Origin of the sequence: Rhizobium anhuiense, assembly GCF_003985145.1 — a bacterium.
Taxonomy (GTDB): domain Bacteria; phylum Pseudomonadota; class Alphaproteobacteria; order Rhizobiales; family Rhizobiaceae; genus Rhizobium; species Rhizobium anhuiense.
In genome coordinates, this window is the sequence record NZ_ML133523.1 from 53,783 (window position 1) to 108,627 (window position 54,845).

Consider the following 54,845-nt stretch of genomic DNA (forward strand, 5'->3'; position numbering starts at 1 on the left):
CTCAATACCCCAATGGCGGCAGCGGCCGGTCGTCGGGCTCGGCGGCGCGCATGTCGTTGGTGTCGTCGGTGCCGAGGTCCTGATAGGCGCGATAGGTCAGCACCAGCAGGAAGGCGAGGAAGGAGAAGGAGATGACGATCGCCGTCAGGATGAGGGCCTGCGGCAGCGGGTTGGCCGCACCTACGGGCAAGGTTTCGAGACCCGCCGGAATGATCGGCGGCACCCCGCGCGTCAGCCGGCCACCGGTGAAGAGCAGCAGGTTGACGGCATTGCCGAGGATGGCGATGCCGAGCACGATGCGGATCGAGAATTTCGACAGCAAGAGATAGATGGCGGCGGCGAAGAACAGGCCGACGAGGATCGAAAGAAGCGGCTCCATCATCCCACCTCCTTTTCTTCCAATGCCAGCGCGATCGAGGTGATGGCGCCGAGCACGACGAGATAGACGCCGACATCGAAGAGCATGACGCTCGACAGCGGCACTTCGAGACCGAAGAGGTTCGGATAGATCCAGAGGCCGGTCATGAAGGGAACGGCAAAGAGGATGGAGAGAAGGCCGGCCAGGGTCGACAGCAGCAGGCCGAAGCCGGCAATCGACAGCGGATGGAAGAACAGCGCCCGGCGAACGGCGGCAACGCCGCTGGCAATGCCGTAGATCGCCAGTCCCGAGGCGGCGATCAGCCCGCCGATGAAGCCGCCGCCCGGCTCGTTGTGGCCGCGCAGCAGCACGAAGACGGAAAACAGCAGCATCAGCGCGGTGAGGAACGGGGCGACGGTGCGGAAGATCAGGGTGTTCATCGGATCAGCCCTCCAGCCCGGGATCATTGGCGGCAAGCTTGCGCTCGGCGCCGGCGCGCATGCGGATCAGCGCCAGGATGGCGAGGCCGGTGACGGTGACGACGGCGATTTCGCCGAGTGTGTCGGTGCCGCGGAAATCGACGATGATGACGTTGACGACATTGGCGCCGTGGGCAATCGATTTCGAATAGGTGTTGAAAAAGACCGTCAGCGCGTCGTTGAACGGCGCCTCGGTCGCCCGCATCAGCAGAAGCGCGAAGCCGAGGCCGCAGACCAGTGCAAGCGCTCCGTCGAAGAGCCTGCGGCCGAGCGGGCGCCGGTCGGCGGGCGAGAGGCGAAGCCTGGTCATGACGAGGGCGAGGATGACCACCGACAGCGTTTCGACCATGAACTGGGTGAAGGCGAGATCCGGCGCACCGAACAGCAGGAAGATGATGGCGACGGCGAAACCCTGGATGCCGAGCGAGACGATCGCCGTCAGCCGGTCGCGGGCGACGAGCACGGCGGCAAGGCCGAAGGCGGCGATCAGGAAGACCGCCCATTCATGCAGCCTGACATCGGCCGGCCAGGCGGGAAGACGCGGCAGTTCGCCATAGACGACAAGCGGGACGATGAGGATGGCGGCAACGCAGAGGAAAGTGCAGGTGACATAGATCTCGAGCCGCCCCGGATGGAGCACACGCATGGCGCGGGCGGCGAAGCGGACAAGGCCGGATATGGCGAGGTCGAAACCGTGATCCGGCCCGCGCCCGGCCGCACGCAGGAGGACGGCCATCGCAGAGCGGGCGGGCGCGAGCTGCCAGTAGACGCCGATGCCGACGAGCACGGTCAGAGCGGAGAGTGCCAAAGGCAGGCCGAGATGCGGCGTCAGCGAAATGTCGATTTCCACAGGGGTCTGGCGGATGGCGGCTGATATCGGCGAGGACAGAACGGCATGGGTGAAAGTCGAAAAGACCGCCGCGAGCAGGCCGAGGATGGCGAGAACGGCCGGGCCGAGCCAGAGCAGGACGGGCGCTTCGTGCGGATGTTTCGGCGTCTCCACCGGCTGGCCGAGGAAGGGCTTCAGCGCCACGGCGAAGGCGATCGCGAACATCAGCGCATTGCCGAAGACGGTTATGGCGGTGAAGGTCAGCGCGCGGATGTCGCCGCCGATAAGGGCGGTATAGATCTCCTCCTTGGCGAGGAAGCCGAAGAAGGGCGGCAGGCCGGCCATGGAGAAAGCCGCCGCGAGCGCAATGATCCAAGTCAGCGGCATCGCCCGCATCAGGCCGCGGAGCCTGGTGATATCGCGTGTGCCGGTCTCGTGATCGATGATGCCGGCGACCATGAAGAGCGCGCCCTTGAATAGCGAATGCGCCACCAGATAGAGGGCCGCCGCCTCCACCGCATGTTCCGAGCCGAAGCCGATCAGCATGACCAGCAGGCCGAGCGATGAGACGGTGGTATAGGCAAGCTTGAGCTTCAGGTCTGTCTGGCGGATGGCGAGCGTGGTGCCGACCACCAGCGTCAGCCCGCCGAAGAAGGGCAGAAGGATTTCCCAGGCAGCCGTCGCCCCCATGACGGGATTGAGCCGCATCAAGAGATAGACGCCGGCTTTCACCATGGTGGCCGAATGCAGGTAGGCCGAAACCGGCGTCGGCGCCTCCATGGCGTTCGGCAGCCAGAAATGAAAGGGAAACTGCGCCGACTTGGTGAAGGCACCGCCCAGGACCAGGATGAGGGCGGCGAGATAGAGCGGACTTTCGCGCACGACATCGCCGAAGCCTGTGAGCTCAGACATCTGCGTGACGCCTGTGATGTTCCAGAGCAGCAGCAGGCCGGCCAACAGGCAGAGCCCTCCCCCGCCGGTCACAACAAGCGCCTGCAGGGCGGCGCGGCGAGCCGCTTCCCGCTCGTGATCGAAACCGATCAGCAGGAAGGAGGTGATCGATGTCAGTTCCCAGAAGATGAAGAGCATCAGGAAACTGTCGGAAACGACGAGGCCGAGCATCGCGCCCATGAAGAGAAAGATGAAGGAGAAGAAGCGGCCCTGATCCTTGTGTCCCTTGAGATAGCCGCCGGCGTAAAGCACGATCAGGGTGCCGATGCCGGTGATCAGCAGCGCGAAAGCCAGCGACAGGCCGTCGAGGAACCAGGAGAAGGAGAGATGATAGCTCGGTACCCAGGCATACCCGCCGGTGACGACCTGGCCGCGCGCGATCTGCGGGACGAAACGCAGGAAATGCAGGAAGGCGAGCAAGGGCGCGATCGCCAGAAGCCAGGCCCCGTTGGCACCGAGCATGCGGATGACGAAGGGGGCGGCAAGAGCGCCGGCGAGCGGGAGACACAGGGCCAGAAATGTCAGAGCCGTGACATCGGCCATGTCTCCTCCCCAACCGCAAAAGAAACGAAATGCCAGCGAAAACCGGCCTGTCTTCATGACTTAGGCGAAACGGGAGGGCGCCTCAAGCGATTTCGGCCGCAGGCAAAGCTGCAGGTGTGTTCGAAGCGGTTCAGACCGCAGACCGGGCCGTCGATCAGGCCGTCGGCCGGGAAAGACGCGTCAGCAGCCGGGCGACGCAGCCGTGCAGGACGAAGACCAGAAGCGTCAGCGGCCAGAGCAGGCAGGCTAAGAGGCCGGCGAGACGATGGAGCGTCAAGCCGTCATGGTTGGCCCAGCCTTCCAAAAGCGTGACCGCCATGGCGGCCACGGCGACGAGGCCGTAGAGCAGGACGATTGCTGCTTCAAACACCAGTGATTCCCCAATGCACGTAACATTAACCCTAACAGAAAACCCCTAACGGATGTAAGAGCAAGCGTCCTCCCCCAAAAGCGGTACACGGCGAATTGGGCAGGATGGTGCCCAAGACTTGATGAATCGGTGACGGCGCACCACATTTTGCGCGAAACGGAACCGCCCCTCGGCGAAAGGAGCATGGCATGTCCGAAACTGCAACCACCGCCAAGATCCACAAGACCGATGCCGAATGGAAAGAGCAGCTCACGCCTGAGCAATACCGCATCACGCGCCAGCACGGCACCGAACGCGCCTTCACCGGCCCCTATTGGGATTCCTTCGAGACAGGGCTTTACCGCTGCGTCGGCTGCAATGCCCCGCTTTTCCGCTCCGACACCAAATTCGATGCCGGCTGCGGCTGGCCAAGCTATTTCGAGGCAGTCTCGCCCGATGCGGTGACCGAACATCGCGACACGACCTTTGGCATGGTGCGCACCGAAATCCGCTGCGGCGCCTGCGAGGCCCATCTCGGCCACGTCTTTCCCGACGGCCCGCCGCCGACCGGCCTGCGCTACTGCATCAACGGCCATTCCATGGTGTTCGAACCCGGAAAGTAAGTGCTGAGCCGCGCCATCGGCAAGCGGCTCGTCCGGATGCAATGAGCCGCTGATCTTCTGTGTCGTTCACGCTATCGACGGACCGGTAGTCCCAGGAGAAGCCAATGGCGGGAGATATCCTGAAGACCGATCGGCTGGTGCTGCGGGAGATCACGCCTGCCGACCTGCCGTTTCTCCACCGCATTTTCAGCGATGCCGAATCCATGCGTTATTACCCCGGCATCAAGAGTTTCGACGAAACCGCGCTCTGGTTTCAGAGGCTCGCCTTCGACAGTTATGCCAGTCACGGTTTCGGCCTCTGGGCGGTGACGGACCGGCAGAGCGGCGCGTTGCTCGGAGATTGCGGCATAACGATGCAGGAAACGTCTGCGGGGCTGGAACCTGAGATCGGCTATCATCTGTGGCGCGACCATTGGGGCAAGGGCTATGCGGTCGAGGCAGCCACCGCATGCCGGGACCACGCGCTTGATACCTTTAGTCTTGCGCGCATCGTCTCCATCGTCAGGCCCGACAACATTCCCTCGCGGCGCGTTGCGGAGCGGGTGCACCGGCGGCGGGAAACATTCGCCAAAACAGGCAGCCCCGATGGCGGCATGATGGAATTCTACCTCTACATCACGGACGCGGCGTAGAGCGGTACGGACCCATCACTCGTGGTCGGCGGGACAGGGCCAGCTTGTCGGGGCGGAGAGGCCGGCCGGCAGCTTGGTCGAGGCATCGCCGCAGGCAAGGTCGATCTGCGCCTGTTCGAGCCCGGTTGCGGCCGAGAGGTCGAGACCTTCGATGCGGGTCAAGAACATGAAGGCGCGTTCGAACATCGCCGGGCCTTCGAGGGCCGCGCCGGAGAGATCGGCGCGGGAGAGATTGGCGAAAGAGAATTTCGTCCCCGTCAGCACCGCCTTGTCGAAATCGGCGCGGCCGAGTTCGGCCTTTTCGAAGCTTGCGCCGGCAAGCCGGGCGCTGGCGAAATTGGCCCGCTGCAACTCGGCGCCGGCAAAGGAAGCGCCTTCGGCGATGATATTGGCGAAGCTGGCGCGATAGGCCTCGATCTTGGCGAAGTTGGCGCCTTCGGCATGTGCGCCCTCGAGCGAGGCGCGCACCAAGGTCGCCTTCTCGAGATTGGCGGATTTGACGTTGGCGCCGGCGAGATCGGTCAGCGAGAAATCGGTGCCGAAGAGATTGGCGCCTTCGAGATCACTGCCCTGCAGCATCAGGTTCTTCTTGGTGCATTCCTGCCAGTCGAGCTTTGGCGATGCCAGGCTGCCGCAATCGGCGGCGCGTGCTGCAACCGGCGGAAATGCCAGTAGAATGAGGGCAAGGAGACCGAGCGACGATCTGTGCATTGCCATTGAACTGTTCACCTCCGTGACATTCTGAAGCCGCCTGCGGCGAAGCAGGCTTCTTCCACTTTCTTACACAGCTCAGACTACAATAAAAAGATGGCAAGCGCCCTTCACAATGGGTTGCCGAACGACTCCAGAGGCAGGCGAAGCTCCATGCAGGTGAGGTCCAGCCAGCGGCCGAACTTGGTGCCGACCTCGGAAAATCTGCCGGCGATGCGGAAACCGAGCTTTTCGTGCAGCCTGATCGAGGCGGTGTTCTCAGCCTCGATGCCGGCGATCATCACATGGATATTGGCGGCCGCGGCACGTGCGATCAGTTCCCGCATCAGGCGCTCGCCGATGCCGGCACCGCGGCAATCCTTGTCGACATAGACGGAATGCTCCACCGTGTGGCGGTAACCGTCGAAGGCCCGCCAGTCACCATAGGAGGCGTAACCCGCGACCTTGCCCGCCATCTCGGCGACGATGACAGGAAAGCCCCGCGCCTTGCGCGCCTTGAACCATTCCAGCCGATTTTCAAGATCGACCAGCGTGTCGTTCCAGATCGCCGTCGTGTGCTCGACGGCGTGATTGTAGATATCGCGGATGGCGGAAAGATCGGCTTCGGTGGCGTCGCGGAGGAGGACAGCGTCTGTCATGATGCTCAGGTTCACATTGTCTGCGAAGGCGGCATACGCCCGACCCAGACAGATGTAAACGGCCGTCGTTCAGACACCCGGCGCCGGCAGGCTGAAACAGGTGAAGACGGCCGAATAATGCACCGCCGCGGCGGTGACGACGAAACCGTGCCAGATGGCGTTCTGGAAGCGCAGCTTCTCCCAGACATGGAAGATGACGCCGAGCGAATAGATGACGCCGCCGATGACGATCAGCAGCATCGAGGCCGAGGGAATGCGCGCGGCGACAGGCCCGGCCACCAGCACGCCGCTCCAGCCCATGGCGAGATAAAGCAGGATGGCGAGGCGATCGTAGCGCCCGGGAAAGACGCATTTCAGGATAATGCCGATAGCGGCGAACAGCCAGATCGCGACCAGCATGAACAGGAGCAGTGGATCGTCGGCGCCGCGTTCGAGGAAGGGCGTGTAGGTGGCGGCGATCAGCAGGAAGATCGCCGAATGGTCGAAGCGGCGCAGGTACCATTTCGTACGCGAGACCGGCCAGGCGTTGTAGGAAAAGGAAATGGCCAGCGTCAGCACCAGCCCGACGCCATAGATCCAGGCGGCGGCGAGCGCGCCGTAGGAGCTCCAGACCGTGGCGTAGAAAATCAGGACGGTGGCGCCGATCAGCGCCAGCACGAGACCGACGCCGTGGACGATACCGTCGGCGATCAGTTCATATCTGTCGTAAGCCCAGCGAATGCCGTTGAACTCGGCCATGCACGCCAATCCGTTTCATACCCCGGTTGCAATCGTCGCATCGAACGGGTGGAGGCGCAACTGCGGCAAAGCGCACCGGCGGTAAATCTTCGTGACAGCCAGGCAGGCAGTCTGCGCTGCCTTTGATGGTACGCGGACAAGGACTGCGGCCGACGCACGACACGCCGAACAGGCAGTGGCCCAGGATCAAATCTTCTGCCGGTCGACCAGCACCGAGCATTTGGCATGGCGCACGACCCGATCGGCAGTGGCGCCGATGAAGTAGTTGGAAAAGTCCGGAACGTGCGAGGCGACGATGATGAGATCGGCGCCGTGGCTTTCGGCGGTCGAGATGATGGCTTTGGCAGGTGGACCGTTGCGGATCTCGACGGTTGCCGTGACGCCGCTGGTCGCGAGCAGCGCTTGCAGCTTGTCGCGGCTGTCCTGCATGGCGTCCTCGACCATATTGGCCGGCAGTTCGATCGCGACATAGCTCGGCACATCTTCGATGACGTTGAGCGCGATGATCTCGCCGCCGTCATCGAGCAAGGACGCGGCCTTGCGGAGGATCTTTTCTCCCTTTTCGATACCGCCGAGCGCGATCGCTACGATGATCTTCCTGTACATGGCTTCCCTCCATGACTGAGATATATAAGCTTCCTCTAAAGAAGATATGAGCGCATTGATCGCAATCAAGTGGGCGCAAGCCATCGTCAACATCTGTTCAACGCTTCATCGTCAAAAACGGGTCTTCTGTGAACAATCGGAATGCGCCATATAGGGGTCAAGTACGGCAGCCAGGGAGATAAAGACGAATGAACCGGCGAAACTTCCTTGAGCTTGCCACGGGCGGCGTGTTTGCCGCCACAGCCGGTACGCCTTCCCTTTCACGGGCCAATTCTCCAGGAGAGCCATCCATGACGAGCGAAACTTCCTATGCGCTGACGCGGCCTGCCTATATCGATCAGTCGCATCTCGTCGTGACCGACCTCGGCCTGGTGTCCGGCTTCTATCAATCGATGCTCGGCCTGAAGGTGATCGAGAAGACGGCGAGCGGCGAAGTGCTGGGTGTCGGCGATCTGCCGTTGCTGACGCTGACCACGGCAAAAGATGCTGCGATCGCGCCCCGCAATGCCGCCGGCCTTTTCCACACCGCCTTCCTGGTGCCGAACCGGGTCGAACTCGCACGCTGGCTGCGCCATGCGGCACACAATAATGTCGTGCTCGACGGCGCCTCGGATCATCTCGTCAGCGAGGCGATCTATCTGTCCGATCCCGAAGGCAATGGCATCGAGATCTATGCCGACCGGCCGCACGAACAATGGAAGTTCCACCAGGATGGCATGGTGGAGATGGCGACGCTGCGCCTCGACCTCCAGGCGCTCTACAACAGTGCGCCTGATGAGCGCTGGGATGGCATGGCTGCGGGGACGGCGATCGGCCACCTGCATCTGCAGGTCGGCGACATCCCGCAGGCCGACGCCTTCTACCACGACGTTCTCGGCCTCAAGCTGATGGCGCGTTATCCCGGCGCGAGCTTCTTTGCGACCGGCGGCTACCATCACCATCTCGCCGCCAATATCTGGAACAGCCGCGGTGCCACTGCGCGCGCCGGCAACATGACCGGGCTTTCGGACTACAAGGTCCGCTTCAATGACAAGGCGACGCTGGATGCGGCAGTCTCCAAGCTCGATGCACTGGAGATCAAGAGCGAGAAGCGCGACGGCGGCGTATTCCTCAAGGATCCCTGGGGCATCGGCCTGACGCTTTCGGCATAATTTCCAGGTCGCGTCGGGTCAGCCATAACGGTTGAAGAGGCTTGCGCCATGGAGCAATGCCGTCGACTCAAAGACATGCGGCATGCAGCGTATCGGATGGTCAGTCCCGTCACGGAACCGGAACCCTGTCAGCGCGTTTCCGTGAGGAAGCAATGGGGCTTCGGGGACCTCACCGCATGGGCATCGCCAATGGCATCCGCAAACAAGCAAAGAAGATCGCAATCGGCGAACGCCACACCAGCGCCTGGGCACAGTCGCTGAAGGAAGCCGCGGAAGAACTGCCGCCGCCGCCGCCGCTGCACCGTCTGGAAAAGGACGGGCTCGATGTCACCATGGCCTGGGCGATCATCGGCATCTTCGGCATTCTCTTCCTTGCCGCCGTCTACCTGATGTCGCTCATCCTCATTCCGATCACGCTCGCCGTCGTCGTCGGCATGATCCTCGGCATGGCGGCGGAAAAGCTCAGCAAGATGGGCGTGCCGCGGCTTGCCAACGCCTTCATGCTGTCGAGCGGCGTGGCGCTGGTGATCTTCCTGCTTATCAACTCGCTCGCCGACCCGCTGATGACGTTTGCCAATGAAGGCCCGGCCTTCGCCGAGCGAACCATCAACCGCGTCATGCCTTATCTCGAGCGCATCAGATGGCTGCATATTACGCCAGCGACATTCGAAAGCGGGTCGATGTCGATCGGTGCACTGCTCGAAAACACTGGCAACGTGCTGCATGTGGTGACGAGCAGCCTGACGCCGGCGCTGGTGCAGGGGATGATATTCTTTGCGGCGCTGCTGTTCTTCCTCGCTGGTCGGGTCAACCTACGCAAAACGATCATCATGACCTTCCGCACCCGCACGCAACGGCTGGCAGCCATCCGCGTCATCAACGCTGTCGAGCAGGTGCTCGGCTTCTATTTCGCGACGGCCTCGCTGATCTATGTCGGGCTCGGCGTCGTCATGACCGTTATCGCCTATGCCGGCGGGCTGTCTGCCCCGGTGCTCTGGGGCTTCTTCGCCTTCCTCTCGAGCTTCATCCCTTACCTTGGCATCACGCTGATGACGCTTGCCGTCGCGGTCGCCGGCATCCTCACCCATGATGGCTTTCTCATCGGCCTGATGCCGGCCGCGGCCTTCTTCACGGTGCATCTCCTCATGGAGAACCTGATCTTTCCCGCAGTGATGGGGCGGCGGTTGGAAATCAATCCCTTCGTCGTTTTTCTCGCCATCCTGTTCTGGACATGGATGTGGGGTGCCGTCGGCGCCATGCTGGCGCTGCCGCTGTCGCTGATCGTCATGACTGTTATCGACGAACTGCTGATCGAGGAAAAACCGCAGCCGCAATTGCCGAAATGATCAACCGGGGGGACGTTCGTGGCAGCTGATCTCGATCTTGCCGAATCCGATCACGACCAGATGGTCAGCGGCCGTTCTCTCTGGGGGAAAAGCGGCATACGACCGGAATGGCGGCCGATCGCGCAGAGCTTTTCCACCGACGTCGCGGTGATCGGCGGCGGCATCACCGGCGCATTGGTTGCCGAACATCTGACGGCGCGCGGTTTTTCCGTTGTTGTCATCGACCGGGAGCAGCCCGGTTTCGGCAGCACCGCGGCGAGCACGGCGATGCTGCAATGGGAAATCGACAGCACGCTCACCGAGCTCGAGGATTATTATGGCTTCGAGCGCGCGGCCGGCATCTACCGCCGCAGCGGTGCCGCGGTGGCCGGCCTTTCCAAGCTGATCGCCACCAATGGGATTGCCTGCGGCTTCCGGCCGCGCAACACGCTCTATCTCGCCGCCAATCAGGAAGGCGCACGCAATCTCCTGGAGGAGCGCCAGCTTCGCCGCCGGGCCGGCCTGCCCGGCGTCTATCTCGAACATCCCGATCTCTTCACCCAATTCGAACTCGACCGGGATGGCGCGATCTATTCGCCGGGCTCGGCGGAATGCGATCCGTTGCTTCTCACCTGGGCGCTGCTGGAGATGGCGATACGGCGCGGCGCGCGGCTGGTCAACGCTTCCGTGACGGCACTTCACAGCGAAGGCGATCACGTCACGATGGAGACGGATGGAGGCCATCTGATCGAGACGCGGCATGTCGTGCTGGCGACCGGCTATTCGATGCCGGGCCTCGACATGCCGAAGCTGCATCGGTCGAGTTCGAGCTGGGCGCTCGCCACCGTGCCGCAGGACCCGGCACATTTCTGGCGCGACAGGGCGCTGATCTGGGAGGACAGCCACCCCTATCTCTACATGCGGACGACCGCGGACAATCGCATCGTCGCCGGCGGCGAGGATGACGAGACGATCGACGCGCAGACGCGCGACCGCAAGCTGCCGGCCAAGATCACGGCGATCCGGGAGAAGATGAAGCGGCTGTGGCCGAAGGCGGATACGCGGGTGGAACACGCCTGGAGCGGCACCTTCGGTGAGACGGTCGACGGCCTGCCGCTGATCGGCCCGGTGCCGGAGACGCCGCATGTGTTCGCCGCCTATGGCTACGGCGGCAACGGCATCACCTTTTCCTATCTCGCCGCGCAGATGATCGGCGCCATGCTGGCCGGCATGCAGCGCGACTGGTTCGAGGATTTCGCGCTCGACAGGGACGGACCGGGTTTGCGCCGTTTTGGAGAGGATGTGGTGCGGGTGGGCAAGGAGCTGAGGTAAGGTCTCATATTGACTGTCGTGGCGTGGGCGCCCCCCTGGCATACCTTCAGCCGCAAAATCACTCCGTCGTCTTGTCGTCGCCGGTGTCCTCGACGTCCTCGAGGCGGACGAACTCGGTCCCCTTGGCCTTCAGATCGACCAACGCCTTGGCCACCCCCTCGCCGGCCGCATGGGTCGGCTGGTTGACGTGGGAGATGACGACATCGCCATCCCTGGCCGAAGCGATGCGCTTTTCGGTGATCGCGGCTCCCAGCAGCGAGCCGCCGTCGCCGTTCACCGAATAACCGGCAATGCGATAACCCATGGCGCGGATCTCGCCGATGGCGGAAAGATCGTATTTGGCGGTCGAGCCGCGGAACCAGTGCGGCGCCGGAATGCCGGCCGCGACCATGGCGGCAGCGCCGCCTTCAACTTCCTGCCGCACCGCCTGCGGTGATCCGGCGGAAGCGATGCCATAGATCAGCGTCGGCGTGTCGACGGCCGGAATATGGTTCTCGCCATGGTTTTCGAGTTCGAAGAGATCGGGATTCTGCAGGAACACGGCGACGGCAGCGGGATTGCGCTTCAGCCAGCGGGCGGTGACGAAGATCGTCGCCGGGATGCGTTCCCGCACCAGCGTCGACAGGATGCGCTCGTCCGCCTGGCCCATGCAGGCATCAAAGGTCAGCGCAATGCGGGCGTGGCCGGCAAGATTGGAGCGGGCGATATGCAGATGCGGCTCGACGAGCTTTGGCGCCGGCGCCTTCGGGGCCGGGCTGATTACGGCCGAGGCCGGTCCAACGGCGGCAGGCAGCGTTGGCGGCACTTCATCCGCCAATGCCGCGGACATGTTGGCCAGTAGGAACGCCGAAGCGAGCAGGATGCGGTTCATATTGTGGATTTCTACGATTCGATCCGGCAGTTCTAACGGTTGGGTTTGCCCGGCGCCATGTGGCCGGATGTCACCGCACCCGTTTGGGCGGACGGAGCCGCATCAATCGTAAAGATAATACTTGTCCCACTTCTCGCGCGGCACCTTCTCGCCGATCTCGTAGTTGAGCTCGCGCACGTTGATATGCTGCGGACCGGTGATGCAATTGTAGGAGAGATGATACCAGTCGCCCTTGCTGCGGAAGACCGCGCCCGGCGCCTGCAGCGAATTGTCGCCGGGGATCGGGTCCTTGAACGTATAGGCGATGACCTTGTCGGGCTTGAAGCCGGTGCTGTCCTTGTTGATGCGGCTCATCGCCTCGGTGTCGCAGCTCTGTTCCAGCCGGGTCGAGGGATCGAGTTTTTCCAGCTGCTTCTTGATGGCGGGATCGACGGCGAAGGCGGGGGCAGCAAGGCTTGCGAGGGATACAAACAGGAGCAGACGTTTCGGCATTGTGGAGAAAATCCCTTACTGTTGTCCATTCTTCACCCTGCCACCGACGGCTTGCCGGAGGCTTGGCACGTGCAAATTTCGCGCAACGAGAGCGGACTTTCTTAAATATTGTGGTGACATCAAGGCAAGGCGGGCAGAGCGCCCTCCTTGCCTGTGGAAGGGCACCTCGACCCTTGGCGCATCCTTGCCGCTTGATCCGGGGCCGGTGCGCCTCTATCTCTTGCCAACCCGACATTCCCACCGGAGCCATTCCTTGTCCGTTTTCAAAAGTCTGCCGACACCGCCTGCCGCACCGAAGAAGCCGATCTCCGATATGCGCCACGGCATTACCCGCACGGACGATTATGCCTGGCTGCGCGCCGACAACTGGCAGGCGATGTTCAAGGATCCGTCGATCCTCGACCCTGATATCCGCCGGCATCTGGAAGCCGAAAACGCCTATATGAACGCAGCGATGGAAGACACCAAGCCGCTGCAGAAGGTGTTGTTTTCCGAAATGCGCGGCCGCATCAAGGAGGACGACAGCTCGGTGCCGATGAAGGACGGCGCCTATGCCTACGGCACCTTTTATGTCACCGGCGGCGAACAGCCGCGCTATTTCCGCATCGCCCGCGACGGCAATGTCGCCGACGAGACGATCCGCACCGTGCTGCTCGACGGCGACAAGGAGGCCGCCGGCAAGGCCTATTTCCGCCTCGCCGGTCTCGACCATACGAGCGACCACAGCCGCGGCATCTGGGGCTATGACGACAAGGGCTCGGAATTCTTCACGCTGCAGGTCCGCGATCTCTCAACCGGCGAGGACCTTGCCGACCGGATCGAGAATACCGGCGGCGGCGGCGTCTGGGCGCCCGACGGCAAGAGCTTCTTCTATTCGGCGCTGGACGAGAACCACCGGCCGTCGAAGGTATTCCACCACATTCTCGGCCAGCCGCAGTCGGAAGACCGGCTGGTCTATGAAGAGCCGGATGCCGGCTTCTTCATGGGCGTCGGCGGCTCGCTGCTCGACGATTTCATCTATGTCGATATTCACGACCACGAGACCAGCGAATACCGGCTGCTGTCGACCAAGGACCTGACCGCCGAGCCGAAGCTTGTGGCGGCGCGCGAGGAAGGCATCGAATATTCGCTGACCGAGGGCGGCGACGTCTTCTACATCCTGACCAATGACGGCGGCGCCAAGGATTTCAAGATCATGGAAGCGCCGGTTGATAAGCCGGGCAAGGAAAACTGGCGCGAAGTGGTGCCGCACAAGCCCGGCACGCTTGTTATCAGCCACATGGCCTATGCCCGCCATCTCCTCTGGCTGGAGCGCAAGGACGGGCTGCCGCAGATCATGATCCGCGACCGGGCGACCGGCGAGGAGCATGCGATCGCCTTTGCCGAGGAAGCCTATTCGCTGGGGCTGCAGGGTGCAGCCGAATACGACACGGATATCATCCGCTTCTCCTATTCCTCGATGACGACACCGTCGCAGCTCTACGACTACAACATGGTGACGCGCGAACGCACGCTGTTGAAGACGCAGGAGGTGCCGTCCGGCCACAATCCCGACGACTACATCACCCGCCGCGTCTTCGCCCCGGCCTGGGATGGCGAGAAGGTGCCGGTCACCCTGCTCTATCGCCGGGATACCCCCCTCGACGGCACGGCACCCTGCCTTCTCTACGGCTACGGCGCCTACGGCATCACCATTCCGGCCGGCTTCAACACCAATTGCTTGTCGCTCGCCGACCGCGGCTTCGTCTATGCCATCGCCCATATCCGCGGCGGCAAGGACAAGGGGTTTGCCTGGTACGAAGACGGCAAGATGGACAAGAAGACGAATACCTTCAAGGACTTCGTCGCCGCGGCCGATTATCTGAATCAACAGAAGTTCACCTCTTACGCGAAGATCATCGCCGAGGGCGGATCGGCCGGCGGCATGCTGATGGGCGCGGTTGCCAATATGGCGCCGGAGAAGTTCGCCGGCATCATTGCCGCCGTTCCCTTCGTCGACGTGCTCAACACCATGCTGGACGATACGCTGCCGCTCACCCCGCCCGAGTGGCCGGAATGGGGCAACCCGATCGACAGCAAGGAAGAATACGAGCAGATCGCCTCCTACTCGCCCTATGACAATGTCGGTGCGAAAGCCTACCCGCCGGTTCTGGCGCTCGGCGGCCTGACGGACCCGCGCGTCACCTATTGGGAGCCGGCCAAATGGGTGGCGAAGCTGCGCGATAAGACGACCGGCGACGCGCCGATCCTGCTCAAGACGAATATGGACGCCGGCCATGGCGGCGCTTCGGGCCGCTTCCAGCGGCTGGAAGAGATCGCCTTCGAGTATGCGTTTGCGATCAAGGTTGCGGGGAAGATGTAAGGGTTGGGTGGGGCGTCACAGAGGCCAGGGAGAGAGAAATGCCCGTCTATGTCGCCCTACTCCGCGCCGTCAATGTCGGCGGCACCAGCTCTCTGCCGATGGCCGAGCTGAAGGCAGTCTGCGAAGGCCTCGGCTTTACCGAGGTGAAGACCTACATCCAGAGCGGCAACGTGCTTTTCCGCTCGGACGAGGCGGAAAAGACGGTGGAGGAGCGGCTCGACGAAGCGCTCGGCAAAAAGATGGGCAAGCGGCCAGGGGTGATGGTGCGCAGCCGCAAAGAACTCGACAAGATCGCTGCCGACGCCCCCTTTCCCGAGGCCAAGCCGAACTTCCTGCTCGTCCACTTCCTGCCCGAAAAGGCGCCCGGTGATGCGCTGGAAAAGATGGTGGCGCCCGATGGCGAGGAGGCCAAGCTCGCCGGCCGGGAAATCTATGTGCATTATCCCAATGGATCCGGCCGCTCGAAGCTGAAACTGTCGGCGCTGAAGCCCGCAACCTCGCGCAATCTCAACACCGTGCGCAAGCTCGCCGAATTGGCAGCGGCGCTGGAAGGTAAGGACTGAGGGGCCTCAAAAAGTCAGTGCGGTTCTGCGCTTCCAAGAAAAGTTGAATCGCCCGACGCCCTCGGCATTTCCACCACCGGCAGAAAGAGCATCTTCACGAAGGTGCGCAGCATCAGCACCTGTTCGGCCAGCGTGTTCGGCTCCTTCAGCGTCTTCGACAGGACGATCCCGCCTTCCAGGACGGAGGACACCATGTCGGCGAGCTGGTCGACATTGACGGGTTCGCGCGGCGGATAGATGGCCATGATCTCCCGCAGCATGCGGCCGAAACGGCGCCGCCATGCAAGCACCGCATTCCGGTTGGTCTCCTGTATCTCGCGGTCGAACAACCGCTCGTAGTAGCAGACGGTCGCCACGAGGCAGCCGGGATGGCCGTTCGGCAGGTCGGAGAGCAGTTCGGACAGCAGTTTGAGACCGAGCAGGAAGGATTGCAGCGGATCGTCGACCAGATCGCGCGCGCGGCTGAAGATCTCATCGTAGATGCGCTCGTCATTTTCGATGTAGCGGTTGAGCAGCGCCTTGGCGAGCTCGTTCTTGTCCCGGAAATGATAGAAGAAGCCGCTCTTGGTGATGCCGGTCTCGGCGATCAGCTCCTCGATGGAGGTGCCGCCGAAACCCTTCTGCAAGACCGCCGCTTCGGCCACATCGAGGAGGCGGGTCCGCGTTTCCTCGCCCTTTCGCATGTCCCCTCCTGCCCTGGCTCCTGTACCGGCGGTACGGTTTTCAGCGCCGCATATTCAGATCTGCCATCGCCCCGGCAGCATCGAGTGAAGCAAGCAATTGATATCCATCGGCAAAAACCAAAACCGCCTGGAGTATACCTCAAGTCGCCTAGTTTGACAGCCGAATAAGCGTCAGAACATCATTGATCGACAGCAGCCGTTTCTGGCGCTGTGAGGGAGAGACTTCACAATGGTAAAGTACAGAAACGGTTTGCCGCAACTCAAAGGCGGCACCTTCATTACCGATGGCGGCATGGAAACGACGTTGATCTTTCACGAAGGGATCGAACTTCCGCATTTTGCCGCCTTCATATTGCTGGCTTCCGAAGAGGGGCGGCAGCGCATGCGGAATTACTATCGCCGCTACCTCGATATCGCACGGCGCCACGGCACAGGCTTCGTGCTCGACACTGCCACATGGCGGGCCAATCCGGACTGGGGGCAGAAGCTCGGCTATACCAGCGAAGCCTTGAAGGCGGTCAACGAGGAGGCCGTCGACCTGCTCGTCGGCTTGCGCAGCGCCTATGAGCGGCCGGAGCAGCAGATCGTCATCAGCGGCGCGATCGGCCCGCGCGGTGACGGTTATAAGGCGGGCATCATGGATGCGGCCGAGGCGGAGGACTACCACGCCTTCCAGATCGCGGCTTTCGCCGGCACGGAGGCCGATATGGTCAGCGCTTTTACGCTGACCAATATCGACGAGGCGATCGGCGTGGCGCGGGCGGCACAGGCGCTCGGCATGCCTTCGGCCATCTCCTTCACGCTGGAGACGGATGGCCGGCTGGTGACGGGCCGCAGCATTCAGGACGCCATCGAGACGACGGATGCGGCCACCGGCGGGGCGCCGGCCTATTACATGATCAACTGCGCGCATCCGACGCATTTCGAAGCCGCGCTCGATCCCGAAAGCGCCTGGGTGAAGCGCATTTCCGGCATCCGCGCCAATGCCTCGACCATGAGCCACGAGCAGCTGGACAATAGCGAGACGCTGGATGCCGGCGATCCCGCAGATCTCGGCCGCCGCTACCGCAAACTGCTCGGCCGCATGCCCGCGGTGCGCGTGCTCGGCGGCTGCTGCGGCACCGACCACCGCCATGTTGCAGCGATCTGCGAGGCATGCCTGCCGCAGGCGGCGTGACGACCTGAGAGGGAGGAGAGAATGACGATTGGATGGACGATGATGGGAGTGGTGACACGGGAGCACGGCTGGCACGATCTGTGGCTTGCGATCACGGGACGGCACAGGCGCCCCGAGCCTGAGGCGGCCGTGGAGGTGGCGCTGCGCGATAGCGATCTCGCCTTCGGCGGCTTCGACGGCCAGGTGACCTATGGGCTTGAGGCGGACTGGCGCGAGGGCCGGTCCTCGCGACGCAGGCGGCTGCGGGCGCCGGTCGGCTTCTGACGAAGGGAAAGCCGGCGTCAGCCTTTGGCGGCGCCTTTCGACGGTTTGGCCTTGTAGCCGCTGATCTCCTCGCCGGCGGTCGGGGAGAAGCGCAGGTTCCAGAAGGTCGCGGTGATCGAGATGATCGTGACGACGACGAATGCGGCCGAAAAATCGCCGAGAGCAGGCGTTTCGGCGCCTGACAGGGCCATGGAGCCGTGCAGCGCCAAGGCGCCGATGCAGATGCCGAGCGACAGCATCAGCTGCTGGAAGGTGGTGTAGAAGCTGGTGGCCGAGCTCATCCGCTCCTTGTCGATCTCGTCATAGGCAATGGTGTTATAGGCGGTGAACTGGAACGACAGGAAGAAGGCGCTGAGCACCAGGACGACGAAGATCAGCGGCATCGGCCAGTCCGGCCGGAAGGCGGCGCAGAGGCCATAGCCAATCGTGCCGAAGATGCCGTTGAGGACGAGGCTGCGGCGGAAGCCCAGCCGGCTGAAGACGAACTTCGCCATCGGCTTCATGGCGAGCGCGCCGATCGCGGTGGCGATGACGATCTGGCCGGCCGCGGCGGCAGACAGGCCGAAGCCGATCTGGAAAAGCAGCGGCAGCAGGAAGGGCTGCGCCCCTTGCGTGATGCGCGTCAACGAACCGGCGATGACTGACGTGCCGAAACTCGGGACCTTCATCAGCGAGAAATCCATGATCGGCGACGGGTGCTTGCGGGCATGCTTGAGATAGGCGATGCCGAAGATGAGGCCAAGGGCGATCAGGAAGATCGAGAAGGCGCCCTCGCCTTCATGGCTCGACATTTCGAAGCCGAAGAGCAGCGAGCCGAGCGAGATTCCGGAGAGGATGAAGCCGATTGTATCGAAGGGACCGCTGGCCTTGCCCTTCACCTCGTCAATGTAGATCGAGACGAAGATCATGCCGATGATGCCGACCGGCACGTTGATATAGAAGATCCAGCGCCAGTCGAGATAGGTGACGATGAAGCCGCCGAGCGGCGGACCGATGATCGGGCCGATCAGCGCCGGCACGAGCAGCCATGACATGGCGCTGACCATATCCTTGCGGTCGACGCTGCGCATCAGCACCAGGCGCCCGACCGGCATCATCATCGCGCCACCCATGCCCTGCAGCAGCCGCGCCAGCACCAGGAAGGACAGCGTCGGCGCGAGCGCACAAAGGATGGAGCCGGCGACGAAGACGGCGATGGCGGCGCGGAAGACGGTGCGCGAGCCGAAACTGTCGGCCATCCGGCCGCTTGCCGGAATGAAGATCGCAAGGCTCAGGAGATAGGAGGTGAGTGCGATCGACATGGCCGGCGCGCTGACGGCGAAATCGCGCGCCATTGTGGGCAGCGCCGTCGCCAGTACGGTCGCATCGATATTTTCCATCAGCATCGCACTCGCGACAATCATCGCGATCACCCGGAAATTGGGCGCGGCGCGCCGAACCATCGGCGCCTGGTAAATCTGATCCGACATCGTCCGGAATCACTCACGGTGGCGCGGCGGAGCACACGAAGCAGCTGGGCCGCGGAGATGACTGGCGCAAGGCCAAGGGGAGACGATTTGCTATACGCCGGCGATCATGGCGGCGCTATGTCCTTTATGGCAAAGCTGCTTTGACGAGAGGTAAAGGCAGATCACGATTCCTTGCACTCGTCCGCTCTTCGTGAAGGTCTTCATCTCCCGGCTTGCGCGGCATGCCTCCCAGCCCTACCTATGAGTGATGACCTCCGCCCTGCAGACAAACCGGCCCAGTGCGGCCTTTCCGTTCGACAACAGCTATGTCGGCTTGCCTCAGCACTTCTTTGCGCCGCAGGCGCCGACGCCGGTGGCGGAGCCCTGGCTGATCAAGCTGAACGAGCCGCTCGCCGCCGAGCTCGGGCTTGACGTCGAGGCCCTGCGCCGCGACGGTGCGGCGATCTTTTCCGGCAATCTCCTGCCCGAAGGGGCCGAACCGCTGGCCATGGCCTATGCCGGGCATCAGTTCGGCGGCTTCTCGCCGCAGCTCGGCGACGGGCGGGCGATCCTTCTCGGCGAGGTGATCGACCGCAACGGCAAGCGCTATGACATCCAGCTGAAGGGTGCGGGCCCGACGCCTTTTTCAAGACGCGGCGACGGCCGGGCGGCAATCGGGCCGGTGCTCAGGGAATATATCATCAGCGAGGCGATGTTTGCGCTCGGCATTCCCGCCACGCGGGCGCTGGCGGCGGTGACGACAGGCGAGCCGGTCTATCGCGAAGAGGTGCTGCCGGGCGCGGTCTTCACCCGCGTCGCAGCCAGCCATATCCGTGTCGGCACCTTCCAGTATTTCGCGGCCAGGGGCGACACCGACGGCGTGCGGGCGCTGGCCGACTATGTGATCGACCGGCATTATCCGGCGCTGAAAGAGGCCGAGAACCCCTATCTCGCGCTTTTCGATGCGGTCTCGGAGCGCCAGGCGGCGTTGATCGCCCGCTGGCTGCATGTCGGATTTATCCATGGCGTGATGAACACCGACAATATGACCGTCTCCGGCGAGACCATCGATTTCGGCCCCTGCGCCTTCATGGATACCTATGATCCGGCGACCGTCTTCTCGTCGATCGACCAGCACGGGCGTTATGCCTATGCCAACCAGCCCGGCATCGGCCAATGGAACCTTGCAAGGCTCGGCGAGACACTGCTGTCGCTGATCGACGCCAATCCCGACAGCGCCGTCGACAAGGCGAATGTGGTGATCAAGAATTATGGCGAACGGTTCCAGGCGCATTGGCTGGCCGGCATGCGAGAGAAGATCGGCCTTGCCGGGCAAGAGGACGGCGATCTCGAACTGGTGCAGGCACTGCTGTCGCTGATGCAGACGCAGGCCGCCGATTTCACCCTGACCTTCCGGCGGCTGTCGGATCTTGCCGGCGATGACGCGGCAGAGCCGGGTTTTGCGGCGAGTTTCCGCGAACCGGAGGCCTGCGGCGCCTGGCTTGCGCAGTGGCGCGAGCGGCTGTCGCGCGATCCGCAGTCGGCCACCGAGCGCGCCATTGCCATGCGTAGCGTCAATCCGGCCTTCATTCCACGCAATCACCGGGTCGAGCAGGCGATCGAGGCCGCGGTCGAGAACGGCGATTTCTCGCTGTTCGAGGCGCTGCTGACCGTGCTTTCAAAACCCTATGAGGATCAGCCGGGCTTTGCCGCCTATCGGGCACCGCCGAAGCCGGACGAACGGGTGCTTGCGACCTTCTGCGGGACGTAACAGGCGTCGTCATCTCCTCACAATCAGCATCAAGCCCAGTTCAGGGTATCCAAAACGTGACGACAGCCTGCGGCAATTGTGGCCGTTGAAAGGCATCTCCTTCGCGCTATCTGGCTGATCGGCGGGACTTTTCCGCCGATCCCTCACCCCGGCGAACCTCAGCGGGAGATACAGCCTTATGGCGATCGTCATCACCTCCATCTTCTTCATCATCATCGGGCTGGCCCTCGGCGGCGGCGGGCTGTGGCTCGTCACGCTCGGCGGCAGCGTGTTCTATCTGTTCGCCGGGCTGATGTTCCTGATCACCGCCGGGCTGCTGCTGATGCGCAAGGCGGTGGCGCTCTGGGTCTATGCGGTGCTTGTTGTCACCGCGCTCGGCTGGGCGGTGTGGGAGGTCGGCTTCGACTGGTGGCAGTTGGGGCCGCGCGGCGGCATGATCATCCTGCTCGGGCTCTGGCTGCTGACGCCCTGGATCCGCCGGCCGCTCGGCCTGCGCAGCCCGACCGGCTTCACTTACGGCGCCAATCCCTGGCCGCTCGCCATACCCGTCATCCTCGCCATTCTCGTCGCCCTCTATTCGATGACCACAGATCCGCACGATCTTGCCGGCGATCTGCCGACCGACAAGGTCGCCGCCAGCCCCGCCTTCGGCGGCAGCGTGCCGGACGGCGAATGGCATCAATACGGCCGCACGCCCTTCGGCCAGCGCTATTCGCCGCTCGACCAGATCACCGCCGAAAACGTCTCCACCCTTAAGGAGGTGTGGCGATACCAGACCGGCGACGTCAAGCGGCCGGAGGATGTCGGCGAGACGACCTATCAGGTAACGCCGCTCAAGGTGAAGGACACGCTCTATCTCTGCACGCCGCATAATTGGGCGATCGCGCTCGACGCCAAGACCGGCAAGGAGAAATGGAAGTACGACGCCAACTCCGGCATGAACCCCGACCGGCAGCATCAGACTTGCCGCGGCGTCACCTATTATGCCGATCCCGCCGTTGCCGCCGGCCAGCCCTGCGCCGAGCGCGTCTACCTGCCGACATCCGACGCGCGGCTGATCGCGCTCGATGCGGCGGACGGGAAGATCTGCACCAGCTTTGCCGATCAGGGCGTGCTGCATCTGGAAGCCGGTATGCGCTACAACCCGGCCGGCTATTATTATTCCACCTCGCCGCCGGTCGCGGTGGCGGGCAAGATCATCATCGGCGGGGCGGTCAACGACAACTACTCCACCCAGGAGCAGTCCGGCGTCATCCGCGCCTTCGACATCAATACCGGCGCGCTCATCTGGAACTGGGATTCCGGCAATCCCGACGTGACGACGCCGCTCGCCAACGGGCAGACCTATACCACCAATTCGCCGAACAGCTGGTCGGTCTTCAGCGTCGACGAGGCGCTCGGCATGGTCTACCTCCCGCTCGGCAACCAGGTGCCTGATCAGCTCGGTATCAACCGCAGCGACAATGTCGAGAAATTCTCCTCATCGATCGTCGCGCTCGATATCGCCACCGGCCAGCTGCGCTGGGTGCGCCAGACCGTGCATCACGACCTCTGGGACATGGACGTGCCGGCACAGCCCGTTCTGATCGATCTGACGAAGCAGGACGGCACGACCGTTCCCGCCCTCGTCGGCCCGACCAAGCAGGGCGATATCTATGTGCTCGACCGGCGGACCGGCGAGCCGATCATTCCGGTCAAGGAAATCCCGGCGCCGGGCGGCGCCGTGGCCGGCGATCATACCTCGCCGACCCAGCCGATCTCCGATCTCACCTTCTCGCCCGAGCCGCTTCAGGAAAAGGACATGTGGGGCGTGTCGCTGTTCGACCAGCTCGCCTGCCGCATCGACTTCCACCGTTATCGCTACGAGGGCCGCTACACCCCGCCTTCGCTCAAAGGCACGATCGTCTATCCCGGCAATTTCGGCACCTTCAACTGGGGCTCGGTGGCGGTGGATCCGGAGCGGCAGATCATGTTCGGCATGCCGACCTATCTCGCCTTCACCTCGCGCCTGGTGCCGGCGGCCGACATTCCGCCGAGGGGCCAGGACGAGAAGGGCAGCGAACAGGGACTCAACCGCAATGACGGCGCGCCCTACGGCGTCTTCATGGGTCCCTTCCTCGGACTGCTCAAAATCCCCTGCCAGGCGCCGCCCTGGGGCTATGTCGCCGGCGTCGACCTGCACACAGGCAAGATCGCCTATATGCACAAGAACGGCACCGTGCATGACATGACGCCGCTGCCCCTGCCCTTCAAGGTGGGCGTGCCGGGCATCGGCGGGCCGATGCTGACCAAGGGCGGCGTCGCCTTCCTCGGGGCTGCGGTCGACAACTATCTGCGCGCTTACGACGTGACGAGTGGGCGGCAGCTCTGGCAGGGACGGCTTCCCGCCGGCGGCCAGGCGACGCCGATGACCTATATGGCTGATGACAACAAACAATATGTCGTCATGGTCGCCGGCGGCCACGGCTCGGTCGGCACGAAGCCCGGCGACTACGTGATCGCCTATACGCTGCCTTGATGGCCCAAGGCTCTTCGGTTCGCGCCCATGGCAGCCCCTCACTGCCTGTGGCTTGCCCCTCACCCTAACCTTACCGGGGTCGAGCCCCTCGTCTCGACCCGTCCTTCGGACCCCCGCTCGCGGGGAGAAGGGACGTGCCAAACGCGGCCTCGAGGTTGAGGAAGGCGGCGCGGCATGGTCTCTTCGCCCCGTTTACGGGGAGAGGATGCCGGCAAGCGGATGAGGGGCTGGTTTCAGGATTTCATACAACTCGCGGGAAACCCGCGTCAGCTTTCTCCCGATTCACACCATCTCGACGATCATGCGGCCGACTTCGGCGAAGACCGGGTTGAGTTCCGTCACCGGTGCGGTCGCCTCGGCGATATAGACGGCGGCGACGATCGGGCCGCGATCCGGGGGCCAGATGACGGCGATATCGCCGAGAGTGCCGTTCGGGCCGGTGCCGGTCTTGTCACCGACCTTCCAATCCTGGGGCAGGCCGGCCCGCAGCCGTTCCTTGCCTGTGGTGCTGGCCACCAGCCAGGCGATCAGCCGGTCGCAGGAAGCCTCGGCAAGCACCGAGCCGAGCGTCAGGTTGCCGAGCGTGTCGAGCATCGCCTCCGGGGTCGTCGTGTCGCGCGGATCGCCCTTTTTGCCCTCGTTCAGCGTCGGTTCGGTGCGGTCGAGACGCGTGGCGCCATCGCCGATCGAGCGCAGCCAATCGGTCAGTCCTGCCGGCCCGCCAAAACTTTCGAGCAGCAGGTTGCCGGCGGTATTGTCGCTGACGGTCACCGCCGCCTCGCAGAGTTCAGCAACGGTCATGCCGTCGGTGCCCGCATGTTTTTCGCTGAGCGGCGAATAGTCGACGAGTTTGTCCTTGCCATAAGTCACCCGCCGGTCGAGCTTCTCCTCGCCCTTGTCGACACGGGCCAGCACGAAACCTGCTGCCAGCGCCTTGAAGGTGCTGCACATCGGAAAGGCTTCGCTGCCGCGATAGCCGAAGGAGATGCTCGTTTCAGTGTCGAGCACCGAAACGCCGAGACGGCCGCCGGTGCGTTTTTCGAGCGCAGCAAGGCGGTGCTGGATGTCGTCGTCGCCCTTCTCGGTATTCTCCTCCTTGGTCCCCTCCTCGGCATTGGCGGGAAGCACCAGCGCGGGCAGGCCCATCGCAGGCAGGCAAAGGGCCGAGCCGAGCAGCATGCGGCGGGTCAAACTGAGATCCATGAAATCCTCCGGCGGGTGGGAGGACAGAGCTAAGGAGCGATTGCGGCGACTTGTCGTCAACGCGGCGACTTCTTCGCCCGCCGAGCGACCTCTATCGTCCGCGCTGGTCACGCGGCGCGGGTGACCTCGACCGTCACATGCGACAATTCCGTCAGCGCCGAAAGCCTGCCCTTGTAGAAGGCCGGATCGCGCGGCTGCGAGGTGAGGACGGCGACGATTGCCGCATGATGGCCGGGGCCGACCTGCCAGACATGCAGATCGGTGATCCGGTCGTCCTCGGTCTCGATGGCGCCGCGGATTTCGGTCGGCAGCGTCTCGCCTTCGGGGACGACGTCGAGAAGGACGCCGCCCGAGGATTTCATCAGGCTCCAGGACCAGTTGGCGATGACCAACCCGCCGACGATGCCCATGATGGGATCGAGCCAGAGCCAGCCGTAAAGGCTGCCGAGCGTCAGCGCCGCGATGGCGAGCACCGAGGTCAGGGCATCGGCGATCACATGCAGATAGGCGGCGCGGATATTGTTGTCGCCGGTCTTTGCGGTGTGGGCGTGGTCGCCATGTCCATGGCGCCCGTGATCGCCATGTCCGTGGTGGCCGTGAGCGTGATGATGGTGGCCATGGTGCGCATGCTGGCCATGCCCGTGCATATGATGGCCATGCGCGGCATGGCCGCCGCCGGCGAGCAGCCAGGCGCTGGCGAGGTTGACAGCAAGGCCGATGACCGCAACGGCAATCGCCTGGGCAAAACCGATCGGCACGGGGTTAGAAAGGCGCAGCAGGCTTTCGTAGGCCATCAGCAGGGCAATCAGGGCAAGGACGATGGCGCTGGCAAAGCCGGCGAGATCGCCGAGCTTGCCGGTGCCGAAGGTGAAGCGCGGATTGCGCGCCTGCCGACGGGCGAAGAGATAGGCGAGCGCCGAAATCAGCAGCGCACTGGCATGGGTCGACATGTGCCAGCCGTCGGCAACAAGGGCCATGGAGCCGTAGACGGTGCCGGCGGCGATTTCCGCCACCATCATCACCGCCGTCAGCGCGATCACCAGCCAGATGCGCCGCTCATTGCGCGTGTGATCGGCGCCGAGGAAGACATGGTCGTGTTCCAGGGCGTCCATTCCAGCCTTGTCGATTCCGGCACGCATTACAGGCTCCTTCTTCACGGCATTCAGCGAATATAGATTCTCAAGACTTCCGATATTTCCTCGACCGCCTCGGTCCTCGCCGCATCATTGGCGGCATTCAGCACATGTTCGCGCAAGTGGTCGTCGAGCACCTCGCCGGTCAACCCGGTCAGCGCGCCACGGATCGAGGCAAGCAGTTGCAGAATTTCGCCGCAAGGGCGCTCAGCCTCGAGCGCACGCTCGACCGCCTCCATCTGCCCTTTCAGGCGGCTGATGCGGGCGACGAGCTTCTTTTTCTGCAGGGTGGTGTGGGACATGGTGGGTTCTCATATAGCATAGGGGGGTATAGTATCAAGCGGAAAGCCAGGGCTCAATGCCGATGATGTCGTTCAGCACCGCTCCTTCTCGCGACATTCGATGCGATCATGGCCGCGCGAGCCCCTCACAGCATTTTCTAATGAAAGCGAATACGCGGCTTAATCCGCCATTGACAAAGGCCGCGTTTCCGACGATCTATGGCCCATGATCAAAAACGCGCACCAGAGCCGCTCGTATTTTTGGCTGTACCTGTAAAGGGCGGCCGGACAAGATCATATTGTCAACAAGCCGCCGTCAGGCGGCTTTGTTGTATCGGCAGCGTCCTGACGGCAGAATATCAAAGGACGCGAAGACCATGACCGAAATCGAAGACAGCGAAATTTCACTGATGCGCCCATCGGTGGTAACGATCCGCGCCGCCAAGCCGCGCGACCTGCCCGAGCTCAACGAGATGATCGCCCTGCTCGCCGCCCATCATGGCGATGCGGCTGCGACAACGCCGGAGCAACTGGAGCGCGACCTCTTCGGTCCGCTGCCCTGGATCCATGCGCTCGTGGCCGAGACCGCCGAAGGGCTGATCGGATACGCCATTCTGGTGCCGCTCTACAGGGCGCAGGAAGGCAAGCGCGGCATGGACCTGCACCATCTGTTCGTGCGCGACGGCCATCGCGGTCACGGCACCGGCCAGTTGCTCGTCGACCGGGCGCGCGAAACCGCCCGCAAAGCCGGCTGCGGCTACCTCTCCGTCAGTGCTGCGACCGGAAACGTGCTGGCGCACCGCTTCTACGAACAGCTGGATTTCACCCCGCGTCCGGTAACCGGCATGCGCTACATGCAGTCGATCGCCTGAAGCGCGTCGGGCATGGTGCGAGCGGTGTTGCGATAACGGGATGCATTAACAAAAAGCCCTAAAGCGCGACGAACGAATCTGAAAGATTGCGACGCGCTTCAAGGCTGGCAGGCACGAGGCGCCCGCCGGGTTTATGCAGGAACCGGTTTCAGCCTACCGACAATTATCGAATTGCATGAGGAGCTTTCATGCCAGATTTCAAGCTACATTGCTTTGCTCTCTCGGGGAACTGTTACAAGGTCGCGCTCTTCTTCGCACTTGCCGGCATCGAGTGGGAGAGCACTTTCGTTGACTATCTGGGCGGCGAAACGCGCACCGAAGAATGGCGAAAGACCATAAACGAGCAGGGCGAAGCCCCTGTGCTCGAACATGGGCAAACGAAGATCAGCCAATCGGGGATCATCCTTGACTATTTGTCGGAGGTGACTGGGCACTTCGGGGCGCAGACAGCCGAAGAACGACGAGACATCATGCGTTGGATTCTTTTCGATAACCACAAATTCACGAGCTATTACGCGACGTTGAGGTTCATGTATGGCCTGCAGAAGTGCGGCGAGACGCCAGTCGTCGAGTTTTTAAGACTGAGGGCTAAAGCTGCCTACGCAATCGTCGACGAACATCTGGCGCGTCGGGCCTTCGTGGTCGGCGACCGGCTGACGATCGCAGACCTCTCTTTGGCGGGCTACGTCTTCATGCCGGAGGAAACCGGGATCGATCACAGCGCCTTTCCGGCTATCGCAGCCTGGAAAGATCGGATCAGAAACATGGCTGGCTGGCGCCATCCCTATGATCTCATGCCGGGTCCCACCTCCCTGTAGACAGAGCATCGGATCCTCCGAAGGCGCCAAGCAACCAAGTGAACGCGCGAAAGCCCTCGCCCGGTTGGCACCGTTATTTCCATTGGGTCCCGTCAGCGGCGGCGCAGCCGTATGGCGGCAGGGAACCGGCAAAGGTGATTTTCAGCTTGGCGCAGCCCCAGCTGTTGATCGGGCCGGGCATGGCATTGTTGAGCGTGATGCCGATTTCATCATAGGGGCTGTCGGTGTTGGTGATATAGCGATACCAGCGGAAACCGGTGAAAATCACGACCGCAAGTGCGATCGTCAGCAGCAGGCGAAGCAATCTTTTCATGATATGTCCTTGAAATACAAACGTCGCCGTTTAACACCGACATATCGAAGCGGAAAGCGCTGCCGCCGCCGGGCAAAGCGATATCCCGTAGAAAGATATTATCAACTGCAGGCCGCAGTGACTTCGCCCCACCACTAACGCCCCGGCACGGCCTTCAGATAGGCGGCGATTGCCTCACGGTCGGCGGCCGGGAGATGGGCGATGTTCTGCTGCACATCGACCATCGAGCCGCCGACGGAATCGAAATCGGGCGTGAAGCCGGTTTCGAGATAGCTGGCGATATCGGCCTCGCTCCAGCCGCCGATGCTCTTGGAAGCCGGCGTGATATCGGGTATGCGGCCCTTGCCTTCCGGATTGGGAGCGCCGGCAAGCCATTGATCCGCCGTAAAGCCGCCGAGCGCATCGCGCGGCGTATGGCATTCGCCGCAATGACCGGGACCTTCGACGAGATATTGCCCGCGCTTGATCTTGTCGTCGCCCTTTGCCAGCGCCACGCGCGGCTGGTCGTTGAAATAGAGGAATTTCCAGCCGCCGAGCGCAAGCCGGATATTGAAGGGGAACGGCAGCTCATGCGGCGGCGCGACGTTTGCGCTCTTCGGCAGGGTTTTCAGGAAGGCGTAGATATCGTTGACGTCCTTGTCGCTCATCCGGGAATAGGAGGCATAGGGAAAGGATGGGTAGAGATGCTGACCGCCCGGGCCGACGCCGCGCTTCATGGCATTGCCGAACTCGGCAAGCGTCCAGCCGCCGATACCGGCCTTTTCATCGGGTGAGATGTTCGGCACGTGGAAGGTTCCGAAAGGGCTCTTCAGCGCCAGGCCGCCTGACAGTGTCAGCTTGGCATCACCTTCGGAACCGGGTGCGGCATGACAGCTGACGCAGCCGCCCGCCCAGAAGACCATCTCACCGTTTGCCGTATCAGGCGCGCCGAGATTGGCCCAATGGCTTTCCGGCAGCGGATCGGGTGCGGTGACGAGATAGAAGGCGCCTCCGCCGAGGACGGCGACGCCGATCAGACAGAGCAATAACCGGATGAACCTGCGGACCATGCGCCGCCTCCCCTTTTGCCGAGATTTCCGCGTCGATCGATCCCCCGATCGATCTGCGCAGGCGGAGAATAAGGCGATCCGCGCCGGCGACAAGGCCGGCGCGGATCCTGTATCCAGATGAAAATGGCCTATCGCTCACTTGCTGAGGCGATAGGCCTTGTGACAGCCGCCGCAATTGGCGCCGAGCGTGTTCATCGTGGCGCCGACGGCCGCAGGATCGGCCGGAAGCTGAGCCAGCGCGGTTTCAGCGTCGCTGGAGAGCTTGGCGGCGCGCGCCTTGAAGTCGTCCATGTTTTCCCAGATTTTCGGGCTCGCGCCTTCGTCATTCGTGTCCGTGCCCGGCTTGAACTGGTCGGGGAAGACCTTGGCAGTTGCGGCGATCGTCGTCAGCGCCGCCTTCACTGCCTCGGCGTCATAGGGCTTGGTGCCCTTGGCGATGGCTGCCAAGGCCCCCGCCGAACCGCCGATCTGCTTCATCAACGCAACGCGCGAATCATGAGTGCCGTCGGCGGCGGTCACCGAACCGGCGGCCATGCCGGCCATCGCCAGGGCCGCAGCTACTGCTTTCCAATTCATATTCCTCTCCATTTCTCCTCGGCCAGGGTGGCCGAAGGCCAATCTGCACCGGGAGCATGCCAAAATCCATGCGTCCGGGCAGTCACGTTTTGCCGGATCATCATAAAAACAATGTGATAGGCCGCAGCGGCTCAAGCGCTTTTCCACCCCTGCCAGAGGCTGAAGGCGGAGACCGCAACCAGCAGCAGTCCGGCGAAGCGGCCGACAAAGGCCGTGACGTCAGGGTTGGCGACGAGCAGGCCGCGGCTGCGGCCGGCCGTCATCGCCAGTGTGCCGTAGATGGCGAACTGGGTGACGACAGTCATGACGCCCATGATCAGCCCCTGTATCCAGAGCGGACCATATTCCGGTCTCAGGAACTGCGGGTAGACGGCAAACATGAAGATATAGGCCTTCGGGTTGACCAAACAGGTGACGGCCCCCTGGCGGAAGGCGCGCCAGCCGGAGCGCGCCGTTCCCGGCCCGACCGCCTCGACGGTGATCGAGCTGCGGATCAGCGAAATCCCGATCCAGATCATGTAGGCCACGCCGGCAAAGAGCAGCACGTTGAAAAGCTGGGGCAGCATGGTGACGAGCACGCCGACGCCGGCCGCGCCATAGGCCGAATGTACCGCACCCCCGGCCATGATGCCGCCGGTTGCCGCCAGCCCACGCTTGACGCCGCCGGTCAGCGAATTGGCGAGCACGAAGAGCATGTCCATGCCCGGCACGATGATGATGCCGAACAGAAGGGTGAAGAAAAGCCAGAGGTTTTCATGGTAGTTCATGTCAGTTACCGCCTTGAATTTCTGCGGGCCGTTTTCAAAGACCCTGATTGATTTCAATCTGATAGGCGGCTCTATACGGGAACCCAACTGACAGTGTACTGTCAGGAGCGTGGCGGATGGGAGAGGTTAAATGCGCAAGGCCTCGCGGCTTTTCGAGATCATTCAGATCCTCCGGCTGGCAAGAAAGCCGATAACGGCGGCTGACATGGCCGAGACGCTCGAAGTGACCGCGCGCTCGATCTATCGCGACATCGCCGCACTCCAGGCGATGCGGGTGCCGATCGAAGGCGGGCGCGGCATCGGCTACATCATGCGACCGGGCTTCGACCTGCCGCCCTTAATGTTCTCGATCGAGGAGATGGAGGCGATCGTGCTGTCGCTGGCGCTGCTCGACCGGACGGCGGACGAGGAGCTGAAACAGGCGGCGCGCCGGGTCAACCGGAAGATTTCAGGCGCGGTGCCCGCCCCGCTGCGCCAGGCGATGGACAACAAGGCGCTCTATGCCTGGGGTTCCATCGCGCAGCCGGCGGGCTTGGACCTGGCGATCGTGCGCCGGGCGATCCGCGACGAACGCAAGCTGATGCTCGGTTACCGCGACGAACTCGGTCGCGCCAGCGAAAGGACGATCCGGCCGGTCGCGCTGATCTATTATTCGCAGACCGCCAATATCGTCGCCTGGTGCGAACTGCGCCAGGCGATCCGCAATTTCCGCAGTGACCGGGTGGAGCACTGCGAGGAGGCCGATGGCTTCTTCAAGGGTGAAGGCGATGGGCTGCGGGAATTGTGGACCAGCGGCTGGACGGAGAAGGCTGTGCCTGCCTGAGGCGCGGCGGTTGAGGTACGAGCAGGCGTCGGTGTCACCTAACATTCCGGCCATGAGGTTGGCGAGACCAGCCCCTCATCCGCCTGCCGGCACCTCTGCCTGGATCGAGCCACGTGTCTCGACCCCGGTAAGGTTATAGGGTGAGGGGCAGCTGCTCGCGTGAATCAAACAGTAGCGAGCAACCTAATAAGCCAGCGCGCGGCTCTCTTCCCGGCCGAAGCCGCGGATTTCGATGCGGTCGGGATGGACCTCGACGATCGCGAAAGCGTTTTTGGTCTCGGTGTCGACCACGCCCTTGAAATTGACGAAGTGGCAGGCGCCGGCCATGCCGTAATTGCCGACATGGTCGTGGCCGTTGAGATAGGCAATGACATTGCTGCGTGAGGCGAGCAGCGCGACGATGCGTTCGCTGTCCCACATGTCATGCTCGCTCGGCGGATGCACCGGATAGTGATTCATGACGATTACCTTCTCGCCGGCCGCGGCCGCTTTTGCGATTTCATCGCCGAGCCAGGCAAACTGCTCGTCGCTCAGCGCGGCATTCCAGCGATGGGCATTCGCCGCGCCCTTGGCCTGCAGCTCCGCCAGCATCTCGGCGGCCAACGCGCGATGAGGATGGCCTTCGGGCGGCGCGAAGATACTGACCTCGTTGCCGTCGAGCACGATGAAGCGCCAGCCGTGGCGCAAGAAGCTGTAGTAGGGCGACGGCATGCCGAGACGCGCGGCAACTTCGGAGAGATGCCCCGCCGAAACCGAGAAATCATGATTGCCGAGCAGGAAGAGCGCCTCATGCCGGAGCTTCCGATAGACCGGTAGGATATCGTCGAAGCTTGAAAAGCTGCGGTCGATGACATCGCCGAGCGTCATGACGAAGCTCAGTTCCTCACCGTTGAATGTCTCGATCGCCTCGGCGACCTTGGCGAGGCTGTTGGCATAGTGGCGATCCATGGCCACATGCGGCGCGATCGCCGCATATTGCGGATCGGCGATGATGCCGAAGCGGAACAGGGGAGAATCGGAAGACGACATGGGGGCGTGATTAGGAGCGGTCGGTGACAGGGATGTGACGGCTTTGTGTGAAAACAAAACACCCGGCGCCTGAGACGCCGGGTGCTGAATTCTAAGAGGCGGGCGACATCGCCACCATGGCGGCGAGTCCGGTGCCGCTTACTTCGTGGCTTCTTCGTAGCGTTCCAGGACGTAGTCCCAGTTGATCAGGCTATCGACGAAGGCTTCGAGATATTTCGGGCGGGCGTTGCGATAGTCGATGTAGTAGGAATGCTCCCAGACGTCGACGCCGAGGATCGGGGTGGCGCCGTGAACCAGCGGATTTTCGCCGTTCGGGGTCTTGGAGATCTCGAGCTTGCCGTTCTTGACGGAAACCCAGGCCCAGCCGGAGCCGAACTGGGTGGCGCCGGCATTGGCGAAATCGGCCTTGAACTTGTCGTAGCCGCCGAGATCGGAGGTGAAGGCCGCTTCGAGCTTGCCCGGCAGCTTGTTGCCGCCGCCGCCCTTCTTCATCCACTTCCAGAAATGGATGTGGTTGTAGTGCTGGGCCGCGTTGTTGAAGAGGCCGGCATTGGTGCCGAAAGACTTCTTGACGACGTCTTCGAGCGAGAGATCCGAAAGACCGGCTTCGGCGGCGAGCTTGTTGCCGTTGTCGACATAGGCCTTGTGGTGCTTGTCGTGGTGGAACTCCAGCGTTTCCTTCGACATGAAGGGAGCAAGCGCTTCGTAATCATAGGGAAGTTCAGGCAATTCGAAAGCCATGTCAGATCTCCTCTTGGCAATAGATTGCGTCATCGGCAGGTGTGGCGGAACATAGGAGGGGAAAGGGGGAGAGGCAACCGGCGAAATATCAAAAAACGACCGGCCGGAGGAAAATTTGCCTCAGTTACGGGGCTTTAGTCGCGCGGGCAAATCGCCCGGGTTGCGCGCCGCGAAAACCGCTTCGCCTGTGACGGAGATCAACGGAGACCGATATGAACAGGAATATAATCCAGCTTCTCGCTGCCGCCGTGCTACTTTCGCTCCCAGCTGCGGCGCATGCCTCCTCCGACGATGCCTGGAAGCAGCTTGCTGCCGACGTCGAAGCCAAATGCAAGAAGGCAGCGGTCACGATCGAAAAGCCCAGCGCCGCTGTCGATCCCTTCGGCAGCTCGCATTACGGGCTCGCCCTGGTGACGGGCAAACCGAAGGGTGCCAAGGGGCTGATTGCCCAGATCTGCGTCTACGACAAGCAGAAGAAGACCGTCGAGATCGGCAGCGAGCTAGATGCCAAACAGCTCGGGCTGATGCCGGCAAAATAGTCTGCTGCGGGTGATCCACCATGGCAATTTGTGACCTGCGTCACATTCCTGGGGAACCGAAGCCTACCCTTGGGAGTTGAAAGGCTGGGCTTTCGAGCGGATCAGCTTTTTCATGGAAGCGCGCAACCGCTCCAAATCTTTTGTTTTAAGCAATTCCGAACGCAAAACCGCTGTGCACTTTTGCTGGACTTGCTGGGGAGGTGTCGGCATGTCAGAGCTTCGAAACCGGGCGGACGATCAGCAGAAAATCTATCAGCGCTGGGCGCCGGTCTATGACCGGGTCTATCGCGGCATCCTGCGCGATGGCCACCGCAAGCTGGCGGCGCTGGCCGCCGCGGCCGGCACCGATATTCTGGAGATCGGCGTCGGCACCGGCCTGACGCTCGGGCACTACCCGCGCCGCTGCCGGGTGACCGGCATCGACATTTCCGAACATATGATCGCGCGGGCGCGCGAAAAGGCGAAACGCGAAAACCTGCAGCATGTGCAGGCGCTCGATGTGATGGATGCGCATGCGCTGAGCTATGCCGACCGGTCTTTCGATGCGGTCTGCCTGCCTTTCGTCATCACGCTCATCCCCGAGCCCGAACGTGCGCTTGACGAATGCGCAAGGGTGCTGCGGCCGGGCGGCGAGATCATCCTTGCCAGCAAGCTTGGCGACGGCGCCGGCCTGCAGGGCGCGATCGAGACGGCGGTGGCGCCGCTGGTGCGTCATATCGGCTGGTCCTCTGCCTTCCGTATCCACCGCATCATCGCCTGGGCCGAGCGCCGCGGCGATTTTGACGCTGCCGAAATCCTGCCGGTCTTTCCGAACGGCTTCTTCAAGATCATCCGGCTGAAGCAGCGCGAACCTATCGCCTGAGAGGATTGGCCGCCTGAGACCGGAACTTTTTTCCCCGCGTCGTTTGTTCTGATACTACCGTTCGCCTGAGGGGACCGCATGACATCGGATTTTTTCTTCTTCATCGTCGTGGGCTTCTGCGCGCAGGTCGTCGATGGCGCGCTCGGCATGGCCTTCGGCGTGCTGTCGACGACGAGCCTTCTCGCCTTCGGGGTACCGGTGGCCAATGCCAGCGCGATGACGCATGTGGCGGAAATGTTCACGACCGCCGCCTCGGGCCTCTCACATGCCTATCATCGCAATGTCGACTGGCGCCTGGTGGCGCGGCTCGCCCCGGCCGGCATGCTCGGCGGTGCGATGGGGGCCTATCTGCTTGCCAATGTCGACGGCAAGGCGATCGAGCCTTTCGTGTCGGCCTATCTGATCGTGATCGGGCTGGTGATTCTCTACAAAGCCTTCCGGCCGCCGCCGAAGCGGGATGTTCGCGACTGGATCGTGCCGCCGGTCGGGCTTTTCGGTGGCCTGCTCGATGCGATCGGCGGCGGCGGATGGGGGCCGATCGTCACCAGTTCGCTCGTCAGCCGCGGCCATGACCTGAAGCGGGTGATCGGCTCGACCAACTTCACCGAATTCGCAGTGACGCTGACGATTTCCCTGACCTTCGTCCTGACGCTCGGCTGGTCGGAGCTCGATTCGGCGATCGGCCTGATCATCGGCGGTGTCATCGCTGCCCCCTTCGGCGCGATCCTGGTCAAGAGGCTGCCGGTGCGGCCGTTGATGGTGGCTGTCTCGATGATCATCATCGGCACGTCGGCGATGCGGATCCTGTAAAAGGGGTTACAGATTCCGGCCGAAATAGACATCCACGGAGGCGATCTTGTCGCCGCGGAAGCGAAAGCTCTCGATGTTACGGAAGCTGCCACCGTCCAATTTTTCGGCGCGGTAGCGGACAACCGCCTCGTCGCCGTCAATCGCCAGGAATTCGATGTGAAAGTCGCGGAAGACCGGCTCCTTCGGCCAGCAGCGCTCGAAATACGTCGCTCGGTCGATGTGGTCGTCGCGCGGACTGGAGAAGGTGAAATCCTCCGTCAAGATGGCGCCGACCATATCCTTGCGGTCGTCGAGATAGGCGGCGTAGAGATGGCGGACGGTCTGTTCTCGGGATGTGCGCATGTCGCTCATGGCAATCTCCTCGGCGTGACTGATTGCATCATGCAATCAGTCACGCTCTAACACTTTTGCCGGAACGGGTCCAGCTTACGGCGATAATTTCCCAAAGACAGGCCACCGATGCGCAAACGCCGTCTTGAAGGACGGGCGACAAGGCGGTTATATCAGCGCGTGCCCGCCCTGGAACGACGAGCGCATGCTCCGCCAGGCCCGTGCGCTCGACCTCGAAAAGCTCGATCTCAGGACAGTTTTACCCGCGTCGATCTCCTCGCCGCGGCAAGGGGTACATCGTTTCATCGGGCGGGCGGAACTTCGCCGTGCGATCAATGCCGAGGCCGAAAGAATGACCGATACACAATTGGAAGCTGCCAGCGCCAGGCCGGGCTCGATCTACTGGAAGCGCAACCTGGTGATCTCGCTGATCGGCTCCTTCACCACGATCGTGGCGATGACGCTGCTGCTTCCCTTTCTGCCGCTCTATGTCGAGGAACTCGGTGTCAGCGACCATGCGGCGATCGTGCAATGGTCGGGCATCGCCTATGGCGCCACCTTCTTTGCCGCCGCCCTCGTCGCGCCGCTCTGGGGGCGGCTCGGCGATATCTATGGCCGCAAGCTGATGCTGGTGCGCGCCAGTCTCGGCATGACGGTGGCGATCGCGCTGATGGGCATGGCCGGCAATGTCTGGCAGTTGGTGGCGCTGCGCCTCTTCGTCGGGCTTGCCGGCGGGTACTCCTCCGGCTCTATGGTGCTGGTGGCGACGCAGACGCCGAAGGACCGTTCGGCCTGGGCGCTCGGCGTGCTCTCCTCCGGCATCATGGCCGGCAATCTCGTCGGGCCGCTGCTCGGCGGGGCGCTGCCGCCGATCATCAGCATCCGCGGCACGTTTCTCGCCGCCGGCGGCATGATCTTCCTCGCCTTTCTCGCCACGGCCCTGCTGATCAAGGAGGAGAAATCGCCGGCCCGCAAGCAGGCCGCCAAGGCCAGCGGCGGCTGGAAATCCATTGCCGACAAGCGGCCTGTCGTCGCCATGCTGGCAACCGGCATGCTGTTGATGTTTGCCAATATGTCGATCGAGCCGATCATCACCGTCTATGTCGCGCAGCTGGTGGCCGTAGAAGCCCAGGTGACGATCGTATCGGGCGTCGTCATGTCGGCCGCCGCCCTCGGCAGCATTCTCTCGGCCTCGTGGCTCGGCAAGCTTGCAGACAGGATCGGCCATTGGCCGGTGATTTCAGGCGCCCTCGCCGTCGCCGGGCTGCTGTTGATCCCACAGGCCTTCGTCACCAGCTCCTGGCAGCTGATCATCCTGCGTTTTCTGATGGGCGCAGCACTTGGCGGGCTTCTGCCCTGCATCGCCGCCGTCATCCGCCACAGCGTGCCGGACAGTGCGGCCGGCAGCATTCTCGGGCTTTCCATCTCCTCGCAATATGTCGGCCAGGTCGCCGGTCCCATCCTTGGCGGCTTCGTCGGCGGCCATATCGGCATGCGGGCGGTTTTCCTCGGCACCTCCGTGCTGCTTGTCGCCGGCGCTGCCTATGCCTGGGTAGCGCGGCCGCGGGATCGGCAGACATCCGGCTAAGGCGCGCTCCCGCAGATCATCTCGACGCCTGACCGGGCGATCGCTTCCAGCGTCTCGCGGCTGTCGCCGGCGCGGGCGCGGACGGCGAGCGAATGCATGACGGCGGAGGCGAGCCTTGCAAGCATCTGCGGATCGGCGCTTCGGGGAAGCTCGCCCCTTTCCACGGCAAGGCGCATGCGCTTTTCGATCTCGTCGTCGAAATCGTTGAGGCTGCGGCCGAGCACTTCGCGGACCCGCTCATGCTGGACCGCTTCGGCCGATGCCGTGCCGATCAGCAGGCAGCCGCGGGCGGCGGTTTCACCGTGCAGATAGATCGCCAGCGCACCCGCATAGACGCGGGCGATATTGTCGCGAAGCGGCAGTGACGGGTCGAGCGCCTCAATCAGCACGTCCATGCCGTCCTGCCGATACCCCTCCAGCGTATCGAGATAGAGATCCTCCTTGTCACCGAAGGCGCCGTAGAGGCTCGGGCGGTTGAGGTTGGTCGCAGCGCTCAGATTGTCGAGCGAGGCGGCGGCAAAACCCCTGTCCCAGAACACATCCCGCGCCTTGCCAAGCGCCGCCTTGGGGTCGAAGCCCCTCGGGCGGCCGCGCTTCTTCTCGTCCTTCATATTTTGTACCGTTTCGCATTAAATTCTTGACGAAGTTTATTTTATGCGAAACAGTACAAATGTTCAACGCTATCGGCGGGCGGCATCACCTGCCTCCCCAAGGAGAGGAAACCGCAATGAAACTCTATATGCACGCCGCGGCCTGTTCGCTTTCGCCGCACATCATCTGCCGGGAGCTGGGGCTCGATATCGAACTCGTCCAGGTCGACCGGCAGACCCATCGGACGAGCAACGGCGAGGATTATCTAGCCATCAACGGCAACGGCTATGTGCCGGCGCTGATGCTCGACGATGGCAAGGTGTTGACCGAGGGGCCGGCGATCGTACAGTTCCTCGCCGACAGCGTGCCCGAAGGAGCAGCCCTGTTGCCTGAGGTCGGCAACATCCGCCGCAACGAGGTGCAATCCTATCTCAACTTCATCACTGCCGAGCTGCACAAGCCGATGGTGTTGCTCTTCAATCCGATTTATTCCAGCGTTCACGAGGAGATCCGCGCGCTGATATCGAAGCGACTCGCCTGGCTGAACGGCCGTCTTGCCGGACCCTATCTCACCGGCGATGCGTTTACGGTGGCGGATGCCTATCTCTTCGTCTGCCTGAACTGGTCGCCTTGGACCAACATCGATCTCAAGCAATGGCCGGCACTGCACGGCTTCATGGCCCGCGTGGCGGCTCGACCGAAGGTGCGCGAGGCGCTGCAGGCCGAAGATCTCGAGGCCTTCGATGCCGACGGCGTCTATTTTGCGCCACACGCCTATCTCGCCTCATCAGGACGGACCGGCTCGCCGGTCAGGCCGTAAACACGAGGTCGGCCACACCGCGACTCCGAGGGGTATCAGACGGCGTTGACGGCGACCGGCAGGGCACGCTTGTGGCCGGTGGCACGATAGGCGGCGAGGATGCGGCGGCGGGCGATCTCGCCGACCGGCCTGCCTTCGAGGAAATCGTCGATCTCGTCATAGCTGACGCCATAGGCTTCTTCATCGGGGCGCAATGGGCGCTCGCTCTCGAGATCGGCCGTCGGCACCTTGAACACCAGCTCGTCCGGGGCGCCGAGGCGCTTTGCCAGCAGACGGACGCGGCGTTTGTTGAGGCCGGCGAGCGGCAGGATATCGGCGGCGCCATCGCCGAACTTGGTGAAGAAGCCCATGACCGCCTCGGCCGCGTGATCGGTGCCGATGACGAGGCCACCAAGGGCGCCGGCCAGGGCGAACTGGGCGATCATCCGCTGACGGGCCTTGATGTTGCCGAGGATGAAATCCTGCCGGCCGGCATCGGCGAAGGCGAGGCCGCCATTTAGCGCGGCGGCAAGCATCGCATCGGCCGGCTCCTTGATGTTGACCACCATCGAGCGGTCGGCGCCGATCGTTTCCAGCGCCCTCACCGCATCGGCCTCATCTGCCTGGACGCCGTAGGGCAGGCGCACGGCGATGAATTCGGCGGTGTGGCCGCTGTCCCGCAGCTCGCGCACCGCCTTCTGAGCCAGCAGCGCCGCCGTCAGCGAATCGACGCCGCCGCTGATGCCGAGGACGTAGCCGCGCATGCCCGAGGCGACGAGATAATCCTTGAGGAACGCGGTCCGCCGTTCGATCTCGTGCTCAGGGTCGATGTCGGCGGCAACACCCAGTTCGCGGATGATCTCGCCTTGTTCGTCGAACAGCACCGTCATAAGCCTCTCCTCCCACTTACGGAATTTCGGCGCCACTATGGCGAAAAGATGGGGGAAGACGAAACCGTTTCGGGCAGAGCTGCCATGCATTTTATGCAAGTGGGGCGTTGGGGCGCAGTATCTCCGGGCTGGGTTCGCACCTACCGCACGATCGTGAATAGCTCCACCGGATCCGCAAAACCCTTCAGCCTGTGCGCTCCGGCGGACACTACATCCCCTGCCCCGGCCTCCTGACGGAACGGTGCCGACATCAGCAAGGCCTCTCCCAACTCGCTGCAGGCGGTCTGGATGCGGCTTACAAGATTGACGTCGCCGCCGATCAGGGTGAAGTCGAGGCGGCGGCCGGAGCCGACATTGCCGTAGCTGACCTCGCCGTAATGCAGGGCAATGCCGGCCTTCACGCCGATGCCCTCATATTGGAAATGGTCGATCTCCTCGAGGATGGCGCGGGCCGATGCCAGGGCGGCGCCGCAGGAATGGGCGGCATCGTAACCCGGGAAGAAGGCAAGCACGCCATCGCCCATGAACTTCAGCACCTCGCCGCCTTCGCGGGTGATGGCCGGCACGATCCTGTCGAAATAGGCATTGAGCAGGCCGAGCACGGTGCTGCCGGGCAGACGGTTCGACAGTTCGGTAAAGCCTCTGAGATCGCAGAGCAGCAGTGCCGCCTCCATCGATTCGATCTCGTCGCGGCGGATGCGGCCGGCCAGGATGCGGCTTGCCGTCAGCGGGCCGATATAGGTATCGAGCAGGCTGAGCTCGACCTGGCGCAGAATGCGCAGCTCGCTGGTGTTGCGCAGCGCCGGCAGGATGCGCTCGATCACCTGACGCTCGGGAGCGGTGAAGCCGCCAGGCCGCCTGGTGCCGAAGACGGCGGCGCTGACCGGGCCGTCGACGTTGCAGAGCGGCGCGATGACGAGCTGCATCAGGCCGCGATCGGCGAAGACATCGATATGCTGCCAGCGGCCATGCACGCTTTCGCCGGTATCGACGACCAGCGGCTCCCGGGTCTCCATGACCTTGCGCAGCGGCGTATTGGCGATGGCGACGCGGGCGCCGTGTTCCCGGTCGTGGATCTCGACCGGCTCGCCCGGCGCCCAGGCGATGGTGCGGCCGATGAACTCGGGATGCAGCGTCATCAGATGCAGGGTCAACCGGTCGATAGGCAGGCCGAGCGCCTGGAGCCTGCGGCCGAGGCCGGAGACGAGGCCCGCTTCGTCGAGCGCGTGGCATTCATCGCCGGAAAGCCATTCGATGATCGACAGAAGTGCGGCGGCGCTGACGGCATGGCCGGCGGTCTTCGTTTGCAGCCTGTCGGTATCGGGAGCGTAGATCGCTGATGTCATGGCTTTCTCCTCCTTAAGGGAAGGCGGAGCGCTAGTGAGCGCCGCCGCCGGAGAGTTGACCGGGTTTTCTGAGAAGCAGGCTTGCCAGCAGGGCGACGACGAGCGCGACGCCGAGCAGGAAGAAGGTGTCGCTGAAGGCCATGATATTGGCCTGCTTGCGTATCTTGAGTGCGATGGCGACGACGGCCTTGTGCCCGGCGAGCGCCTGATCGCTGACCCCATGGCTCATGAAGTAGCCGGTCAGCCCCGCGATGCGATCGCGGGTGGCCTCCTCGAAGACCGAGACCGAATTGGTCAGAATGTTCGAGTGGAACTGTTCGCGCTTCGACAGGAAGGTCTGCAGCGAGGCGATGCCGACGGCACCGCCGAGATTGCGCATCATGTTGAAGAGTGCCGAAGCCGAACCGGCATTCTCCTGCTCGATGCCTGATGTGGCGATTGCCGAAAGCGGTGTGAAGACCAGCGCCTGGCCAATGGCGCGGACGATGTTCGGCCAGAAGAGCTGGTCGCTCGCATAATCGCCGGTCATGTGCACGTTCATGAAGTTCGAAGCGGCGAAGAGGGCAAAGCCGACGACGATCAGCAGGCGCACGTCGAAACGTTTCATCAAGCGCGGCACCAGCGGGATCAGCAGCAGCTGCGGGATGCCCGTCCAGGCGAGAACCATGCCGATCTGCTCGGAATTATAGCCCTGGATGCGGGTCAGATAGATCGGCAGCACGAAGACCGAGCCGTAAAGCGCAATGCCGAGCAGGAAATTGGCGACGATGCCGAAACCGAAATTGCGGCGGACCAGCAGGCGGAGGTTCAGCAGCGGAGTGGCGGTCTTCAGCTCGATGATCAGGAATAGCGTCAGCGAGACGGCGGCGATAACCGACAGGCGGACTATGAAATCGGAGCCGAACCAGTCTTCCTTGTTGCCCTCTTCCAGCACGGTCTGCAGGGCTGCGAGGCCGATCGCCATGGTGATGATACCAGGCCAGTCACCCTTGGCGAGCAGCTTCAGGTTCATCGGCGCACGGTCGAGCGAGGCCCAGAGCAGGCCGACCATCAGCGCGCCGGGCACCAGGTTGACGTAGAAGATATGTTCCCAGCCCCAGTTCTCGGTGAGGTAACCGCCGATCGTCGGGCCGATCGCCGGCGCAAAGGTGGCCGACAGGGCAAAGAGCGCAAGACCGATCGGCTGCTTGGCCTTGGGCAGCAGCGTGATGATGATGGTGAAGGCCATCGGGATCAGCACGCCGCCGGAAAAGCCCTGTATGGCGCGCAGGATAATCATCTGCTGCAAATTGGCCGCGAAGGCGCAGGCGACGGAGAAGACGAGGAAGAGGATGGCGTTGGTGAGCAGATAGTTGCGGACCGAGAAGACGCGCGCCAGCCAGGCGCTCAAGGGGATGACGACGATTTCGGCGATCAGATAGGACGTCGAGATCCAGCCGCCGTCATCGGTGCCGGCGCCGATCGCGCCCTGGATATCGGCAAGCGAGGCATTGACGATCTGGATGTTGAGGACGGCCATGAAGGCGCCGAGTGTCGAGCCGACAACGGCTGCCCACATGCGAAGCGGGCTCATGGCGGCAGGTGCCGCGGGCGCTGCGGCGGCGGGGCGCGCAAGCGAATTGCCGTTTGCGGCGATCTGAAGAGTGGCCATGGCTTATCTCCTTCCAGCTCTCGCGGGAAACTTTCTCATGACGGGGTTCGGGTGATCATTCGGGGAATGATCGAGATCATTGAGGAATGATCGGGATCATTCGGGGAATGATGGGGATCATCCAGCCTGGCTGGACAATCTCTCTTCGTCCGCCCCAGAGGCTTGGGCAGGCTTGGCTTGGGCAGGCTTGGTTTCGGCAGCTTGGGTTTGGGCAGCCTTGGTATCGATTTCGGGCTCGACCGACATGCCCGAACGCAACAGGCCGCTCAGAGGCTCGTCGTCGATGACGATCTTGACCGGGATGCGCTGGACGATCTTGGTGAAGTTGCCGGTGGCATTATCCGGCGGCAGCAGCGAGAATTCCAGGCCGCTTGCCGGCGAAACGCTGTCGACATGACCCTTGATCGAGATGTCGGGAAAGCTGTCGACCTTGATCTCGACCGGCTGGCCGGGGCTGATATAGGTCAGCTGCGTTTCCTTGAAATTGGCGACGACATAGACCGCATGCAGCGGCACGACGGCCATCAGTTGCGTGCCCGAGGTGACATACTGGCCGACGCGGATCGAGCGGGCGCCGACCGTGCCGTCGACGGCGGCGACGATGTCCGTATAGGAGAGGTTGAGCTCCGCCTGCTGGGCGGCGGCGGCGGCGCGGTCGCGCTGGGCAGCCGACTGTTCGCGCTGGGTTTGCAGCACCGGCACCTTGTTTTGAGCTGCAACGAGGGCTGCCCGGTCGCGCTCGACGGCGGCAGCGGCCTGTTCCCTGGCCGACTGGGTCTGCTCGGCACGGGACTGAGTGCCGGCGCCGTTGGTGATGAGGCGGGCCCAGCGGGCGGCGTCCGACACGGCAAAATCCAGCGAGGCCTGCGAGGCGTCGATCGTCGCCCTCGCCTGCTCGATCACCGACTGCTGCAAGGCGATCTGGGCATCGATATTGGTGATGGCGGCTTCGGCCGCCTTCACATCGGCTCTCGCCTGCGACAGGGCAGCCTGGAAGTCGCGGTCGTCGATGCGGGCGAGAACCTGACCGGCTTTGACCTGGTCATTATCGCTGACCAGCACTTCCCTGATATAGCCGGCGACCTTCGGGGCGACAGTGGTGTAATCGGCCTTCACATAGGCATCATCGGTGGATTCGATGAAGCGGCCGACCGTCCAGTACCGGTAGCCGAAATCGCCGGCGAAAGCGACGCCGGCAAGCAGCGCGGCGGCAAGGACGGCGCGCTTGACGATCCCCCGACCGGCCTTTCCGGAAGCACCCGCGACCGGCGCTTCCGCAACCGGTGCTTCGGCGGCCGGCATGGGCGGCGCCTCGGCAGTGGGCGTCCTGGCAGCTTCCTCGGCCAGGATCTGCTCGGCCTGCCTGGAAGTTTCGAAAACTTGCCTCTGGGGTAACTCGACCATCGTCATTCTCCTTCACCGTTGGCCTCCTCTGTGAGAGGCCATGTTCGATGCGAAGAAAATGCGCCCTGACATTTATTTTGATAATCTGTTTAAATCGGGAAGGATCATCAACTCTCAGCGGATAATCCGAGGGCAATATGGATCGGCTGACAAGCCTCACAGTCTTTGGCCGGGTGGTGGAATGCGGCGGTTTTTCCGCCGCGGCGCGCCGGCTCAACATGTCGGTCACCATGGTCGGCAATCACGTGCAATCGCTGGAGGATCGGCTCGGCGTGCGACTGCTCAACCGCACGACACGCAAGGTCAGCCTGACCGAAACCGGCAAATATTACTACGAACGCTCGTCGCAGATCCTGGCCGAACTTGAGGAGGCGGACCGGACGGCCGGCGCGCTGAGCTCGACGCCGCGCGGCACGCTGAGGGTCTATACCAGCAGTGCCATCGTGCGTTTCCTGCTGCCCGTCGTCAGCGAATATATGGAGCTCTATCCGTCGATCTCACTCGATTTCAGCGTCGGCGAGCGGATGGTCGACATGATCGAGGATGGCTACGACCTGGTGATGCGCACCGTACCGCCGCCGGATTCCTCGCTCGTTGCCCGCAAGCTGACGCCCTGGCGCCATATGCTCGTCTGCTCGCCGGCCTATTTCGAGAGTCATCCGATGCCGAAGAAGCCGGCGGAGGTCGCGGAGCACAATTGCCTGCAATATGCCTATTATCCCTATGGCGACGAATGGCGCTTCGAGGATGGCGCGGGCAACCCGGAGAGCGTCAAGATCGCCGGCAACGTCGTCTCCAACAGCGCCGAGATGCTGCGCTTCCTGACGCTGAGCGGGCGGGGCATCTTCCTGGCGCCGAGCTTCGTGGTGTTCGACGACATCGCCGAAGGGCGGCTGGTGAAGATCATGCCGGACTACCGGCCGGTGGAATTCAACATCAACGCGGTCTATCCCAACCGCAGCCACCTGCCGACGAAGGTGCGGCTGTTCATCGATCTCTTGGTGGAGAGATTTGCCGAGCATCGGAAGTGGATGACGTGAGGGGCAGACATCGGGACTATAGGCTGCCCTCACAGCCAGAAAATTGCCCCTCACCCTAACCCTCTCCCCGCAAACGGGACGTACCATGCGAGAGGTCTGTGGGGAACGGAGAGGTCGCGGCATGCCCCTTCTCCCCGCGGGGAGAAGGTGGCGGCAGCTGGATGAGGGGCGGACGCAGACTCGGATTTTGCTGGAGGCGACCGCCCCTGCCCTACGCTTGCGCTCCGGGCGTTCGCAGCTGCAATCGATTCACTGGATCGATTGCTTCGGCTGCGCCGAACCGCTGCTCACTCCTCGCTTTCGCTGCGGCCGTAGGCCCAGTCCATATAAAGCTCGAGCGCCTTGCGGGTGAACGGGCCTTCCTGAAAATTGCGGTCGTCGAGGCGGGTGACGCCGACGACTTTGGAGTAGTTGCCGGTGGTGAAGATCTCGTCGGCTGCGAGGAAATCCTCGACGGAGAGCGCTGCTTCCACGACGTCGAAACCGGCCTGGCGCAGCAGGCCGATGACCCGCGCGCGGGTGATGCCGGCGAGGAAGGTGCGGTTGGCGGCCGGCGTCATCACCACGCCGTCGCGCACCATGAAGACGTTCGATGAGGCGGTTTCGACGACGTTGCCGTTCAGGTCGCGCACCAGCGCATTGTCGAAACCGCGGCTGCGCGCCTCGGCGATCATGCGGCCGCTGTTCGGATAGAGCGAGCCGGTCTTCGCCTCGGTCATCGCCGTTTCCGGCGACGGGCGGCGATAGGGCGAAACGGTCAGGCTGGTGCCGCCATGGCCGCCCATCGGCGCTTCGAACAGGCAGAGCGCGAAGCGGGTCGATTCCGCATCGACGGAAACGACGCTGCCGGGCGAACCATGTTCGCCCCAATACATCGGCTTGATGTAGATCGCCGTGGCGCCATCGAATTTCGCAACGCCTTCCCAGGCGAGTGCGGCGATCTCCTCGGCCGACTTCACCGGCTTCAGGCCCATGGCCAGCGCCGAGCGGTTGATGCGCTGGCAGTGCAGGTCGAGATCCGGCGCGATACCATCGAACCAGCGGGCGCCGTCGAAGACCGTGGAACCCAGCCACATGGCATGCGAGGTCGGCCCGATCAGCGGCGGATTGCCGGGGAGCCATTCTCCATCGACATGGGTCCAGGTGGTTGAACGGGGTGATGTATCGACGGCCATGCTGCCCTCCCTATAAAGCCGGCAAAGCAAAAACCTCCGCGGCAAGCCGGGTCAAGGACAAATCCCGCTCGGAAACACGGAAGCAAGAAAATGCCGAAGGATGCGATCATGCCGCAATATTCGTGCGCAGCAACAGCGGCTTCATCGATGGGTGCATCAGCAAAAATGATGGAATGGAATGTTGGAATGGTTGGCTGCAGCATGCGATGATGGGGTGCAACAGCGGATACGCAGCAAGGGAAGACGCCGATGAAAGCCATGTTCTACGAAGCCTTCGAACAGGCGCCCGAAATCCGCACCCTGCCCGATCCGACGCCGACCGAGGACGGCGTTGTCATAGCGGTCGGCGCAAGCGGGCTCTGCCGCAGCGACTGGCACGGCTGGATGGGACACGATCCCGCTATCCGCCTGCCGCATGTGCCGGGACACGAGCTTGCCGGGCGCATCGTCGCCACCGGCCGCGGCGTGATGCGTTTCAAGGTCGGCGACCGGGTGACAGTGCCTTTCGTTTCCGGCTGCGGCCATTGCAGCGAATGCCATTCCGGCAACCAGCAGGTCTGCCCCAACCAGTTCCAGCCGGGCTTCACCCATTGGGGCTCCTTCGCCGAATATGTGGCGATCGATTATGCCGACACCAATCTGGTGCACCTGCCCGATACGATCGACGATGCGACGGCCGCAAGCCTCGGCTGCCGCTTCGCCACCTCGTTTCGCGCCGTCGCCGACCAGGCCCGCACCGGGCCCGGCGAATGGATCGCCGTGCATGGCTGCGGCGGCGTCGGCCTGTCGGCGATCATGATCGCCACCGCCCTCGGGGCGAATGCGATCGGCATCGACATATCCGAGGAGAAGCTCGCCTTTGCGCGCGACTGCGGGGCGGTGGCGACGGTCAATGCAGCAGGCGTCGCCGACGTGGCGGAGGCGGTGCGCGAAATCACCAAGGGCGGCGCGCATGTCTCGATCGACGCGCTCGGCCATCCTGTCACCTGCTTCAACTCGATCAAGAACCTGCGCCGGCGCGGACGGCATGTGCAGGTGGGGCTGATGCTCGGTGAACAGGCGACACCGCAGATTCCAATGGCGCAGGTGATCGGCCACGAGCTGGAAATCTACGGTAGCCACGGCATGCAGGCCTGGCGTTACGACGCCATGCTGTCGATGCTTTCGGCCGGCAAGATCGCGCCGCAAAAACTGATCGGACGGCGGGTCAGCCTCGAAGAGGCCGTGCCGGCGCTGATGGCGCTCGACAAGGCTGAGGCCACCGGAATCAGCGTGATTACCCGGTTTTCATGAGGGAATTCCACCCTCCCCGCCCGTGACGAGCACCGGACTCAGGGAGGGCGGGACGAGCAACAAGACCCTATTGAGCTACGCCGATCGAGGCGAGAAAAGCTGATGAAGCCGGGATCTTCGACTTGTCCTTGATCTCGATGATGAGGCGCGGATTGCTGTCGAGCTTGGCAAGTGCCCTAAAGACGGCGTGCCAGTGGATCGAGCCTTCGCCGAGGCTCCAGTGGCGATCGGCGTATCCGTCGGCATCCTGCAGGTGGACATGCTGCAGGCGATTGCCGGCGGCCTTGACGTAGTAATCGACCGGCGGAGCACCGGTATAGCCATGGGCATAATGGGCGTGCCCGGTATCGATCGAGACGGCGACCGCGGGCGAGTGGAAGCTTTCGGCCAGCGCCACGCGAATATGCGGATCCTTATCCTCGATGTTCTCGATGACCATGGTGCAGCCGATATCCTCGGCGCGCCGGACGGCGTCGCGCAGGGTCATGTGCGTGCGCTCGACCAAGGCTTCGCGGGCGCCGGCATTGTCGTCGAGATTGTTGTAAGACCAGGAGGTGTAGGGGCTGTGGATGACCATATGGGTGGCGCCGATGGCGGCGCAGACATCGAGACCCTGCAGCAGGCGCCTTGTGACGATGGCGCGGATATCGGGATCTTCCGAGGCGATGGTGAAGCCCCAGAACGGGCCGTGAATGCCGAGGCGGCCGCTGTGGCCGTCGAGAAGCCGCCTGGTGCGGGCGGCAAGCGGCGCCCAGTCGCCGTTGAGAACCTCGGCATCGATGAAGCTCTGCAATTCGAGATCGCGGGATTTTTCGAAAAGCCAGTCGCGGTGAAGCTCGACTTCATCGAGCGTCATGGCGGCGCCGACGACGGGAAGAGAAGACATGGATGCGCTCCATCAATTGGAATGATCAATGTGAAAATGGAAGAACTGTCAAGAACGGCCGCCGCGTTCTATGCGCCCCTTCTGTGTCGGCGGTATTACAGACAGGCAGACTCGAAACCCTCCGGCTTCAGTCATTTCCGCACAGCTGGTGCGGCATTTTCGGGCCTTGCGGAAACGACCCGCCGTACCGATATCAGCGCCGACTACTCGTGATGGCTAGAGCGGTTCAGCTTTTAACGGAAGCGCAGAACCGCTCTATCCTTTTGTTTTTGCGCAATTCCGGACGGAAAACCGGTTCGCACTTTTCCTGGAATTGCTCCAGGCGCACGAGCTGCACTGAACTCTCGGCAACGGAGCCGTACGTTCATCGCTTCGGCGACCGAAGCGCCGCGTTGAAGGCGCTTGGCAATGTTGCCCCAGACAACAGTGTGGTTGTCAAAAGCGGCGTAGAGGTTTAACGGCTGCGCCCGCAAGAAAAAGCCCTGGAAGAAAAAGAAAGAGACATGATGTCCAACTCATTTGTGAAAATGCATGGCAGTGACGAGGCGAAGCGGTTTTTCGTTCTCGGCGACCGGGTCGAGCGGCGGCTTAGAATCAGCGGAACCTGGCTGAATATCTTCGACGTCACTGTGCCATCAGGCAGCCGGACGCCGAAACATGCGCATGCGAGCCCTGAAGTGTTCCGCATCCGCGAGGGACGTCTGACGATCTGGCGCCTGAGCGACAGCGGCCCGGAAGAGATCGAGGCCAGTGCCGGCGACATCGTCACCATCCCGCCCTTCATGGTGCATGGCTATGCCAACCGCGGAACCGTCCCGGTGGTGTTTTCCGCGATCGTTGATCGTGAGATGGCCGAGTTCATCGAAGCGGAGGGCGCGACCGAACCCCCGAAGGCCAGCCCTTCGACTGAGACCATCGCCCGCATGACGGCCGCCGCCAATGCTTACGGGATTACGATCCTGGCGGCGTGATGGATCTAATGCACGGAGACGCCGGCAATCACCCGGCGTCCGAGGTGTCCCAGGTTGCGTTCCCGCCACTGGTTGGGCGTCACGCCTTCCCAATCCCGAAAAGCGCGATAGAAGGAGCTTGTATCCTGATAGCCGAGCAGGCACGCGACCTCGTCAATCCCGGCTGAGGGATCGGAGAGCAATTGCCTCCCCAATTCCTGACGTGCTTCGACGAGCAACTCCCGGAAGGTCGAGCCCTCATCGGTGATCCGGCGCTGCAGTGTGCGCTCACTCATGCCCAGGTCGAAGGCCACATCGGACAGTTCCGGCCGGCCGCTCGCCAGGCTTCTCTTCAGAACGATCTTGACCTGCTCGCGGATTGCACTGCGCGCCTGGATTTCGCCAAGTGCTGAGGCAAGGGCGGGCGTGAGGAGTTCGAGCAGTTCCGGATTGTGCCCGAGGAAAGGCCGGCCGAGATCGGCGGATTTGAGAATCAGGGCGTTGCGGGATTGTCCATAGCGGATGGGGCATCCAAAATAGGATCGATGCGCGTCGCGCTGCGGACCGGCGCGCTGGAATTCCACGCGAACCGGCGTCAGCCTTTGCCCGGTACCGCGCCGGCCGAGTTCGACCAGCGTGGCGAAGTCTACATCGACGGCGACTGCCGGCTCCGGTTCGGTGGCGTAGAGCCACTCGACCTTGATCGTGCATTCCCCGCTTTGCTCGGAAAAGTGCAATTGCTCCGGGGTGCAAAGCCGCTTGAACCGGGCTAATCGCGACAACCCGTCCCGATAGTCGCGGGCATGGAAGGCCGCGAGGCTGGAGGGCGGGTGCACGGCGGTTTCCGCCGATTCAACCAGTTTGATCCCGAGGCCCGGATCCGCCGTCAGTTCCTCCAGCGCCCGCCAGAGGGCGAAGAACTGCGCCGTGCTGACCAGACCCTGGCCATTCAGGTGCAAAGTCGCCGGCAGGCGCGCCTGCCGCAGCAGCGCCGCGGGCGGCACACCGATATGCTCGACCGCGAGCCAGAAAGCCCGCGGTATCTTGCACCGATCTGCCGGCGCTCCACTCATGGCTGCCTCCCCTATCGCATCTGGCTCATGATCACGCGGTCGAATATGCGATCGCCGAACCAGTTGCGAATCATGATCATCGGCTTCGCATACTTGCCGGCGACGTAGCGCGTGCGCGGTTTTTTCGCTTTGACCGCCTTGGAGACGATGTCGGCGATCACATCGGGATCGGTGCCGCGGCCATGGCCGTAAGCTTCGCGCGTCGACTTGGCAACCGCCTGCGTCACCTCGGCATAGGGCCCCTTCCCCGAACGCTTGATGAGTCCGTCGGCAACGACGTCGCCAAATCCCGTTTCGATCAGGCCGGGTTCGACAATCACGACTCGGATCCCGAACGGGGCAAGCTCCAGCCGCAGGCAGTCCGACCAACCTTCCAGCGCATGTTTGGTGGCGTGGTACCAAGCGCCGAGCAGAGTGTAAATCTTGCCGCCCATGGAGGTGATGTTGACGATCGTGCCGGCGCCCTTCCCACGCATCGCTGGAAGCAGAAGCTGCGTCAGCCGCGCCAGGCCGAACACATTCACCTCGAACTGGTAGCGGGCCTCGTCGATACCGATCTCCTCAACCGGACCGTAGAGCCCGAAGCCGGCATTGTTGACCAGCACGTCGATAGTGCCGACTTCCGCCAGAATCGTTTCAACAGCGGCTTTGATCTCACCTTCCCTCGATATGTCCATGCGCAAGGGCGTAGCGCCGAGCCGTACAAGGTCTTCCATCTTCTCGACCTGGCGGGCGGCGACGTAGACCCTGTAGCCATCGACGAGCAGACGCTTGGCGATCGCCTTGCCCATCCCGGAGGATGCGCCTGTAACGAGTGCGGTTTTCTTGTCAATCATCTCGACCTCTCTTTGTGATGAGATCATCTAGGGCTCGTTTGGCCCCCGATCACTGACGAGAGATGCCAAGGCACTTGCATAATACGCCAAAGCGGTTGTTCCTCCATCGCTGTAGAAACACGAAAATTCCCCTGAAATTCTCAACCGGAACGCGGCGCTGCCGCTATTTTCAAAACTGTCATATCAAGACGCTATAAGGATTTTCGTCCGGCGCCTCTTGCGCCGGAATCGTTTCACCGCCAAAATTGCGCCATGCCTGACAGCGACCCATCCAGTACAAGCTCCGCCCGTTCCAACCGGGATCTCCCGGCCGAGGACGCTGGCGACCACTGTAGATGGCGCGATGACCTCCTCCTTGCCCTGGGCACCTCAGGCTCCCGCAGCGAGCAGCCGCTTTCCACATCATCGAGCATGACGGGCGGCCGCATGCCGGCCCGCTTTTCCCGACGACCTATGACTTCCACTTCACAAGGAGCGGTCCCTCATGACGACGACCGCTTATGGTCGCTGATGTCTTTCGACTGGATTCGGCCCTTTCCCCATGGGTCGGGGTTGCCACTCACCGAATTCTGAAAACGGATGGAACCTACACCGATGTAACACGATGATGGAAAGACGACAGGTGATGCGTCTATAGTAGCGTCCCTTCGAATACCTCGCCGCTTCGCCTGATGAATGCGGTATGACAACCTCAACGAATAGGGTCCCTGTGTTTCTGGAAATTGGAATTGTGGCATTTCTCACCATCCTGAATGGTGTGCTCGCCATGTCGGAGCTGGCCGTTGTGTCTTCGCGAACGGCCCGCCTAAAGGTTCTCTCCGACAATGGGAGCAAGGGTGCCGCTCAAGCGATCAAACTCGCTGAAAACCCCGGACGTTTTCTCTCCACGGTGCAGATCGGCATCACGCTGGTCGGTGTTCTCTCGGGCGCTTTCTCAGGGGCCACGCTCGGGGGGCGCCTGAGCGGATGGCTGGAAGAACAAGGGTTGTCATCGACGGCCGCTGATGCCATCGGCGTCGGTTCGGTCGTCGTCGCGATCACATATCTTTCCTTGATCATCGGCGAACTTGTTCCAAAGCAGATCGCATTGCGAGAACCCGAAGCGGTTGCGGCAAAGGTCGCACCCGCCATGGCGGTGCTTTCAAAAATTGCGTTGCCCCTCGTGTGGCTTCTGAACGCCTCCGGAAATCTGGTGCTGAAGCTCTTGGGCCAGTCGGGAAAAGGCGGCGACAATGTCTCCGACGCAGAGATCAAAACCGTACTGGCCGAGGCGCAGTCGGCTGGCGTGATTGAAAGCGAAGAGTCTGCGATGATATCAGGCGTCATGCGGCTGGCGGACCGCACCGCCCGAGCGCTTATGACGCCCCGGCGAGACGTCGAAATCATTGATATTGACGACAGCCTCGAGGAAATTCGGACCCAGCTGCACAGGACGAAACGGTCGCGGTTGCCCGTTCGAAAAGGCAGTTCGGACGAGGTGATTGGCATTCTTCCGGTCAAGGACTTCTACGACTCGATGTCCGAACACGGCAGCGCCGATATCAAGGCTCTGACACACGATGTCCCGGTGGTTTCAGACCTTTCAACGGCCATCAACGTTATTGAGGCAATCCGGAAATCGCCCGTTCACATGGTGCTGGTTTTCGACGAGTACGGCCATTTCGAGGGAGTTGTTTCGTCAGGCGACATTCTGGAAGCGATCATGGGGGCTCTCCAGGAGGGACCTGTCGATGAACAGGCCATCGCTCGTCGAGACGACGGTTCCTATCTCGTGTCGGGCTGGACGCCGATTGACGAGTTCGCTGAATTCCTAAACCTCAAGCTCGATGACGATCTGGAATATCAGACTGTGGCCGGTCTGGTGCTGGAAGAGCTGAAACATCTGCCGGAACTGGGCGAGAGCTTCACGAGAGATGGATGGCGCTTCGAAGTCGTCGATCTCGACGGAAGGCGCGTGGACAAGATACTTGTGTCGGCTGAATGAAGGTCGGCAGGCGCCTTACACAGATACAGCAGGAGTGAACGCCATGGCATGGTCCGCCCATCAATATGTGAAATTCGAGGACGAGCGCACGCGACCGGCGCGTGACCTTCTGGCGCAGGTGCCGCTGCAAAGCCTTCGCCACGCCGTCGATCTCGGCTGCGGACCCGGCAATTCCACCGAACTGATCATCGAGCGTTACGGAGCGTCCGGCGTCTCCGGCCTCGACAGCGACATGAACATGCTGGAGGCGGCCCGCAAGCGGCTTCCAGGCACTGATTTCGTCGAGGCCGATCTCGGCAGCTGGCAGCCCACGGAACCGGCCGACCTGCTGTTTGCCAATGCCGTCTTCCAATGGCTGCCCGATCATATCGACATTTTCGACCGGCTGATGGACGGGCTTTCCGCAGGCGGCGTGCTCGCCGTACAGATGCCCGACAATCTCGGCGAACCCTCGCATCTGGCGATGGAGGAAACGGCGCATGCCGGCCCATGGAAGGCCGCCTTCGAGGCGAAGAGCGTCCGCCGAAAGGCGCTGCCGCCGCCCTCCGCCTATTACGACAGGCTGATCGGCAAAGCCTCGCGCGTCGATATCTGGCACACCATCTACAATCACCCGATGGCCGATGCGGCCGCGATCGTCGAATGGGTGAAGGGAACCGGGTTGATGCCCTATCTCGCCCATGCCGGCGAGCAGCATCGCAAGGCCTTCCTGGCCGACTACCTCAAGCGGGTGGAACAGGCCTATCCCAAGCTTTCGGATGGCCGGGTGCTGCTCAGGTTTCCGAGGATTTTCATGGTGGCGGTCAAAGCGTAACCGACCTCGGGCGCACGCCAGAGGATGTCAAATGCCTGTTACCCCTCGCCGCCTATGTTGCGGCGAAACCGGCACGCATTATAGTCGGCCGCAAATTGCAAGGAGATGACACATGGACGCTGCCCCCACCCCGCCGGTCACCCTGGTCATCTTCGGCGCGACGGGCGACCTGACGCGCCGCCTGCTGGTGCCGGCGATCATCAATCTGACGCGCAGCCGCCTCGTCGGCGACGATCTCCACATTCTCGGCATCGGCATCGAGCCGGGTGACGACGAATTCCTGCGCGGGCGGCTCGACCAATTCCTCAACCATCTCAGCGGCGAAGAGCCGAGGGTCAAGGACGAAGCATGGGAAAGCCTGCGCCGGCGCATTTCCTATACGTCCGGGGATTTCACCAAGGACGATATTTTCGTCGAGATCGGCAAGCGGCTGGGGCCGAATGCCAATGCCGCCTTCTATCTCGCGGTGCCGCCATCCTTTTTCGGCACGATCGTCGAGAAGCTCGCCGCTCACGGGCTGACCGATGAAAGCGACGGCATTTTCCGCCGCGTCGCCATCGAGAAGCCGTTCGGGACCGATCTCGCCTCGGCGCAGGCGCTGAATGCACAGATCCTCGCCCAGATTGAAGAAAGCCAAGTCTACCGGCTCGACCACTTCCTCGGCAAGGAGACGGTGCAGAACCTGATGACGGCGCGCTTCGCCAATATGATGATCGAGTCTTTGTGGAACAGCCGCTATATCGATCATGTGCAGATCACCGCCGCCGAGATCGTCGATGTCGGCAGCCGCGGCAAATTCTACGACGCAACCGGCGCGCTGCGCGACATGGTGCCGAACCATCTCTTCCAGCTGCTGGCGATGATCGCCATGGAGCCGCCGAACAGCTTCGATGCCGAAGCGATCCGCAACGAGAAGAGCAAGGTGCTGAAGGCGCTGCGCATCTACACGCCGGAGGAGGCCAAGA

The 54,845-nt window shown here is 62.8% G+C and carries 56 protein-coding genes (1 of these 56 cut by a window edge); 25 read left to right on the plus strand and 31 right to left on the minus strand.

Annotation, left to right across the window (positions count from 1 at the left end; all coding sequences use genetic code 11):
• Position 1: 1 nt before the first annotated feature.
• The 4 genes from EEQ99_RS10705 to EEQ99_RS10720 all read right to left on the minus strand — a co-directional run bounded on the left by EEQ99_RS10705 (position 2) and on the right by EEQ99_RS10720 (position 3,530).
• The gene (locus tag EEQ99_RS10705) at positions 2 to 382 is read right to left on the minus strand and encodes a Na+/H+ antiporter subunit C (protein ID WP_373289070.1); all 381 of its coding nucleotides are present in this window, start codon (positions 380 to 382) and stop codon (positions 2 to 4) included.
• Entirely contained in the window at positions 379 to 798 is a 420-nt protein-coding gene (locus tag EEQ99_RS10710; protein ID WP_028757652.1) for a Na(+)/H(+) antiporter subunit B, read from the minus strand. Before EEQ99_RS10710 ends, EEQ99_RS10705 begins: the two co-directional genes overlap by 4 nt.
• Before the next feature lie 4 nt (positions 799 to 802).
• Positions 803 to 3,160: a putative monovalent cation/H+ antiporter subunit A gene (locus EEQ99_RS10715; RefSeq protein ID WP_127430392.1), complete on the minus strand. Its 2,358-nt coding sequence runs from the start codon at positions 3,158 to 3,160 to the stop codon at positions 803 to 805.
• A 154-nt stretch (positions 3,161 to 3,314) separates the two neighbouring features.
• Positions 3,315 to 3,530: a hypothetical protein gene (locus EEQ99_RS10720; RefSeq protein WP_029868214.1), complete on the minus strand. Its 216-nt coding sequence runs from the start codon at positions 3,528 to 3,530 to the stop codon at positions 3,315 to 3,317.
• A gap of 188 nt (positions 3,531 to 3,718) precedes the next feature.
• Here EEQ99_RS10720 and msrB point away from each other — a divergent pair, with 188 nt between their 5' ends.
• Both msrB and EEQ99_RS10730 read left to right on the plus strand, forming a co-directional pair.
• Positions 3,719 to 4,132, plus strand: a complete 414-nt coding sequence (gene msrB / locus EEQ99_RS10725) for a peptide-methionine (R)-S-oxide reductase MsrB (protein WP_025570650.1) — start codon at positions 3,719 to 3,721, stop codon at positions 4,130 to 4,132.
• Between the two features lie 104 nt (positions 4,133 to 4,236).
• A complete protein-coding gene (locus EEQ99_RS10730) occupies positions 4,237 to 4,764 on the plus strand; it encodes a GNAT family N-acetyltransferase (RefSeq protein ID WP_097623223.1) in 528 nt (175 codons plus the stop codon).
• A 15-nt stretch (positions 4,765 to 4,779) separates the two neighbouring features.
• On the opposite strand, the gene EEQ99_RS10735 is transcribed toward EEQ99_RS10730, so the two are convergent.
• From EEQ99_RS10735 to EEQ99_RS10750, 4 genes are all read right to left on the minus strand, one after another.
• On the minus strand, positions 4,780 to 5,481 hold the full coding sequence (locus EEQ99_RS10735) for a pentapeptide repeat-containing protein (protein WP_025570647.1): 702 nt from the start codon (positions 5,479 to 5,481) through the stop codon (positions 4,780 to 4,782).
• A 104-nt stretch (positions 5,482 to 5,585) separates the two neighbouring features.
• Positions 5,586 to 6,113, minus strand: coding sequence for a GNAT family N-acetyltransferase (locus EEQ99_RS10740; RefSeq protein ID WP_127430393.1), 528 nt, complete (start codon positions 6,111 to 6,113; stop codon positions 5,586 to 5,588).
• A gap of 69 nt (positions 6,114 to 6,182) precedes the next feature.
• Positions 6,183 to 6,851: a PAQR family membrane homeostasis protein TrhA gene (trhA, locus tag EEQ99_RS10745; protein ID WP_028756898.1), complete on the minus strand. Its 669-nt coding sequence runs from the start codon at positions 6,849 to 6,851 to the stop codon at positions 6,183 to 6,185.
• A 186-nt stretch (positions 6,852 to 7,037) separates the two neighbouring features.
• The gene (locus tag EEQ99_RS10750; protein WP_127430394.1) at positions 7,038 to 7,457 is read right to left on the minus strand and encodes a universal stress protein; all 420 of its coding nucleotides are present in this window, start codon (positions 7,455 to 7,457) and stop codon (positions 7,038 to 7,040) included.
• Positions 7,458 to 7,747: 290 nt separating this feature from the next.
• Between EEQ99_RS10750 and EEQ99_RS10755 the strand changes: the two genes are divergently transcribed.
• From EEQ99_RS10755 to EEQ99_RS10765, 3 genes are all read left to right on the plus strand, one after another.
• Positions 7,748 to 8,608 carry a VOC family protein gene (locus EEQ99_RS10755; RefSeq protein ID WP_063476647.1) on the plus strand — a complete coding sequence of 287 codons (861 nt, stop codon included), beginning with the start codon at positions 7,748 to 7,750 and terminating at the stop codon, positions 8,606 to 8,608.
• Between the two features lie 176 nt (positions 8,609 to 8,784).
• A complete protein-coding gene (locus EEQ99_RS10760) occupies positions 8,785 to 9,954 on the plus strand; it encodes an AI-2E family transporter (RefSeq protein ID WP_025570172.1) in 1,170 nt (389 codons plus the stop codon).
• 18 nt (positions 9,955 to 9,972) lie between these two features.
• Positions 9,973 to 11,265, plus strand: a complete 1,293-nt coding sequence (locus EEQ99_RS10765; protein WP_063476646.1) for an NAD(P)/FAD-dependent oxidoreductase — start codon at positions 9,973 to 9,975, stop codon at positions 11,263 to 11,265.
• 58 nt (positions 11,266 to 11,323) lie between these two features.
• Here EEQ99_RS10765 and EEQ99_RS10770 read toward each other — a convergent pair whose 3' ends face one another.
• Together EEQ99_RS10770 and EEQ99_RS10775 are read right to left on the minus strand one after the other, a co-directional pair.
• Entirely contained in the window at positions 11,324 to 12,136 is an 813-nt protein-coding gene (locus EEQ99_RS10770) for a polysaccharide deacetylase family protein (protein ID WP_127430395.1), read from the minus strand.
• Positions 12,137 to 12,238: 102 nt separating this feature from the next.
• Complete coding sequence (locus EEQ99_RS10775; RefSeq protein ID WP_025570167.1) at positions 12,239 to 12,628, minus strand: DUF930 domain-containing protein; 390 nt, start codon at positions 12,626 to 12,628, stop codon at positions 12,239 to 12,241.
• A gap of 253 nt (positions 12,629 to 12,881) precedes the next feature.
• Between EEQ99_RS10775 and EEQ99_RS10780 the strand changes: the two genes are divergently transcribed.
• On the plus strand, positions 12,882 to 14,990 hold the full coding sequence (locus EEQ99_RS10780; RefSeq protein ID WP_127430396.1) for a S9 family peptidase: 2,109 nt from the start codon (positions 12,882 to 12,884) through the stop codon (positions 14,988 to 14,990).
• Positions 14,991 to 15,028: 38 nt separating this feature from the next.
• Complete coding sequence (locus EEQ99_RS10785) at positions 15,029 to 15,553, plus strand: DUF1697 domain-containing protein (protein WP_047614278.1); 525 nt, start codon at positions 15,029 to 15,031, stop codon at positions 15,551 to 15,553.
• Between the two features lie 14 nt (positions 15,554 to 15,567).
• Here the strand turns inward: EEQ99_RS10785 and EEQ99_RS10790 are convergent, their stop codons facing one another.
• Entirely contained in the window at positions 15,568 to 16,236 is a 669-nt protein-coding gene (locus EEQ99_RS10790) for a TetR/AcrR family transcriptional regulator (protein WP_127430397.1), read from the minus strand.
• Positions 16,237 to 16,465: 229 nt separating this feature from the next.
• On the opposite strand from EEQ99_RS10790, the gene EEQ99_RS10795 reads away from it, so the two are divergent.
• Complete coding sequence (locus tag EEQ99_RS10795; RefSeq protein WP_025570161.1) at positions 16,466 to 17,413, plus strand: homocysteine S-methyltransferase family protein; 948 nt, start codon at positions 16,466 to 16,468, stop codon at positions 17,411 to 17,413.
• A gap of 21 nt (positions 17,414 to 17,434) precedes the next feature.
• On the plus strand, positions 17,435 to 17,677 hold the full coding sequence (locus EEQ99_RS10800; RefSeq protein ID WP_028756890.1) for a hypothetical protein: 243 nt from the start codon (positions 17,435 to 17,437) through the stop codon (positions 17,675 to 17,677).
• 17 nt (positions 17,678 to 17,694) lie between these two features.
• Here EEQ99_RS10800 and EEQ99_RS10805 read toward each other — a convergent pair whose 3' ends face one another.
• Positions 17,695 to 19,146 carry an MFS transporter gene (locus EEQ99_RS10805; protein ID WP_025570158.1) on the minus strand — a complete coding sequence of 484 codons (1,452 nt, stop codon included), beginning with the start codon at positions 19,144 to 19,146 and terminating at the stop codon, positions 17,695 to 17,697.
• Positions 19,147 to 19,393: 247 nt separating this feature from the next.
• Here EEQ99_RS10805 and EEQ99_RS10810 point away from each other — a divergent pair, with 247 nt between their 5' ends.
• Together EEQ99_RS10810 and EEQ99_RS10815 are read left to right on the plus strand one after the other, a co-directional pair.
• The gene (locus EEQ99_RS10810) at positions 19,394 to 20,896 is read left to right on the plus strand and encodes a protein adenylyltransferase SelO (RefSeq protein WP_097542713.1); all 1,503 of its coding nucleotides are present in this window, start codon (positions 19,394 to 19,396) and stop codon (positions 20,894 to 20,896) included.
• A 178-nt stretch (positions 20,897 to 21,074) separates the two neighbouring features.
• Positions 21,075 to 23,414, plus strand: a complete 2,340-nt coding sequence (locus EEQ99_RS10815; RefSeq protein ID WP_127430398.1) for a glucose/quinate/shikimate family membrane-bound PQQ-dependent dehydrogenase — start codon at positions 21,075 to 21,077, stop codon at positions 23,412 to 23,414.
• A 282-nt stretch (positions 23,415 to 23,696) separates the two neighbouring features.
• Here the strand turns inward: EEQ99_RS10815 and bla are convergent, their stop codons facing one another.
• The 3 genes from bla to dmeR all read right to left on the minus strand — a co-directional run bounded on the left by bla (position 23,697) and on the right by dmeR (position 26,052).
• Entirely contained in the window at positions 23,697 to 24,617 is a 921-nt protein-coding gene (gene bla / locus EEQ99_RS10820) for a class A beta-lactamase (RefSeq protein WP_097623232.1), read from the minus strand.
• A gap of 107 nt (positions 24,618 to 24,724) precedes the next feature.
• Positions 24,725 to 25,756, minus strand: a complete 1,032-nt coding sequence (dmeF, locus tag EEQ99_RS10825) for a CDF family Co(II)/Ni(II) efflux transporter DmeF (protein WP_127430399.1) — start codon at positions 25,754 to 25,756, stop codon at positions 24,725 to 24,727.
• 23 nt (positions 25,757 to 25,779) lie between these two features.
• The gene (gene dmeR / locus EEQ99_RS10830; RefSeq protein ID WP_127430400.1) at positions 25,780 to 26,052 is read right to left on the minus strand and encodes a Ni(II)/Co(II)-sensing transcriptional repressor DmeR; all 273 of its coding nucleotides are present in this window, start codon (positions 26,050 to 26,052) and stop codon (positions 25,780 to 25,782) included.
• 356 nt (positions 26,053 to 26,408) lie between these two features.
• Between dmeR and EEQ99_RS10835 the strand changes: the two genes are divergently transcribed.
• On the plus strand, positions 26,409 to 26,903 hold the full coding sequence (locus tag EEQ99_RS10835) for a GNAT family N-acetyltransferase (protein WP_025570147.1): 495 nt from the start codon (positions 26,409 to 26,411) through the stop codon (positions 26,901 to 26,903).
• Between the two features lie 188 nt (positions 26,904 to 27,091).
• Positions 27,092 to 27,721 (plus strand): glutathione S-transferase family protein, encoded by a 630-nt coding sequence (locus EEQ99_RS10840; protein WP_025570145.1) that lies wholly within the window; start codon positions 27,092 to 27,094, stop codon positions 27,719 to 27,721.
• A 73-nt stretch (positions 27,722 to 27,794) separates the two neighbouring features.
• Here EEQ99_RS10840 and EEQ99_RS10845 read toward each other — a convergent pair whose 3' ends face one another.
• The 4 genes from EEQ99_RS10845 to EEQ99_RS10860 form a co-directional block, all read right to left on the minus strand.
• Positions 27,795 to 28,034: a hypothetical protein gene (locus EEQ99_RS10845; protein ID WP_047614263.1), complete on the minus strand. Its 240-nt coding sequence runs from the start codon at positions 28,032 to 28,034 to the stop codon at positions 27,795 to 27,797.
• A 134-nt stretch (positions 28,035 to 28,168) separates the two neighbouring features.
• Positions 28,169 to 29,083, minus strand: a complete 915-nt coding sequence (locus EEQ99_RS10850) for a cytochrome c (protein WP_127430401.1) — start codon at positions 29,081 to 29,083, stop codon at positions 28,169 to 28,171.
• A gap of 135 nt (positions 29,084 to 29,218) precedes the next feature.
• Complete coding sequence (locus EEQ99_RS10855) at positions 29,219 to 29,659, minus strand: c-type cytochrome (protein WP_025570139.1); 441 nt, start codon at positions 29,657 to 29,659, stop codon at positions 29,219 to 29,221.
• Between the two features lie 131 nt (positions 29,660 to 29,790).
• A complete protein-coding gene (locus EEQ99_RS10860) occupies positions 29,791 to 30,426 on the minus strand; it encodes a LysE family translocator (protein ID WP_127430402.1) in 636 nt (211 codons plus the stop codon).
• A gap of 130 nt (positions 30,427 to 30,556) precedes the next feature.
• Here EEQ99_RS10860 and EEQ99_RS10865 point away from each other — a divergent pair, with 130 nt between their 5' ends.
• Positions 30,557 to 31,249 carry a helix-turn-helix transcriptional regulator gene (locus EEQ99_RS10865; RefSeq protein WP_025570135.1) on the plus strand — a complete coding sequence of 231 codons (693 nt, stop codon included), beginning with the start codon at positions 30,557 to 30,559 and terminating at the stop codon, positions 31,247 to 31,249.
• Positions 31,250 to 31,432: 183 nt separating this feature from the next.
• Here EEQ99_RS10865 and EEQ99_RS10870 read toward each other — a convergent pair whose 3' ends face one another.
• Positions 31,433 to 32,278 (minus strand): metallophosphoesterase, encoded by an 846-nt coding sequence (locus EEQ99_RS10870; protein ID WP_127430403.1) that lies wholly within the window; start codon positions 32,276 to 32,278, stop codon positions 31,433 to 31,435.
• A 138-nt stretch (positions 32,279 to 32,416) separates the two neighbouring features.
• Positions 32,417 to 33,019, minus strand: coding sequence for a superoxide dismutase (locus EEQ99_RS10875; protein WP_008528928.1), 603 nt, complete (start codon positions 33,017 to 33,019; stop codon positions 32,417 to 32,419).
• 212 nt (positions 33,020 to 33,231) lie between these two features.
• Here EEQ99_RS10875 and EEQ99_RS10880 point away from each other — a divergent pair, with 212 nt between their 5' ends.
• The 3 genes from EEQ99_RS10880 (at position 33,232) to EEQ99_RS10890 (ending at position 35,230) form a co-directional block, all read left to right on the plus strand.
• Positions 33,232 to 33,558: a hypothetical protein gene (locus tag EEQ99_RS10880; protein WP_127430404.1), complete on the plus strand. Its 327-nt coding sequence runs from the start codon at positions 33,232 to 33,234 to the stop codon at positions 33,556 to 33,558.
• 208 nt (positions 33,559 to 33,766) lie between these two features.
• Positions 33,767 to 34,420 carry a class I SAM-dependent methyltransferase gene (locus EEQ99_RS10885; protein ID WP_127430405.1) on the plus strand — a complete coding sequence of 218 codons (654 nt, stop codon included), beginning with the start codon at positions 33,767 to 33,769 and terminating at the stop codon, positions 34,418 to 34,420.
• A gap of 78 nt (positions 34,421 to 34,498) precedes the next feature.
• A complete protein-coding gene (locus EEQ99_RS10890; protein ID WP_025570126.1) occupies positions 34,499 to 35,230 on the plus strand; it encodes a sulfite exporter TauE/SafE family protein in 732 nt (243 codons plus the stop codon).
• A 6-nt stretch (positions 35,231 to 35,236) separates the two neighbouring features.
• Here EEQ99_RS10890 and EEQ99_RS10895 read toward each other — a convergent pair whose 3' ends face one another.
• Positions 35,237 to 35,581 carry a nuclear transport factor 2 family protein gene (locus EEQ99_RS10895; protein ID WP_025570125.1) on the minus strand — a complete coding sequence of 115 codons (345 nt, stop codon included), beginning with the start codon at positions 35,579 to 35,581 and terminating at the stop codon, positions 35,237 to 35,239.
• A 331-nt stretch (positions 35,582 to 35,912) separates the two neighbouring features.
• On the opposite strand from EEQ99_RS10895, the gene EEQ99_RS10900 reads away from it, so the two are divergent.
• Positions 35,913 to 37,148 (plus strand): MFS transporter, encoded by a 1,236-nt coding sequence (locus EEQ99_RS10900; RefSeq protein ID WP_127430602.1) that lies wholly within the window; start codon positions 35,913 to 35,915, stop codon positions 37,146 to 37,148.
• On the opposite strand, the gene EEQ99_RS10905 is transcribed toward EEQ99_RS10900, so the two are convergent.
• The gene (locus EEQ99_RS10905) at positions 37,145 to 37,759 is read right to left on the minus strand and encodes a TetR/AcrR family transcriptional regulator (RefSeq protein WP_097595741.1); all 615 of its coding nucleotides are present in this window, start codon (positions 37,757 to 37,759) and stop codon (positions 37,145 to 37,147) included. The genes EEQ99_RS10900 and EEQ99_RS10905 overlap by 4 nt on opposite strands.
• A 116-nt stretch (positions 37,760 to 37,875) precedes the next feature.
• Here EEQ99_RS10905 and gstA point away from each other — a divergent pair, with 116 nt between their 5' ends.
• Positions 37,876 to 38,559 carry a glutathione transferase GstA gene (gene gstA / locus EEQ99_RS10910; protein ID WP_097542722.1) on the plus strand — a complete coding sequence of 228 codons (684 nt, stop codon included), beginning with the start codon at positions 37,876 to 37,878 and terminating at the stop codon, positions 38,557 to 38,559.
• Between the two features lie 35 nt (positions 38,560 to 38,594).
• On the opposite strand, the gene nadE is transcribed toward gstA, so the two are convergent.
• From nadE to EEQ99_RS10930, 4 genes are all read right to left on the minus strand, one after another.
• Positions 38,595 to 39,428: an ammonia-dependent NAD(+) synthetase gene (gene nadE / locus EEQ99_RS10915; RefSeq protein ID WP_047614250.1), complete on the minus strand. Its 834-nt coding sequence runs from the start codon at positions 39,426 to 39,428 to the stop codon at positions 38,595 to 38,597.
• A gap of 140 nt (positions 39,429 to 39,568) precedes the next feature.
• The gene (locus EEQ99_RS10920) at positions 39,569 to 40,774 is read right to left on the minus strand and encodes an adenylate/guanylate cyclase domain-containing protein (RefSeq protein ID WP_097595742.1); all 1,206 of its coding nucleotides are present in this window, start codon (positions 40,772 to 40,774) and stop codon (positions 39,569 to 39,571) included.
• Positions 40,775 to 40,805: 31 nt separating this feature from the next.
• Positions 40,806 to 42,425 carry an MDR family MFS transporter gene (locus tag EEQ99_RS10925; protein WP_127430406.1) on the minus strand — a complete coding sequence of 540 codons (1,620 nt, stop codon included), beginning with the start codon at positions 42,423 to 42,425 and terminating at the stop codon, positions 40,806 to 40,808.
• 117 nt (positions 42,426 to 42,542) lie between these two features.
• Positions 42,543 to 43,829, minus strand: a complete 1,287-nt coding sequence (locus EEQ99_RS10930; protein ID WP_127430407.1) for an HlyD family secretion protein — start codon at positions 43,827 to 43,829, stop codon at positions 42,543 to 42,545.
• A gap of 137 nt (positions 43,830 to 43,966) precedes the next feature.
• Between EEQ99_RS10930 and EEQ99_RS10935 the strand changes: the two genes are divergently transcribed.
• Positions 43,967 to 44,869 carry a LysR family transcriptional regulator gene (locus EEQ99_RS10935; protein WP_025554530.1) on the plus strand — a complete coding sequence of 301 codons (903 nt, stop codon included), beginning with the start codon at positions 43,967 to 43,969 and terminating at the stop codon, positions 44,867 to 44,869.
• 287 nt (positions 44,870 to 45,156) lie between these two features.
• Here EEQ99_RS10935 and EEQ99_RS10940 read toward each other — a convergent pair whose 3' ends face one another.
• The gene (locus EEQ99_RS10940; RefSeq protein WP_047614241.1) at positions 45,157 to 46,044 is read right to left on the minus strand and encodes a branched-chain amino acid aminotransferase; all 888 of its coding nucleotides are present in this window, start codon (positions 46,042 to 46,044) and stop codon (positions 45,157 to 45,159) included.
• A 249-nt stretch (positions 46,045 to 46,293) separates the two neighbouring features.
• On the opposite strand from EEQ99_RS10940, the gene EEQ99_RS10945 reads away from it, so the two are divergent.
• The gene (locus EEQ99_RS10945; RefSeq protein WP_127430408.1) at positions 46,294 to 47,337 is read left to right on the plus strand and encodes a zinc-dependent alcohol dehydrogenase family protein; all 1,044 of its coding nucleotides are present in this window, start codon (positions 46,294 to 46,296) and stop codon (positions 47,335 to 47,337) included.
• A gap of 67 nt (positions 47,338 to 47,404) precedes the next feature.
• On the opposite strand, the gene EEQ99_RS10950 is transcribed toward EEQ99_RS10945, so the two are convergent.
• Positions 47,405 to 48,223 carry a sugar phosphate isomerase/epimerase family protein gene (locus EEQ99_RS10950; protein WP_025554526.1) on the minus strand — a complete coding sequence of 273 codons (819 nt, stop codon included), beginning with the start codon at positions 48,221 to 48,223 and terminating at the stop codon, positions 47,405 to 47,407.
• Positions 48,224 to 48,726: 503 nt separating this feature from the next.
• On the opposite strand from EEQ99_RS10950, the gene EEQ99_RS10960 reads away from it, so the two are divergent.
• Positions 48,727 to 49,194: a cupin domain-containing protein gene (locus tag EEQ99_RS10960; RefSeq protein WP_025554954.1), complete on the plus strand. Its 468-nt coding sequence runs from the start codon at positions 48,727 to 48,729 to the stop codon at positions 49,192 to 49,194.
• A 5-nt stretch (positions 49,195 to 49,199) separates the two neighbouring features.
• Here the strand turns inward: EEQ99_RS10960 and EEQ99_RS10965 are convergent, their stop codons facing one another.
• The gene (locus EEQ99_RS10965; protein ID WP_025554952.1) at positions 49,200 to 50,246 is read right to left on the minus strand and encodes an AraC family transcriptional regulator; all 1,047 of its coding nucleotides are present in this window, start codon (positions 50,244 to 50,246) and stop codon (positions 49,200 to 49,202) included.
• An 11-nt stretch (positions 50,247 to 50,257) separates the two neighbouring features.
• Positions 50,258 to 51,082, minus strand: coding sequence for an oxidoreductase (locus EEQ99_RS10970; protein WP_097542913.1), 825 nt, complete (start codon positions 51,080 to 51,082; stop codon positions 50,258 to 50,260).
• Between the two features lie 709 nt (positions 51,083 to 51,791).
• Between EEQ99_RS10970 and EEQ99_RS10975 the strand changes: the two genes are divergently transcribed.
• The 3 genes from EEQ99_RS10975 to zwf all read left to right on the plus strand — a co-directional run.
• Positions 51,792 to 53,066, plus strand: a complete 1,275-nt coding sequence (locus EEQ99_RS10975) for a hemolysin family protein (protein WP_097595747.1) — start codon at positions 51,792 to 51,794, stop codon at positions 53,064 to 53,066.
• A gap of 43 nt (positions 53,067 to 53,109) precedes the next feature.
• Complete coding sequence (gene tam / locus EEQ99_RS10980) at positions 53,110 to 53,880, plus strand: trans-aconitate 2-methyltransferase (protein ID WP_127430409.1); 771 nt, start codon at positions 53,110 to 53,112, stop codon at positions 53,878 to 53,880.
• Between the two features lie 112 nt (positions 53,881 to 53,992).
• Positions 53,993 to 54,845: the 5' portion of a glucose-6-phosphate dehydrogenase gene (gene zwf, locus EEQ99_RS10985; RefSeq protein WP_127430410.1), read on the plus strand. Its footprint extends 665 nt past the window's final position; the window shows 853 of its 1,518 coding nt (coding positions 1-853); the start codon lies at positions 53,993 to 53,995; its stop codon lies off the right edge, out of view.

Coding starts and splice junctions, on each gene's coding strand:
- EEQ99_RS10865 (WP_025570135.1), top strand. CDS start 30,557: ATGCGCAAGGCCTCGCGGCTTTTCGAGATCATTCAGATCCTCCGGCTG.
- EEQ99_RS10795 (WP_025570161.1), top strand. CDS start 16,466: ATGGTAAAGTACAGAAACGGTTTGCCGCAACTCAAAGGCGGCACCTTC.
- EEQ99_RS10805 (WP_025570158.1), bottom strand. CDS start 19,146: ATGTCGGATCAGATTTACCAGGCGCCGATGGTTCGGCGCGCCGCGCCC.
- EEQ99_RS10860 (WP_127430402.1), bottom strand. CDS start 30,426: ATGAACTACCATGAAAACCTCTGGCTTTTCTTCACCCTTCTGTTCGGC.
- tam (WP_127430409.1), top strand. CDS start 53,110: ATGGCATGGTCCGCCCATCAATATGTGAAATTCGAGGACGAGCGCACG.
- EEQ99_RS10815 (WP_127430398.1), top strand. CDS start 21,075: ATGGCGATCGTCATCACCTCCATCTTCTTCATCATCATCGGGCTGGCC.
- EEQ99_RS10950 (WP_025554526.1), bottom strand. CDS start 48,223: ATGTCTTCTCTTCCCGTCGTCGGCGCCGCCATGACGCTCGATGAAGTC.
- EEQ99_RS10945 (WP_127430408.1), top strand. CDS start 46,294: ATGAAAGCCATGTTCTACGAAGCCTTCGAACAGGCGCCCGAAATCCGC.
- EEQ99_RS10870 (WP_127430403.1), bottom strand. CDS start 32,278: ATGTCGTCTTCCGATTCTCCCCTGTTCCGCTTCGGCATCATCGCCGAT.
- EEQ99_RS10895 (WP_025570125.1), bottom strand. CDS start 35,581: ATGAGCGACATGCGCACATCCCGAGAACAGACCGTCCGCCATCTCTAC.
- EEQ99_RS10855 (WP_025570139.1), bottom strand. CDS start 29,659: ATGAATTGGAAAGCAGTAGCTGCGGCCCTGGCGATGGCCGGCATGGCC.
- EEQ99_RS10715 (WP_127430392.1), bottom strand. CDS start 3,160: ATGGCCGATGTCACGGCTCTGACATTTCTGGCCCTGTGTCTCCCGCTC.
- EEQ99_RS10840 (WP_025570145.1), top strand. CDS start 27,092: ATGCCAGATTTCAAGCTACATTGCTTTGCTCTCTCGGGGAACTGTTAC.
- EEQ99_RS10960 (WP_025554954.1), top strand. CDS start 48,727: ATGATGTCCAACTCATTTGTGAAAATGCATGGCAGTGACGAGGCGAAG.
- EEQ99_RS10890 (WP_025570126.1), top strand. CDS start 34,499: ATGACATCGGATTTTTTCTTCTTCATCGTCGTGGGCTTCTGCGCGCAG.
- EEQ99_RS10845 (WP_047614263.1), bottom strand. CDS start 28,034: ATGAAAAGATTGCTTCGCCTGCTGCTGACGATCGCACTTGCGGTCGTG.
- EEQ99_RS10750 (WP_127430394.1), bottom strand. CDS start 7,457: ATGTACAGGAAGATCATCGTAGCGATCGCGCTCGGCGGTATCGAAAAG.
- EEQ99_RS10730 (WP_097623223.1), top strand. CDS start 4,237: ATGGCGGGAGATATCCTGAAGACCGATCGGCTGGTGCTGCGGGAGATC.
- EEQ99_RS10925 (WP_127430406.1), bottom strand. CDS start 42,425: ATGGCCACTCTTCAGATCGCCGCAAACGGCAATTCGCTTGCGCGCCCC.
- EEQ99_RS10710 (WP_028757652.1), bottom strand. CDS start 798: ATGAACACCCTGATCTTCCGCACCGTCGCCCCGTTCCTCACCGCGCTG.
- EEQ99_RS10970 (WP_097542913.1), bottom strand. CDS start 51,082: ATGATTGACAAGAAAACCGCACTCGTTACAGGCGCATCCTCCGGGATG.
- EEQ99_RS10850 (WP_127430401.1), bottom strand. CDS start 29,083: ATGGTCCGCAGGTTCATCCGGTTATTGCTCTGTCTGATCGGCGTCGCC.
- trhA (WP_028756898.1), bottom strand. CDS start 6,851: ATGGCCGAGTTCAACGGCATTCGCTGGGCTTACGACAGATATGAACTG.
- EEQ99_RS10930 (WP_127430407.1), bottom strand. CDS start 43,829: ATGGTCGAGTTACCCCAGAGGCAAGTTTTCGAAACTTCCAGGCAGGCC.
- EEQ99_RS10810 (WP_097542713.1), top strand. CDS start 19,394: ATGACCTCCGCCCTGCAGACAAACCGGCCCAGTGCGGCCTTTCCGTTC.
- EEQ99_RS10800 (WP_028756890.1), top strand. CDS start 17,435: ATGACGATTGGATGGACGATGATGGGAGTGGTGACACGGGAGCACGGC.
- dmeR (WP_127430400.1), bottom strand. CDS start 26,052: ATGTCCCACACCACCCTGCAGAAAAAGAAGCTCGTCGCCCGCATCAGC.
- msrB (WP_025570650.1), top strand. CDS start 3,719: ATGTCCGAAACTGCAACCACCGCCAAGATCCACAAGACCGATGCCGAA.
- EEQ99_RS10835 (WP_025570147.1), top strand. CDS start 26,409: ATGACCGAAATCGAAGACAGCGAAATTTCACTGATGCGCCCATCGGTG.
- EEQ99_RS10705 (WP_373289070.1), bottom strand. CDS start 382: ATGATGGAGCCGCTTCTTTCGATCCTCGTCGGCCTGTTCTTCGCCGCC.
- EEQ99_RS10885 (WP_127430405.1), top strand. CDS start 33,767: ATGTCAGAGCTTCGAAACCGGGCGGACGATCAGCAGAAAATCTATCAG.
- EEQ99_RS10935 (WP_025554530.1), top strand. CDS start 43,967: ATGGATCGGCTGACAAGCCTCACAGTCTTTGGCCGGGTGGTGGAATGC.
- EEQ99_RS10875 (WP_008528928.1), bottom strand. CDS start 33,019: ATGGCTTTCGAATTGCCTGAACTTCCCTATGATTACGAAGCGCTTGCT.
- nadE (WP_047614250.1), bottom strand. CDS start 39,428: ATGACGGTGCTGTTCGACGAACAAGGCGAGATCATCCGCGAACTGGGT.
- EEQ99_RS10740 (WP_127430393.1), bottom strand. CDS start 6,113: ATGACAGACGCTGTCCTCCTCCGCGACGCCACCGAAGCCGATCTTTCC.
- EEQ99_RS10965 (WP_025554952.1), bottom strand. CDS start 50,246: ATGAGTGGAGCGCCGGCAGATCGGTGCAAGATACCGCGGGCTTTCTGG.
- EEQ99_RS10790 (WP_127430397.1), bottom strand. CDS start 16,236: ATGCGAAAGGGCGAGGAAACGCGGACCCGCCTCCTCGATGTGGCCGAA.
- EEQ99_RS10735 (WP_025570647.1), bottom strand. CDS start 5,481: ATGGCAATGCACAGATCGTCGCTCGGTCTCCTTGCCCTCATTCTACTG.
- bla (WP_097623232.1), bottom strand. CDS start 24,617: ATGGATCTCAGTTTGACCCGCCGCATGCTGCTCGGCTCGGCCCTTTGC.
- EEQ99_RS10760 (WP_025570172.1), top strand. CDS start 8,785: ATGGGCATCGCCAATGGCATCCGCAAACAAGCAAAGAAGATCGCAATC.
- EEQ99_RS10900 (WP_127430602.1), top strand. CDS start 35,913: ATGACCGATACACAATTGGAAGCTGCCAGCGCCAGGCCGGGCTCGATC.
- EEQ99_RS10940 (WP_047614241.1), bottom strand. CDS start 46,044: ATGGCCGTCGATACATCACCCCGTTCAACCACCTGGACCCATGTCGAT.
- EEQ99_RS10775 (WP_025570167.1), bottom strand. CDS start 12,628: ATGCCGAAACGTCTGCTCCTGTTTGTATCCCTCGCAAGCCTTGCTGCC.
- EEQ99_RS10880 (WP_127430404.1), top strand. CDS start 33,232: ATGAACAGGAATATAATCCAGCTTCTCGCTGCCGCCGTGCTACTTTCG.
- EEQ99_RS10755 (WP_063476647.1), top strand. CDS start 7,748: ATGACGAGCGAAACTTCCTATGCGCTGACGCGGCCTGCCTATATCGAT.
- EEQ99_RS10920 (WP_097595742.1), bottom strand. CDS start 40,774: ATGACATCAGCGATCTACGCTCCCGATACCGACAGGCTGCAAACGAAG.
- EEQ99_RS10770 (WP_127430395.1), bottom strand. CDS start 12,136: ATGAACCGCATCCTGCTCGCTTCGGCGTTCCTACTGGCCAACATGTCC.
- EEQ99_RS10785 (WP_047614278.1), top strand. CDS start 15,029: ATGCCCGTCTATGTCGCCCTACTCCGCGCCGTCAATGTCGGCGGCACC.
- dmeF (WP_127430399.1), bottom strand. CDS start 25,756: ATGCGTGCCGGAATCGACAAGGCTGGAATGGACGCCCTGGAACACGAC.
- gstA (WP_097542722.1), top strand. CDS start 37,876: ATGAAACTCTATATGCACGCCGCGGCCTGTTCGCTTTCGCCGCACATC.
- EEQ99_RS10905 (WP_097595741.1), bottom strand. CDS start 37,759: ATGAAGGACGAGAAGAAGCGCGGCCGCCCGAGGGGCTTCGACCCCAAG.